The organism is Nocardiopsis kunsanensis DSM 44524 (genome assembly GCF_000340965.1).
GTDB lineage: Bacteria > Actinomycetota > Actinomycetes > Streptosporangiales > Streptosporangiaceae > Nocardiopsis > Nocardiopsis kunsanensis.
Genome location: NZ_ANAY01000006.1, coordinates 286,860 through 344,530, shown reverse-complemented (window position 1 = coordinate 344,530; position 57,671 = coordinate 286,860). Strand labels below are relative to the sequence as shown.

The 57,671-nt window shown below is 70.0% G+C and carries 47 protein-coding genes (2 of these 47 cut by a window edge); 27 read left to right on the top strand and 20 right to left on the bottom strand.

Features of this window, described 5'->3' with window-relative positions; genetic code table 11:
* Nucleotides 1-739, top strand: partial view of an adenosylhomocysteinase gene (gene ahcY, locus D456_RS0105885; RefSeq protein ID WP_026115603.1) — the 3' portion only. Its footprint begins 524 nt before the window's first position; the window shows 739 of its 1,263 coding nt (coding positions 525-1,263); the start codon falls outside the window, past its left edge; it ends in the stop codon at nt 737-739.
* Between the two features lie 37 nt (nt 740-776).
* Here the strand turns inward: ahcY and D456_RS23740 are convergent, their stop codons facing one another.
* Complete coding sequence (locus tag D456_RS23740; RefSeq protein ID WP_083904520.1) at nt 777-1,625, bottom strand: RDD family protein; 849 nt, start codon at nt 1,623-1,625, stop codon at nt 777-779.
* 111 nt (nt 1,626-1,736) lie between these two features.
* Between D456_RS23740 and D456_RS0105875 the strand changes: the two genes are divergently transcribed.
* The gene (locus D456_RS0105875; RefSeq protein ID WP_017575234.1) at nt 1,737-2,744 is read left to right on the top strand and encodes a stage II sporulation protein M; all 1,008 of its coding nucleotides are present in this window, start codon (nt 1,737-1,739) and stop codon (nt 2,742-2,744) included.
* A gap of 153 nt (nt 2,745-2,897) precedes the next feature.
* On the opposite strand, the gene D456_RS23735 is transcribed toward D456_RS0105875, so the two are convergent.
* The 6 genes from D456_RS23735 to D456_RS0105845 form a co-directional block, all read right to left on the bottom strand.
* A complete protein-coding gene (locus tag D456_RS23735) occupies nt 2,898-4,100 on the bottom strand; it encodes a P-loop NTPase family protein (protein ID WP_017575233.1) in 1,203 nt (400 codons plus the stop codon).
* 394 nt (nt 4,101-4,494) lie between these two features.
* Complete coding sequence (locus tag D456_RS0105865) at nt 4,495-5,793, bottom strand: DUF58 domain-containing protein (protein WP_017575232.1); 1,299 nt, start codon at nt 5,791-5,793, stop codon at nt 4,495-4,497.
* On the bottom strand, nt 5,793-6,779 hold the full coding sequence (locus D456_RS0105860; protein ID WP_017575231.1) for an AAA family ATPase: 987 nt from the start codon (nt 6,777-6,779) through the stop codon (nt 5,793-5,795). The genes D456_RS0105865 and D456_RS0105860 overlap by 1 nt, the downstream gene beginning before the upstream one ends.
* Nucleotides 6,780-6,837: 58 nt before the next feature.
* On the bottom strand, nt 6,838-7,983 hold the full coding sequence (locus D456_RS0105855) for a DUF4350 domain-containing protein (protein ID WP_017575230.1): 1,146 nt from the start codon (nt 7,981-7,983) through the stop codon (nt 6,838-6,840).
* A complete protein-coding gene (locus tag D456_RS0105850; RefSeq protein WP_017575229.1) occupies nt 7,980-8,615 on the bottom strand; it encodes a DUF4129 domain-containing protein in 636 nt (211 codons plus the stop codon). The genes D456_RS0105855 and D456_RS0105850 overlap by 4 nt, the downstream gene beginning before the upstream one ends.
* On the bottom strand, nt 8,612-9,607 hold the full coding sequence (locus tag D456_RS0105845) for a glycerophosphoryl diester phosphodiesterase membrane domain-containing protein (protein ID WP_017575228.1): 996 nt from the start codon (nt 9,605-9,607) through the stop codon (nt 8,612-8,614). The genes D456_RS0105850 and D456_RS0105845 overlap by 4 nt, the downstream gene beginning before the upstream one ends.
* Nucleotides 9,608-10,223: 616 nt before the next feature.
* Between D456_RS0105845 and mtrA the strand changes: the two genes are divergently transcribed.
* From mtrA to hpf, 5 genes are all read left to right on the top strand, one after another.
* Complete coding sequence (gene mtrA, locus D456_RS0105840; protein WP_017570965.1) at nt 10,224-10,901, top strand: MtrAB system response regulator MtrA; 678 nt, start codon at nt 10,224-10,226, stop codon at nt 10,899-10,901.
* A 16-nt stretch (nt 10,902-10,917) separates the two neighbouring features.
* Nucleotides 10,918-12,645 (top strand): MtrAB system histidine kinase MtrB, encoded by a 1,728-nt coding sequence (mtrB, locus tag D456_RS0105835; RefSeq protein WP_017575227.1) that lies wholly within the window; start codon nt 10,918-10,920, stop codon nt 12,643-12,645.
* The gene (locus D456_RS0105830; protein WP_017575226.1) at nt 12,642-14,510 is read left to right on the top strand and encodes an LpqB family beta-propeller domain-containing protein; all 1,869 of its coding nucleotides are present in this window, start codon (nt 12,642-12,644) and stop codon (nt 14,508-14,510) included. The genes mtrB and D456_RS0105830 overlap by 4 nt, the downstream gene beginning before the upstream one ends.
* A gap of 76 nt (nt 14,511-14,586) precedes the next feature.
* A complete protein-coding gene (locus tag D456_RS0105825) occupies nt 14,587-15,369 on the top strand; it encodes a ComF family protein (RefSeq protein WP_017575225.1) in 783 nt (260 codons plus the stop codon).
* A gap of 661 nt (nt 15,370-16,030) precedes the next feature.
* Nucleotides 16,031-16,705, top strand: coding sequence for a ribosome hibernation-promoting factor, HPF/YfiA family (hpf, locus tag D456_RS0105820; protein ID WP_017575224.1), 675 nt, complete (start codon nt 16,031-16,033; stop codon nt 16,703-16,705).
* A gap of 81 nt (nt 16,706-16,786) precedes the next feature.
* Here the strand turns inward: hpf and D456_RS0105815 are convergent, their stop codons facing one another.
* Entirely contained in the window at nt 16,787-17,314 is a 528-nt protein-coding gene (locus D456_RS0105815) for a hypothetical protein (protein ID WP_017575223.1), read from the bottom strand.
* 311 nt (nt 17,315-17,625) lie between these two features.
* Between D456_RS0105815 and secA the strand changes: the two genes are divergently transcribed.
* A complete protein-coding gene (gene secA, locus D456_RS0105810; protein WP_017575222.1) occupies nt 17,626-20,469 on the top strand; it encodes a preprotein translocase subunit SecA in 2,844 nt (947 codons plus the stop codon).
* A 115-nt stretch (nt 20,470-20,584) separates the two neighbouring features.
* Here secA and rfbD read toward each other — a convergent pair whose 3' ends face one another.
* On the bottom strand, nt 20,585-21,454 hold the full coding sequence (rfbD, locus tag D456_RS0105805; RefSeq protein WP_017575221.1) for a dTDP-4-dehydrorhamnose reductase: 870 nt from the start codon (nt 21,452-21,454) through the stop codon (nt 20,585-20,587).
* A 180-nt stretch (nt 21,455-21,634) separates the two neighbouring features.
* On the opposite strand from rfbD, the gene D456_RS0105800 reads away from it, so the two are divergent.
* From D456_RS0105800 to D456_RS0105785, 4 genes are read left to right on the top strand one after another with little or no spacing between them, the layout of a single operon-like run.
* On the top strand, nt 21,635-22,219 hold the full coding sequence (locus D456_RS0105800; protein WP_017575220.1) for a dTDP-4-dehydrorhamnose 3,5-epimerase family protein: 585 nt from the start codon (nt 21,635-21,637) through the stop codon (nt 22,217-22,219).
* Nucleotides 22,216-23,286 (top strand): glucose-1-phosphate thymidylyltransferase, encoded by a 1,071-nt coding sequence (locus tag D456_RS0105795; RefSeq protein ID WP_017575219.1) that lies wholly within the window; start codon nt 22,216-22,218, stop codon nt 23,284-23,286. The genes D456_RS0105800 and D456_RS0105795 overlap by 4 nt, the downstream gene beginning before the upstream one ends.
* Entirely contained in the window at nt 23,283-24,299 is a 1,017-nt protein-coding gene (gene rfbB, locus D456_RS0105790) for a dTDP-glucose 4,6-dehydratase (RefSeq protein WP_017575218.1), read from the top strand. The genes D456_RS0105795 and rfbB overlap by 4 nt, the downstream gene beginning before the upstream one ends.
* Nucleotides 24,299-25,507, top strand: a complete 1,209-nt coding sequence (locus tag D456_RS0105785) for a macrolide family glycosyltransferase (protein ID WP_017575217.1) — start codon at nt 24,299-24,301, stop codon at nt 25,505-25,507. Before rfbB ends, D456_RS0105785 begins: the two co-directional genes overlap by 1 nt.
* Before the next feature lie 7 nt (nt 25,508-25,514).
* On the opposite strand, the gene D456_RS0105780 is transcribed toward D456_RS0105785, so the two are convergent.
* From D456_RS0105780 to D456_RS26815, 3 genes are all read right to left on the bottom strand, one after another.
* A complete protein-coding gene (locus D456_RS0105780) occupies nt 25,515-26,147 on the bottom strand; it encodes a flavoprotein (protein ID WP_017575216.1) in 633 nt (210 codons plus the stop codon).
* Between the two features lie 66 nt (nt 26,148-26,213).
* Nucleotides 26,214-27,362 (bottom strand): nucleotide disphospho-sugar-binding domain-containing protein, encoded by a 1,149-nt coding sequence (locus tag D456_RS0105775; RefSeq protein WP_017575215.1) that lies wholly within the window; start codon nt 27,360-27,362, stop codon nt 26,214-26,216.
* Between the two features lie 170 nt (nt 27,363-27,532).
* A complete protein-coding gene (locus D456_RS26815) occupies nt 27,533-27,676 on the bottom strand; it encodes a hypothetical protein (RefSeq protein WP_017575214.1) in 144 nt (47 codons plus the stop codon).
* A 281-nt stretch (nt 27,677-27,957) separates the two neighbouring features.
* Here D456_RS26815 and D456_RS26810 point away from each other — a divergent pair, with 281 nt between their 5' ends.
* The 7 genes from D456_RS26810 to D456_RS0105735 are packed head-to-tail and all read left to right on the top strand — an operon-like array spanning nt 27,958 to nt 38,597.
* The gene (locus tag D456_RS26810; protein WP_160166717.1) at nt 27,958-29,880 is read left to right on the top strand and encodes a hypothetical protein; all 1,923 of its coding nucleotides are present in this window, start codon (nt 27,958-27,960) and stop codon (nt 29,878-29,880) included.
* Nucleotides 29,870-31,882, top strand: a complete 2,013-nt coding sequence (locus tag D456_RS23730) for a TOMM precursor leader peptide-binding protein (protein WP_017575212.1) — start codon at nt 29,870-29,872, stop codon at nt 31,880-31,882. The genes D456_RS26810 and D456_RS23730 overlap by 11 nt, the downstream gene beginning before the upstream one ends.
* Entirely contained in the window at nt 31,879-33,453 is a 1,575-nt protein-coding gene (locus D456_RS23725) for a nitroreductase family protein (protein ID WP_152442495.1), read from the top strand. Before D456_RS23730 ends, D456_RS23725 begins: the two co-directional genes overlap by 4 nt.
* 56 nt (nt 33,454-33,509) lie before the next feature.
* Nucleotides 33,510-34,985 (top strand): SagB family peptide dehydrogenase, encoded by a 1,476-nt coding sequence (locus tag D456_RS0105750; protein ID WP_152442494.1) that lies wholly within the window; start codon nt 33,510-33,512, stop codon nt 34,983-34,985.
* Nucleotides 34,986-35,023: 38 nt separating this feature from the next.
* The gene (locus tag D456_RS0105745; protein WP_017575209.1) at nt 35,024-36,223 is read left to right on the top strand and encodes an NAD(P)/FAD-dependent oxidoreductase; all 1,200 of its coding nucleotides are present in this window, start codon (nt 35,024-35,026) and stop codon (nt 36,221-36,223) included.
* Complete coding sequence (locus D456_RS0105740; protein ID WP_338036320.1) at nt 36,151-37,599, top strand: NDP-hexose 2,3-dehydratase family protein; 1,449 nt, start codon at nt 36,151-36,153, stop codon at nt 37,597-37,599. The genes D456_RS0105745 and D456_RS0105740 overlap by 73 nt, the downstream gene beginning before the upstream one ends.
* Nucleotides 37,596-38,597: a Gfo/Idh/MocA family protein gene (locus tag D456_RS0105735; protein ID WP_040698748.1), complete on the top strand. Its 1,002-nt coding sequence runs from the start codon at nt 37,596-37,598 to the stop codon at nt 38,595-38,597. The genes D456_RS0105740 and D456_RS0105735 overlap by 4 nt, the downstream gene beginning before the upstream one ends.
* Nucleotides 38,598-38,629: 32 nt before the next feature.
* Here D456_RS0105735 and D456_RS23720 read toward each other — a convergent pair whose 3' ends face one another.
* From D456_RS23720 to D456_RS0105700, 7 genes are all read right to left on the bottom strand, one after another.
* Nucleotides 38,630-39,685 carry a methyltransferase gene (locus D456_RS23720; RefSeq protein ID WP_017575206.1) on the bottom strand — a complete coding sequence of 352 codons (1,056 nt, stop codon included), beginning with the start codon at nt 39,683-39,685 and terminating at the stop codon, nt 38,630-38,632.
* Nucleotides 39,682-40,512, bottom strand: a complete 831-nt coding sequence (locus tag D456_RS23715) for a LuxR C-terminal-related transcriptional regulator (protein ID WP_083904518.1) — start codon at nt 40,510-40,512, stop codon at nt 39,682-39,684. Before D456_RS23715 ends, D456_RS23720 begins: the two co-directional genes overlap by 4 nt.
* Nucleotides 40,513-40,547: 35 nt before the next feature.
* Entirely contained in the window at nt 40,548-41,783 is a 1,236-nt protein-coding gene (locus D456_RS23710; RefSeq protein ID WP_017575204.1) for a macrolide family glycosyltransferase, read from the bottom strand.
* Between the two features lie 64 nt (nt 41,784-41,847).
* Nucleotides 41,848-43,059: a macrolide family glycosyltransferase gene (locus tag D456_RS0105715; protein WP_017575203.1), complete on the bottom strand. Its 1,212-nt coding sequence runs from the start codon at nt 43,057-43,059 to the stop codon at nt 41,848-41,850.
* A complete protein-coding gene (locus D456_RS23705; RefSeq protein ID WP_017575202.1) occupies nt 43,056-44,273 on the bottom strand; it encodes a macrolide family glycosyltransferase in 1,218 nt (405 codons plus the stop codon). Before D456_RS23705 ends, D456_RS0105715 begins: the two co-directional genes overlap by 4 nt.
* A gap of 103 nt (nt 44,274-44,376) precedes the next feature.
* A complete protein-coding gene (locus tag D456_RS0105705; protein ID WP_017575201.1) occupies nt 44,377-45,759 on the bottom strand; it encodes a PTS transporter subunit EIIC in 1,383 nt (460 codons plus the stop codon).
* A gap of 48 nt (nt 45,760-45,807) precedes the next feature.
* Nucleotides 45,808-46,545, bottom strand: coding sequence for a GntR family transcriptional regulator (locus tag D456_RS0105700; protein WP_017575200.1), 738 nt, complete (start codon nt 46,543-46,545; stop codon nt 45,808-45,810).
* A 135-nt stretch (nt 46,546-46,680) separates the two neighbouring features.
* Here D456_RS0105700 and D456_RS0105695 point away from each other — a divergent pair, with 135 nt between their 5' ends.
* Nucleotides 46,681-47,724: an SIS domain-containing protein gene (locus D456_RS0105695; protein WP_026115601.1), complete on the top strand. Its 1,044-nt coding sequence runs from the start codon at nt 46,681-46,683 to the stop codon at nt 47,722-47,724.
* Between the two features lie 13 nt (nt 47,725-47,737).
* Here D456_RS0105695 and D456_RS23700 read toward each other — a convergent pair whose 3' ends face one another.
* The gene (locus D456_RS23700) at nt 47,738-48,526 is read right to left on the bottom strand and encodes an NAD-dependent epimerase/dehydratase family protein (RefSeq protein ID WP_040698712.1); all 789 of its coding nucleotides are present in this window, start codon (nt 48,524-48,526) and stop codon (nt 47,738-47,740) included.
* Nucleotides 48,527-48,689: 163 nt separating this feature from the next.
* Between D456_RS23700 and D456_RS0105685 the strand changes: the two genes are divergently transcribed.
* The 7 genes from D456_RS0105685 to D456_RS0105655 form a co-directional block, all read left to right on the top strand.
* Complete coding sequence (locus tag D456_RS0105685) at nt 48,690-48,926, top strand: glucose PTS transporter subunit EIIB (RefSeq protein WP_017575197.1); 237 nt, start codon at nt 48,690-48,692, stop codon at nt 48,924-48,926.
* A gap of 92 nt (nt 48,927-49,018) precedes the next feature.
* Nucleotides 49,019-49,528 (top strand): PTS sugar transporter subunit IIA, encoded by a 510-nt coding sequence (locus tag D456_RS0105680; RefSeq protein WP_017575196.1) that lies wholly within the window; start codon nt 49,019-49,021, stop codon nt 49,526-49,528.
* A gap of 74 nt (nt 49,529-49,602) precedes the next feature.
* Nucleotides 49,603-51,270, top strand: a complete 1,668-nt coding sequence (locus D456_RS0105675) for a glycoside hydrolase family 3 protein (RefSeq protein WP_017575195.1) — start codon at nt 49,603-49,605, stop codon at nt 51,268-51,270.
* A gap of 109 nt (nt 51,271-51,379) precedes the next feature.
* Entirely contained in the window at nt 51,380-52,021 is a 642-nt protein-coding gene (locus D456_RS0105670; protein ID WP_017575194.1) for an HAD family hydrolase, read from the top strand.
* A 72-nt stretch (nt 52,022-52,093) separates the two neighbouring features.
* Nucleotides 52,094-52,546, top strand: a complete 453-nt coding sequence (locus tag D456_RS0105665; protein WP_017575193.1) for a DUF6912 family protein — start codon at nt 52,094-52,096, stop codon at nt 52,544-52,546.
* A gap of 140 nt (nt 52,547-52,686) precedes the next feature.
* Nucleotides 52,687-53,379 carry an HAD family hydrolase gene (locus tag D456_RS0105660; protein WP_017575192.1) on the top strand — a complete coding sequence of 231 codons (693 nt, stop codon included), beginning with the start codon at nt 52,687-52,689 and terminating at the stop codon, nt 53,377-53,379.
* 333 nt (nt 53,380-53,712) lie between these two features.
* Nucleotides 53,713-57,671, top strand: the 5' portion of a protein-coding gene (locus tag D456_RS0105655; RefSeq protein ID WP_017575191.1) for an NAD-glutamate dehydrogenase. Its footprint extends 913 nt past the window's final position; the window shows 3,959 of its 4,872 coding nt (coding positions 1-3,959); its start codon is at nt 53,713-53,715; its stop codon lies beyond the right edge, outside the window.

Sequence of the window (57,671 nt, the reverse complement as noted above, 5' to 3'; positions counted from 1 at the left end):
CGCGGTCAACGACACCGCCACCAAGCGGATGTTCGACAACCGCTACGGCACCGGACAGTCCACGATCGACGGAATCCTGCGTGCCACCAACGCCCTGATGGCCGGCCGCACCTTCGTCGTCGCAGGGTTCGGCTACTGCGGCCGCGGCCTCGCCGAACGCGCCCGAGGTATGGGCGCCCGCGTCGTGGTCACCGAGGTCGACCCGGTCAAGGCCCTGGACGCCGTCATGCAGGGCTACACCGTGACCACCATGGACGAGGCCGCCTCCATGGGGGACGTCTTCGTCACCGTCACCGGCAACCGTGACGTCATCACCGCCGGCCACCTGGCCCGGATGCGCGACGGCGCGGTGCTGGCCAACTCCGGTCACTTCGACCTCGAGATCGAACTGGACGCCCTGGCCCGGATGGCGGTCGAGGTCAACCCGGGCGTACGCGAACAGGCCGACGAGTACGTGCTGGCCGACGGGCGGCGTCTGTTGCTGCTCTCCGAAGGGCGCCTGGTCAACCTGGGCGCCGCCGAGGGGCACCCGGCCGCCGTCATGGACCTGTCGTTCGCGGTGCACGCCCTGACCACGGCTTGGCTCGCCGCCCACCACGCGGAACTGGAACCCGGTGTCGTGGAGGTCCCCGACGCCACCGACACCGAGGTCGCCCGGCTCGAACTGGCCGCGCTGGGTGTGGGGATCGATTCCCTCAGCCCGGAACAGGAGGATTACCTGCGTTCCTGGCACGTGTGAGGCGCGAGGCCCCCGGGCCTCGCGCGACCGGGACGGTTCAGATCGGGAAACGGCCGTCGGAGAACCGCTCGTGCGGCGGCCCCTGGACACCGTTGCCGCCCTCGGGAGCCGTACCGCGGCGACGCCGCTCAGCCAGAACCGCCGCCAGGAAGTAGGGAGGAGAGGTACCCGGCGGCGGAGGTGGGCTCACCTGCGCGGCGACCGCTTCGGCCAACCGGATGCCCAACTCGTGCCGGGTGTGCTCGGCCAACTCGTCGTAGCGCAGCACGTACTGGCGCGCGTCCGCGGCCGTCTCCGGGGACAGCCCCGAGAGCTCGGCGTTGGCGGCCCACCCCGCCAGCTGCGGCGGCATGGTGATCGTCTCGTTGCGGCGGCGGCCCGTACGTTCCTCCACCACGGTCGTGCCGGCCACGAAGTCGCCCAGGCGGCGGCCGTCCCGGTTGATCAGGGAGGTGATGAGCGCGACCACCCCCGTGGTCATCCACACCTCGACGACGGACATGAGCGCACGCCCCAGCGCCTGCCGGAACCGTTCGGGGGAGCCGTCGGTGCCCACCACACGCAACCCGAGCGCGAGCTTGCCCAGGGAACGGCCCCGGGAGAGCGTCTCGAACGCTGTCGGGTACCCGACGATCACCAGGACGGTCAGGCCCAGCGTCAACGCCGCCAGTGCCGCTTCGTCCAGGCCCGTGCTCATCCACGACCCCAGCATCCCCAGCGCCACCAGCAGGATGATCTGCAGCAGCATGTCGATGACCAGGGCGATCGCCCTGGTGGCGAACCCCGCCGGCCGCAGCTCGAGGACCACGGCATCACCCGTGACCAGGGGCGACGATCCGTACGGATCGTCGTGGACCGGGCCACCGCCGGGAAAGGACACCAACACACACTCCCTCGGGCTCTGCCGCGCACGTCCCTGTCGACACTACCCGCCCACCAGGAACGCCGTACCGTCCGCCGGGTCGTGCCCCGCCGGCCATCGAGTAAGGTCCGAAACGTGGATATCGACGTGTTCGCGGCGACACACGCCCAGGAGTGGAAACGACTGGACGAACTGGTCCGGCGGCGGCGCTCGCTCGCGGGCGAGGAGGTCGACGAGCTCGTCGACCTCTACCAGCGCGTCTCCACCCACCTGTCCGTGGTGCGTTCCGCCGGCCAGGACCCCAACCTGGTCGCCCGCCTCTCGGCGCTGGTGGCCCGGGCGCGGTCCGCCGTGACCGGAGCGCACTCCTCCTCCTGGAGCGAGGTCTCCGGTTTCTTCACCCGCACCTTCCCCGGGACCCTCTACCGTCTGCGCTGGTGGTGGATCGGGGCCAGCGCGGGAACCCTGCTCGTGGCCTTCCTCGCCGGGGCCTGGGTGGTGCTCGACCCAGAGGTCCTCAACGCCATGCAGACCCCCGAGGCCATGCGGCAGTACGTGGAGCACGACTTCGCCAACTACTACGCCGAGAACCCCGGGACCTCCTTCTCCGCCCAGGTGTGGACCAACAACGCCTGGGTCGCAGCACAGGCCATCGTCTTCGGGGTGTTCCTGGCCCTGCCCACCATCGCCGTGCTCGCGATGAACGGTGCGGGTATCGGTTCCTCCGCCGGGATGATGATCGTGCACGGCCGCGGGGAGGAGTTCTTCTCCCTCATCCTTCCGCACGGTTTCCTGGAACTGACCGCCGTCTTCGTCGCCGGAGGGGTCGGGCTCAAGCTCGGGTGGACGATCATCGAGCCCGGAGACCGTCCGCGCCTGCGTGCGCTCGGGGAAGAGGCACGGGCCGCCATGGCCGTCGCGTTGGGGCTGGTCGTGGTGCTGTTCGTGTCCGGCCTCGTCGAGGGCCTGGTCACCGGGAACATGGTGCGCGGCCGCATCGCCACCCCGGTCGGGTTGGGAATCGGCTTCTTCGTCGAGGTGCTGTTCCTGGCGTACGTGTACACCGTCGGCAAGCGCGCCTACCGGAAGGGCGAGACCGGAGACATCCGGAACACACCCGAGGCCGTGCCCGTGGCGGGCTAGACGTGTTGTCCGGTGATCTGGGGAACATGCCCACCCGGCACCAGTCCACGGGTCCGGTCCCGCCCACCACCGATCCACCGGCCGGCCACCGACCCGCCGGCCCCGCCCCCGCGCAAGGCCACGTCCCTCACCCTTCGACGGCCCGAGGCACGCTCACACGGGCTCCACCCGGGCTCGGAGCGCTTCGGAGACCAAGGGATGCAGGAGAAGCTCCGTGTCCTGCCCGTGCCGAACGGTCGAAACCAGGCCGTGGACGACAAGAGCGTTGATGACGCGTGCCAACTCGGCTCTGTCGGTCGGCCACGGTGGCCCCTCCCGGAGGAGCTCCGGGACGATCCGGCGCAACGGGAACGGGAGCCCCCTGCCGCTGAGGGCCGCGAGCCGGCGCAGGAGCGGGGGCGCTTGCGGTTCGACCCTCGCGACGAACTCCAGGGACAACTGCCAGACACCGGAGAGCAACAGCCGCCGCGCGTCCGGACCGGTGAGCAGAGGTTCGGCGAGCGAGTCGAGGTGGGCTGCACCGTCCTCGTCCAGCCTTTTGCGCAGCGCCCGCGCGTCGGGGAACAGGACCCGGTGCGTGGCCAGGATCCGGCCGGCGAGTGCGAGGGCCAGCGGTACCCCGCCCAGCCTCTCGGCCAGTTCCTCGGCGCCCGGCAGGGCTTCCTCCCCCGCGTGGTCGGCGAGCGCAGCACCTGCGGCCGCATCGTCGAGCTCGACGACCTTGTGTACCTGAGCCGGAGCCCACAGGGCCGGGTCGTCCACCCGGCTCGTCACCAGGACGAATCCTGCCGGGCTCGATCGGAGCAGGCCGGCCTGTTCGCCCGGACGGCGGTGCTGGTCGAGCTCCTGGGGCCGGCCGGCGTTGTCGAAGACCAGGAGCCAGGGTTCGGGGGAGCGGTCCAGATGCTGCCACACCCAGCGTGCGGCGCGTCGGGGCGAGCCGCGTACCTCCTCGGCCTCGGACCGGGGACCGCCCACCTCCACGGCGGCTTCGAGGAGCCCGGCGGAGACTTCGCCCGCGCGTATCCAGAACACTCTTCTACCCCGGCCCTGCGCATGTTCGGCCAGTGCGGCGGCCACAGTGGTCTTGCCGAACCCGCCTGGACCGGTGAGTACGTGCGGGACCGAGGAAGCCGAGCCCATCGCCGTGGTGAGCTCCTCGATCAGCCGCGTGCGCCCGCGGACGGCGGTTGCGGGGAGGGGAGGGACGAGAGAGATGTCCGGGGCGGTGGTCCTGGGAGCGCTTGTATCCGGGGCGGACGACACGGTGAGGTGGTGGATGTCCCGCGCCTGGAGGAGCTGGCCGTGGACGGTCCCTCGGGTGGTGTTGCCGATGTCCGGGTCATGAGGGGGCATGCCATCCATGGTGCCCAGTGCGGGTGTCGTGTGGAAGCCCGTTGAGCCGGTCGGAGTGGGTCATGGGCGGCGGGGGCGGGTGGGGGCTGGGACCAGTGGCCCGTGGAGGGTGGGCGACCTGTGGAGGTCGATGGCGGGTGGCGCTGGACCTGCGTCTGGGGAGAGGGGTTCATGGATCGGTTCAGGTGGGCGGTGTTCGTCGGAGACCCGGCCGGGCTGGAATTCCCGACCCCGGCGAACCGCCACCCCCGGCACCACGAGAAACCCCACACCCTCAACCCCGCACAACGCCGCACTTTCCACCAAGACAAGGATGTGGCGGGGCGCCGAAGCAGGGTGTACACAGAGTTGGCCGTATCCCGCGCGGGAAGTGCACTTCCCGCGCGGGATACGGCTACAACCGTCCCTGAGCCTTCAGGTTGATGTAGGCGTCGGCGAGGGCCGGAGCGATGTGGTCGGGGTCGGCGTCGACGACCTCCGCGCCCATCCGGCGCAGCTCCGCCGTCACCCGGCGCCGCTCGGCGAGGGTGCGCTCGGCCGACGCGGCACGGTACAGGGCCTCCGGGGTGCCGCGTTCCCGGGTCATCGCGTCGACCTCGGGGGCGCGGACCGAGGCGACCATGAGCAGGTGGCGCGAGGTCAGCGCGGGCAGGCGGGGGAGCAGGTTCTCCTCCAGCGCGGCCGCGTCGAGGTCGGTCAGCAGCACCACGAGCTTGCGGGTGCGGCCCTGGGCCATGACGGTGCCGGCCATACCTGCGGGGTCGGACTCCACCAGCGCGGCCTCCAGCGGGGCCATCGCCGTCACCAGCTGTTCGATCTGGCTGCCCTTGCCCCCGGAACGCACCTGGGCACGTACGCGGCGGTCGTAGGCGAGGAAGTCCACCCGGTCACCCGCACGCCCGGCCAGCGCCGCCAGCAGCAGCGCCGCGTCCATGGAGTGGTCCAGGCGCGGGGTGTCGCCCACCCGGCCCGCGGAAGTGCGTCCGGTGTCGAGCACGACGAGGATCCTCCGGTCCCGCTCCGGGCGCCACGTACGCACCACGACCCCGTCGTTGCGGGCGGTCGCGCGCCAGTCGATGGAACGCACGTCGTCGCCGCGCACGTAGTCGCGCAGGGAGTCGAACTCGCTGCCCTGCCCACGCACCATCGCGGTGTGCTGGCCCTCCAGCTCCCGCAGCCGCGAGAGTTTGCCGGGCAGGTGGCGGCGGCTGTGGAAGGGCGGCAGCACCCGTACGGTCCACGGAGCCGCCAGGGTCCGTTGCCGTCCCGCCAGTCCCAGCGGTCCGATGGCGCGCACCGTGACCCCCGCGGCCCGGACGTCGCCGCGCCGGCTCGGGGTGAGCCGTACACCGGTCCGGCGGCGCTCGCCGCCCGTGACACGCACCGGCGTCGACCGGGGTTCCACGTGTGCGCTCGGCGGCCACGCGTCGCGTACGCGCCCGCGCAGGGTCCGCCGCGTCGGGTTGTGCAGCACCAGGGAGAGCGTCGCGGCCTCACCCAGCCGCACCGATGTGTCGCCCTCACGCATCAGACGCATGGCGCGCGGGCTCGCCGCGAGCAGCACGTCCAGTACGAGCAGGGCCACCACCACGGCCGAGGAGAGGGCCGTGACCTGCGGACTGATCTGGCCGGAGACCAGTACCGCCCCGACCGCGAGCAGAGCGAGTACCACCGACCGGCCGGTGACCACCATCAGCGCGGCACCGGGACGGAGGCGAGCACACCGTCGAGGACCCCGTCGGCCGTCGCGCCCTCCAGCTCCGCCTCGGGACGCAGCGAGACACGGTGCCGCAGGGTGCCCTTGGCGAGCGCCTTGACGTCGTCGGGGGTGACGTAGTCGCGGCCGCACAACCAGGCCCATGCCCGGCTGGTACGCAGAAGCGCAGTCGCACCACGGGGGGAGACACCCAACCGCAGGGACGGCGACTGCCGGGTGGCCTGGGCCAGGTCCACGATGTACCCCAGCACCTCCGGGGCCACGTGGACGTGTTCCACGGCGGTCTGCGCGGCCTGCAGCTCTCGGGCCCCGGCCACCGGGCGCACGCCCGCGGCGGCGAGGTCGCCGGGGTCGAATCCTGCCGCGTGCCGGCCCAGCATGTCGACCTCGGCGGCACGCGGGGGCAGCCCCACCGTGACCTTGAGCAGGAACCGGTCGAGCTGCGCCTCCGGCAGCGGGTAGGTGCCCTCGTACTCCACCGGGTTCTGTGTCGCCGCGACCAGGAACGGGTCGGGGAGCGTGATCGGGTCGCCCTCCACCGTGACCTGGTGTTCCTCCATGGCCTCCAGGAGTGAGGCCTGCGTCTTGGGTGGAGTCCGGTTGATCTCGTCGGCCAGCAGCAGGTTGGTGAAGACCGGGCCCTTGTGGAACTCGAACTTCGCGGTGTGCTGGTCGTAGACGAGGGAACCGGTGACGTCGCCGGGCATCAGGTCCGGGGTGAACTGCACCCGCTTGTGGTCCAGCGACAGCGCTTCGGAGGCGGTGCGCACCAGCAGTGTCTTGGCCACACCGGGCACACCCTCCATGAGGATGTGGCCCCGGCACAGCAGTGCCACGACCATCCCGGTGACGGTCTCTTCCTGGCCCACGACCGCCTTGGCGACCTCGTGGCGCAGCGCGGTCAGGGACTCTCGTGCCTGTTCGGCGGAGGGCAGTCCCTCGTCGGGTGTCAGGGCGCTCACGTGCGGCCCACCTCTCTCGAATACCTGTCGGTTGCAGCGTGTGGAGTACCGGTCGGGATCACCGCAGCCTCCGGGCCCGCTCGTCCAGCTCCTCCGCGAGCCGGTTCAGCGCCTCGTCGTCCCCCGCGTACGGGTCCGGACGGTCGGGGTACAGCAGCGCCCGTACACGCACCGGGTCCTCGCCCAGCCGTGTGGCGAGCGCGGAGACCACGGTCTCCCGTGGGTCGTCAGGGCGCAGGCCGAGTTTGCCCTGGACACGGTCCAGGAACCCGGTCCGCAGTGCGGCGGCCGCCCGGTCCCGTGCCTTGCGCGAGTGGTACAGCCCGGCACGGCCCTCGGTGGTCTCGGCGGCGCGCACCACCACGGGCAGCGACTCGGGTACGAGCGCGCCGAGACGGCGTCCGCGCCACAGAGCCAGCAGGAGCAGCGCGCCCACCAGCGGGACCGCAGACCAGAGCAGGCTCCGGGGCAGCAGCTCCGTCAGGGTGGCGCTGTCCTCGGGTACGTGCACGTCGGGACGCAGCCACACCACGTCCTCGGCGTCCATGAGGTTCATGGCCAGCGCGGCGTTGCCCTCGTCGGCGAGCTCGGTGTTGGTCATGAAGTGGTCGGTGCCCACGACGGTGGTGGTCCCGGAGCCGTGCTCGACCTGGACCACCGCGGACCCGGAAGCGGCCGCGTAACACTCGGTGACGGCCTGGCCGGGAGCAGCCTCGTACAGCTCTCCGGCCACGTCGGCGGGGCCGGCCGACGCGACGGCGGGCAGGGCGCACCCGCCGTCGAGGGTCTCGTCGGACTCGGTGCGCCCGCTCATGTCCACGCCGGGCGCGAACTCCTCCAGTGTCTGCAGGGTGGGCTGCACCAGGAGGGTGTCGCTCTCCAACTCGGCCAGGCTCCGCACCTCACCGGGTTCCAGCCGGTGATCGAGGAACACGGCCAGCACACTGTTGTCGCCGGCGGCGTCCAGGGCCTGCTCGGCACCGTCCGCCGAGCGCACCACGTGGACGTCGCGGTCCTCCTGCATGGTCTGCACGAGTGCTCGTCCGCCCTGGGGATCGACGCTCCCGGGATCCATGTGCCCCTCGGGGAACTGCTCGTCACCGAGCGAGGCCAGGACCGCCACGACGACCAGCACGATCAGGACCGCGCCGGGGATCCGGACCGCCCGCCAGACGCGGCGCCACCCGGTTTCCGAGGTGCTCATCGTCGCTCCTCCTCCACGGGGGTCGGGCGCGCGGCGCGCAAGCGGTCGTCGAGTTCACGCAGGGTCCGGGCCGTCTCCGCGGTCGCCTCGCGGTGGCCGTAGACGACGTCGTTGAACAGCGTGGCGGCGTCGGAGAGCCGGCCGGCCTGTTCGGGCAGGCTCCGGCCGGCCTCGGCGGCGAGTTCGGTGGCGGTGCGTCCGGCCGTCGGGGTGAGCAGGGCGCGGTCCTCCAGGTCGACGTCGATCGCGCGCAGGCGTTCCACGACGGCTCGGTCGTAGGCACCGGAGGACTCGTGCCCGTCGGCGGCCGCACGGTGGTCGGCCGCCGTGCGTTTGCTCTCCTCGTGCACGGGAGCCCCGATCTTGCGGTTGCGGCCGGGCCGCAGGTACACGACGAGCCCGACCACGAGCAACGCCAGGGCCAGCAGTACCGGCAGCAGCAGCCACCAGTCGCCGGGCAGGCCGTTGCCGAGTTGCATGAGGTCGTCGATGAGGTCGGACAGCCACTGCAGGAACCGGTCGAGGAGGGAGGGTTCGCGGTCGCCGTACACGGGATCGCTGAGTTCCTCGATCGCGCGGCGGCGGCCCTCCTCCCCGGTGATCTCCGAGGAGGAAGCGGTCGGTGCTCTCACGCGTGCTGCTCCGGACGGTAGATCTCGGGGCCGACGGGCACACCCTGTTGGGCGACCCAGTGCAGACGCAGGTCCAGGCCCTCACGGCGCATCCGCAGGTCGATGTAGAGGAGCGTGGTGACGGCGGCGAGGAAGGGTGTGGTGATGCTGGAGGTGAGGGCTTCCACCACGACCCCGAGGACGTTCGCCACGGTCATCCCGAGGTCGCCGTCGGACAGCAGCATGGGCAGCCCCGCGAGGAGGCCGAGCGCGAGCATCAGGATCAGGGAGACACCGATGACGATGAGCAGGGTGAGCGCCACGATGCCGAGCATCCGCCACCAGTTGCCCTTCGTCAGGCGCCAGGAGCGGGCCAACGAACTGCCCGGGCCGAGGCGTTCCAGGACCACGATCGGCATGGCCAGGTAGATCCGGACACCGATCCATGCGAAGAGTGCCAGTCCCCCGAGGAATCCGAGCAGGACCGACGCCAGTGCGATGACCGCGCCCAGCGCCTGGGAACCGGTCGCGGCCAGGAAGGCGCCGAGCAGAGCACCGCCCAGCATGAGGACGACCATCACCATCGCCAGCGCGAAGTGGATGAGGTACTGGAGCACGGACAGACCCAGGATCGCCCAGATCCGGCCGCGGACCGCGGTCCAGACCTGCGAGACCGTGAACTTGTGGCCGAGCACGGCCATACCCACCACCGAGGTGAGCAGGGCGGTCAGCAGCGTCACTGCCAGATAACTGACCGCCGTGCCGAGCATCATCAGCAGCATGGAGCCGCCGGAGACCGGCATGATCGGGTCGTCGGGGGAGACCTGGCCGCTCACGAGCTGCTCGAGGGAACGCTCGTACTCGGCCAGGAAGCCGCTGCTCATCAGGGTGGAGATGGTTGCCGAGACTGCCATGACCACGAACGCCAGCCCGAGTGTGGTGGCCGGGTGGTTGCGGATCAGTGCGAAGGCGCCGTTGAGGATGTCGCCGAGCCCGAGCGGGCGCAGCGGCACCAGGCCGGGTTTGGGGAGCCGGCCGTCCTGCGGCTGCGGCTGACCGTAGGGCGCGGGGCCGTACCCCGGTGGCGGTCCTTGCTGTCCGCCGTACCCGGGTGGAGGAGGACCTTGTGGGGGACCGTAGCCGGGTGGCGGCCCCTGCGGTGTCCCGCCCCCGGGAGCGGACCACCCGCCTCCGGGCGCTGACCAACCGTCGGACCGACCGGGCTGCTCGGGCTCGTCCCTGCGGTCGCCCTCGTGGCTCATCTGGTCCCGCCCTCCCTGAGGCTTCGGTTACGCTGCGCGAACGAGGTCACGTGGTTCTCACGGCACCGGATCCCAACCTACCGGCCGGTTCGGGCCATTCCACGCACGGTCGGGTACTCCGGGAGGGAGCCGACGCACTTCATTCCTTTTGTATGCTTTCTGTTATCAACAGGCCAAGTCAGCCTTGATCCATCGGCCAGTACGAACCTCCGTACAAGTGGCAGAGTGGATCCAGTACGTACGAAAGCAGTTCCCTTGGCTGGGGAGCAAGGCCACCACGAAGACGCCGCTTGAGTGTTCCAGAGAGAGGAGTAGGCGCCGCGGACGCGCTTTGGAGCGGGTCCGACGCCCGGCGCCGGACACACCGATGAAGGGACGTGTACTGGTTGTCGACGATGACCTCGCCCTCGCCGAGATGCTGGGCATCGTACTGCGAGGCGAAGGGTTCGAGCCCTCCTTCGTCCACGACGGGGACAAGGCCCTGGAAGCCTTCCGCGAGACCAAGCCCGACCTGGTCCTGCTCGACCTGATGCTTCCGGGCGCCGACGGCATCGACGTCTGCCGACAGATCCGCGCCGAGTCCGGCGTGCCCATCGTCATGCTCACGGCCAAGAGCGACACCATCGACGTGGTTCTCGGCCTCGAGTCGGGCGCTGACGACTACATCGTCAAGCCCTTCAAGCCCAAGGAGCTCGTGGCCCGTGTGCGCGTGCGCCTGCGCCGCACCGAGGAACCCGCCCCCGAGGTCCTGCAGATCGGGGACATCACCATCGATGTCGCCGGGCACGCGGTGCGCCGCGACGGTGAGCAGATCAGCCTCACGCCGCTGGAGTTCGACCTGCTGGTCGCTCTGGCGCGCAAGCCCCGACAGGTCTTCACCCGCGAGGTCCTGCTGGAGCAGGTCTGGGGCTACCGCCACGCCGCGGACACCCGCCTGGTCAACGTCCACGTGCAGCGCCTGCGCGCCAAGATCGAGAAGGACCCGGAACATCCCGAGGTCGTCGTGACCGTTCGCGGGGTCGGCTACAAGGCCGGTACCGCTTGATCCGGCCGGTGTCCCCATGACAGCAACCTCCCAGGAGGACGTACGGGAGACCGGCCCCGAGGAGGAAGGACCCGCCCCTTCCTCCGACACGTCCGGGGACGACGGGCGCGACGGGAACTCGGGGCTGACCCGTGCCTACCTGTTCGCCCAGCGTGCCGCCCGTGCCCTCGCTCAGGGTGTACAGAACCGGTGGCGGCGTTCGCTGCACCTGAGGGTCATCTCCACGACCCTGGTGCTCTCCCTCCTGGTCATGGTCGGACTCAGCTACGTCATGCTCACACAGGTGCGCAGCGGGTTGTTGGACACCAAGATCGACACGGCGGTCAACGACCACCGGGCCGGGCTCAACTACGCCCTGGCCGAACTGCAGGAGAACGAGGTCGGGGACCGGGACCGACTGCTCTACAACATCACCAGCGAGCTCACCAGCCGCAGTGGTGACACCGGGCTCTACGGGGTCGTCATCATGCCTTCGGTCGGTGACGAGACCGGTTGGGCGACCGGTGACGAGGACTCGGTCCAGCAGCAGAGCGTGCCTCAGCGGCTCATCGACCAGATCCGCCAGTCGGGGTCGGAGCAGCAGTACCACACCTACACCAGCATCGAGATGGAGGGCTCCTCCGAGCCCGCCCTGGTCGTCGGCTCCGAGCTCACACACGCCTACGAGCTCTACTACATCTTCCCGCTCCAGCACGAGCAGGTGATCCTCGACCTGGTGCAGGGCACCCTCGCGCTCGTGGGCGTCCTGCTGGTCATCCTGCTCGGCCTCATCGCCTTCGTCGTCACCCGCCTGGTGGTGACACCGGTGCGTTCGGCGGCGCAGTCGGCGGAACGCCTGGCCTCGGGTGAACTCTCCGAACGGATGGCGGTGCACGGCGAGGACGACCTCGCCAGACTTGCGGTCTCCTTCAACGGGATGGCCGGCAACCTCCAGGAGAAGATCCAGGAGCTGGAGGAGCTCTCCAAGGTCCAACGCCAGTTCGTCTCCGACGTCTCGCACGAACTGCGCACACCGCTCACCACGATCCGGATGGCCGGCGACCTGCTCCACGACGAACGCGAGGAACTCGACACCTCCCAGCGCCGCTCGGTGGAACTGCTCAAAGGCCAGGTGGAGCGCTTCGAGGAACTCCTCGGTGACCTGTTGGAGATCAGTCGCCACGACGCCGGCGCCGCCACCCTGGGGATCGAGTCCACCGACATCCGTGACTCCGTCATGAAAGCCGTCGGGGACGCGGAGCAGATCGCCGAGAAGCGCGGGGTCAAGATCGTGCTGCGTCTGCCCGCCGAGCCCTGTGACGCCGAGTTCGACACCCGTCGTATCAACCGCATCCTGAGCAACCTCGTGGTCAACGCGGTCGAGCACAGCGACGGCGGGGAGGTCGTGGTCAGTGCCGCCGGCGACCGCGACGCCGTCGCCGTGGCCGTGCGTGACTACGGGGTGGGCCTGAAGGAGGGCGAGGAGCACTTGTGCTTCGACCGTTTCTGGCGGGCCGACTACTCGCGGGTGCGCACCACCGGGGGCACCGGCCTGGGACTGTCGATCGCCAAGGAGGACGCGACCCTGCACGGCGGTTGGCTGCAGGCCTGGGGCCTCCCCGGCCAGGGATCGCGGTTCCGGCTCTCCCTGCCGCGCACCTCCGGTACGGAGCTGCGCGGTTCACCGCTGCCGCTGGTCCCGCCGGAGATCGCCCTGGGACAGAACTTCACCCCCCTCCCCGACGACGGAGAGGACGACGGATGAGAACCGCCCTCGGCCGCCGGACCCGCTCGACCCTGACCGCGGCCGCCGCATGCGTACTGCTGGCCTCCTGCTCCGGAGTGCCCACCACCGGGCCCGTCGTGCCCGGGGACGGCGGCGACGTCACCTCCGACCCCTACGGCGGGTACGTGCGGCTGTTGCCGGCCGGCCCGCAGCCCGGCGTCACCCCCGAGGGCCTGGTCAACGGGTTCCTCAAGGACATGGGCAGCTTCGAGGAGAACCACAAGGCAGCCCGCAGCTACATGCTCCCCGGCCTCGAGGAGTCCTGGTCACCCGACGGGTCGGTACAGATCTTCCGGGACCTGGACACCGTCGACCTGGACCCCGAGATCAGCCCCGACGGTCTGACCGCCACGGTGAGTCTGCGCAGCTCCCTGGTGGCCACCATCGACCAGAGCGGCAAGTACGCCCCCAACGATGACGAGGGCCTGTTCGAGGCCACCTTCCAGCTGGCCCGGGAGAACGGTGACCCCGACGGCGAGTGGCGTATCCAGGACATGCCCGACGAGCTGATCCTCAGCGAGCTCGACGTCGAACGGACCCACCGCCCGTTCAACCTCTACTACTTCAACCCCGAGGGCACCGCCCTGGTGCCCGACCCCGTCTACCTGCCGGTGAGCAACAGCGAACTCGCCGAACGCCTCCTCACCAAGCTCATGGACGGGCCCAGCGACTGGCTGGGGCCGGCCGTGCGCTCAGCCTTCCCCGAGGACGCCGAGACCGACCTCGAGGTCGACAACGAGAGCGCGGCCGTGGACGTCGACACCGAGGGAGAGGACCCGGACACCGTGGAGATGGGTGCGCAGGTCGCCTGGACCCTGCGGCAGATCCCCGACATCCAGGAGTTCACCCTCAGGGTCGACGGTACCGAAGTGGACTTCCCCGGCACCGAGGGTGAGAGCGAGGACCGCCCGCGCCCCGGCGACGACTTCTGGGCCGGGGTGAGCCCGAGCGCGACCACCTCGAGCAGCCGTGCCTACTACTCCCACGACGGCCAGCTCTGGTCGGCCGGCGACTGGGAGAACGAGAACTTCGACGACGTGGAGCGTGTGGCCGGCCCCCTGGGCGCCGGCGACGTGCCCATCGAGACCTTCGCGCTCTCCATGGACGAGAGCACCGTCGCGGGCATCACCCTGGGCGGCGGCCAGGTCGTCACCAGCTTCGTCAGCCCCGGTGCCGAGTACGAGACCGTCCTGGACGAGGGGGTCTTCACCGAGGTCTCCTGGGACGTCAACGGCCACTTGTGGGTCGTGGAGGAGACCGAACAGCCCGAGAGCGACGAGGACGAGGCGGACCGTTCCCGGAACGAGCAGCCCACCATCGACGGCGAGGCACAGCCGCCCGAGCCGGGTGACTCCGCCCTGTGGCTGCTGCGCGGGGGCGACGAGGTCGTACGGGTCGGGCTTCCCGAACTCCGGGACCGCTCGTTGGTCGATTTCCAGATCTCACGGGACGGCACCCGCGCCGCTGCGATCACCGAGATCGACGGCGAACGGTCCCTGGAAGTGGGACGTGTGGTCGCCGACGGGGACCAAGTGGCCGTCGGCGGCTTCATCCCCCTGGCGAGCGAGCTCGAGGACATCATCGACGTGTCCTGGCGTTCCGGTGACCAGCTCGCCATCCTCGGCTCCAGGGAAGGGGGAACCAGCCAGGCGTTCCTGGTCCCGGTGGACGGCGGCAGCCCTCCGGCGAGCACCGGGTCCTCGCTCCCGGGCATGGTGGCCATCTCCGGCGCACCCGGACAGCCACTCATCGCCGGGGCCGACGACGGCAGCATCTGGGTTTCCAACGACCGTCTGAACTGGCAGAGCGCGGTCGAGGGCGTGGCGCCGACCTTCCCCGGCTGAGCCGAACCGGTCACGGTTGTCCACAGGTGGCGGATCGGGGGATGCGGGGAGCGGCCGGCCCGGTGATCCTTCAAACATGGACCTCCGTCACCTGTTCCGCGCCCTGCGATGTGCCGTCGCCGCCCTGCTCGAACTGCTCCTTCCCCACACCTGTGCGGGATGCTCCGGCCCCGACGGGCCCCTGTGCTCCCGGTGCCGTGCCCGCCTGGACCGCCGTCCGCGGCGCTGTACGCCGCGCCCGCGTTGCCCCCAGGTATGGGCGGCGGGACCGCACGAGGGCCACGACCGGCGGGTCCTGCTCGCTCACAAGGAGACCGGTGCCGACGGCCTCCGTGCCCCGTTGGGGGAGCGGTTGGCCCGGGTCTACGAGGCCACGGGGTGGTCCGGGCCGGGGATCGTCCTGGTGCCCGTGCCCTCGCGTGGGCGCGGGACGGGGGAGGGGACGGTCGCCGCGCTGGCGGAGGCGGCTCTGGCCGCGTCCGGGGGAGCGCGGGCCGGGCGTGTGGCCCCGTTGCTGCGTTACCGCTGCACTGCCCGTCGGCAGGTGGGTCTCGGGCGCAGGGAACGCCTGCGCAACCGGACCGGGGTGTTCACCGTCGATGCCGCTGCCGTACGTGCGCGGGGCTCGCCCGTGGTCGTGGTCGACGACGTGCTCACCACCGGTTCGACCCTCGCCGAGGCGACCCGGGCGCTGAACGCAGCGGGTCTACGTGTGGTCGGTGCGGTCGTGCTCAACGAGAGCCGCCGGTACACGGGGTCCGTACAAAGGTTTTACCCGGGGCATCCCGGGGGCGGAAAGTCCGTGTGTGCAGGGGGTCGTGGGGTGTTCCCGGGGTTCGGGTGGACAACCAGCACCTGACATCAGCCGCTGGAGGGGTTACCGTCCAGGTATGGCACCCGTCCGGGTCCGTGGTTGCGCCGGAGACGAAGCTCGCGGGAACACCGACGAGCAGATCCGGCAAGCCGAGGCCAGGCGCAGGCGAAACGGCCCACGTAAGGCGACTTTTCGTCGACCGATCACGGTGCGCCTTAGAGGTAAGTCCTGCCCCGCGGAGGGTCCCGATGTCCCTCACGGCAGGGAGAAGGGCAGTAGTCGCGAACAAGAGCGGCGACCCCCTCAGCAGGCGGATGTGGGGACGAAGACCAGGTCGGCCGGGCGGGTGGCATACCGACCCGTGGAGGCCGTCGGGAACGGCGGCCTCCGCCGCCCTTCCCGAGTTCCCCGTTACATCCCGTCTCCAGGAACGCCCGGTACCGCAGAGTTGCTCGGCCTGTCGCCGACGGGCCACTCATACCCTCCCGAGATGCGGAAGCCATGTGCAAAGACCGACGTGGGGCGCGTGATGACCGTGCCGCGCGTGGGTATACGCCTTTTCAACCGAGCCGTGAACCCACCGGACTTGACCGGACCGGCAACGGAAGGGGGCCAGAGCGCGACACCCTTTTTCCGTCTCTTGACGGAAATGGGGATGCAGAGCCAGCTTGGCCGTCACTGACGGCCACGCGATGAAGGGGGTCCTATGGACATCATCGTCAAGGGTCGACGCACCGGTGTGAGCGAGAAGTTTCGACAGCAGGTCGATACCAAGCTCGACAAGCTCTCCAAGTGGGAGAAGAAGGGCATGAGCGTCGACGTGGAGGTGTCCAAGGAGCGCAACCCCAAGCTCGCGGACGTCCGCGAGCGGGTTGAGCTGACCATTCACTCCGACGGGCCCGTGATCCGCAGTGAAGCAGCGGCCGCAGATCGCTACGGTGCCCTGGACATGGCGATCGACAAGGTCGAGGCCCGCCTGCGCAAGTCGGCGGACCGCCGCAAGGTCCATCGCGGGAACCGCACTCCCGTCTCCGTGGCGGCCGCCACCGCCGACCTCCCCGGGGACCTGCCCGGAACCCTCACCGCCGAGCGCGCCGCACCCCCGGCGCAGCGTGAGAGCGACGAAGGAGAAGTCGACGGCGCCGCGGTCGACGGGCGCTTCTCCGACAAGTTCCTCGAGCTCGACACCCAGGGTGAGGCACCCGTGGTCGTGCGGGAGAAATTCCACCGAGCCAAGCCCATGAGCATCGACCAGGCGTTGATGGAGATGGAACTCATCGGGCACGATTTCTACCTCTTCCACGACGAAGCCAAGAACGCCCCGAGCGTGGTCTACCGCCGTAAGGGCTTCGACTACGGGGTCCTCCGACTGGTCGATTAGGAAGAGCGCCCTCCGAGCACCCGACACGAGAGAGGGGCCGGCGCCGGGGTCTCCCGGTGCCGGCCCCTCGTCGGGTCCGGGTCAGCCTGCTGCGCGAGCGGCCTTGCGTTCGCGCTTGCGTTCCCTGCGCGTCATCGACTTGATGCGGTGCAGGGGTGTCTGGTGTGCCTCCTCGGGCTCTTCGCGGGGAGAATCCAGTACGACGTCCGTGAGGATGTCGCAGGCGAAAGCGACGATCGCCGCGGCCACCAGCATGACCGCACCGAGGACGAGGGGGATCAGAGCCCAGCCCATGGCGAGCGAGAGTCCCCCCAGAGCGAAGCCCACGCAGCCGAGCACCACCACGACCCATGAACTGATCCTGCCGCGGTGTCGGCTGGTCGGCGCCAACGCGCCGCCCTGGCGCTGGAATCCGCGGATGCGTCCGAACCCCTCGTGGTCGCCGGGGTGGTGCTGCTCCCAGCGCATCGCGTTCTGCTCGTCGGCCACCGGGTCCTGGACGTCGCCCCAGTCACCCCCGATGGCGGGGTCGGTCCCCTGCCGCGGAACGGAGGGGCGGTCGGCCACCGGGCCCCGGGCCTGGTTCTGTGTTCTCGACCGTGCGTCCATGGGTCCCCCTTACTCCGATGGAACACTTCGTGCCCCCTCCCTACCCAGTGAGGCCGGAGTGCACCAAGTGTTCGGATCGACGCAGGTGAACAGGGGAACATCCGGCCCCGGCCCATGCGTTGTGTCCCAATGACCGGAAGTGCACCCGGAACTGTGCGACGAGTCCGACGGAGCTACGGCAAGGGTCCTCTAGGATGGGTGACCCAGGCCCCAGAACCCCGGCTGTGTGCCGCGGCCAGCGGTCAGCGGGGCCCCAGGTACACGCTCCACGGACGTGGGGCCAACCGTGATGTGCGAGGAGCGCGAAGGAAGTGCCAGGGATACTCAGTAAGCTCCTGCGCGCGGGTGAGGGAAAGATCCTGCGCCGGCTGAACAAGCTGAAGGACCAGGTCAACTCGCTCGAGGACGAGTACACCGACCTCAGCGACGAAGAACTGCGAGACCTCACGCAGGAGTACAAGGAACGCCACCAGGACGGTGAATCGCTGGACGACCTCCTTCCGGAGGCCTTCGCGACCGTCCGGGAAGCGGCCAAGCGCACCCTGGGGCAGCGCCACTTCGACGTCCAGATCAAGGGTGGCGCAGCGCTTCATCTCGGCAACATCGCCGAGATGAAGACCGGTGAGGGCAAGACCCTGACCGGAACCCTCGCGGTCTACCTCAACGCGTTGGCCGACCGTGGTGTCCACGTCATCACCACCAACGACTACCTCGCCCGGCGCGACGCCCAGAACATGGGCCGCGTCTACCAGTTCCTCGGGCTCGAGGTGGGTGTGGTGGGCCCGAACATGACGCAGGAGCAGCGCAAGGCCGCCTACCGGGCCGACATCACCTACGGGACCAACAACGAGTTCGGTTTCGACTACCTGCGCGACAACATGGCGCTGTCGCTGGACAACACCGTCCAGCGCGATCACTTCTTCGCACTCGTCGACGAGGTCGACTCCATCCTCATCGACGAGGCGCGCACCCCGCTGATCATCAGTGGCCCCTCGGAGCAGAACTCGCGCTGGTACTCCGAGTTCGCCAAGATCGCTCCCCGCCTCAAGGCCGACCAGGACTACGAGGTCGACGAGAAGAAGCGCACCGTCGGTATCACCGAGGAGGGCGTGGCCAAGGTCGAGGACTGGCTGGGCATCGACAACCTCTACGAGGCCGTCAACACCCCGCTCATCAGCTTCCTCAACAACTCGATCAAGGCCAAGGAGCTCTACCACAAGGACAAGGAGTACATCGTCAAGGACGGTGAGGTCCTCATCGTCGACGAGTTCACCGGACGTGTCCTGGCGGGGCGGCGCTACAACGAGGGCATGCACCAGGCCATCGAGGCCAAGGAACGCGTGAAGATCAAGGACGAGAACCAGACTCTCGCCAAGGTCACCCTCCAGAACTACTTCCGCCTCTACGACAAGCTCGCCGGTATGACCGGTACGGCCGAGACCGAGGCGGCCGAGTTCCACCAGACCTACGGCGTCGGTGTGGTGCCCATCCCCACCAACGAGCCGATGATCCGTGAGGACGCCAAGGACGTCGTCTACCAGAGTGAAGAGGCCAAGTTCCAGGCTCTGGCCGAGGACATCGCCGAGCGCCACGAGGCCGGCCAGCCGGTCCTGGTCGGTACCACGAGCGTGGAGAAGTCCGAGCTGCTCTCACGCATGCTCAAGCGGGAGGGCGTCAAGCACGAGGTCCTCAACGCGAAGAACCACGCGAGTGAGGCCTCCATCATCGCTCGTGCGGGCAAGCTCGGGTCCGTCACCGTGGCCACCAACATGGCCGGCCGCGGTACCGACATCATGCTCGGCGGCAACCCCGACTTCCTCGCCGACGAGGAGCTCCAGGCACGCGGTCTCAGCCCGTTGGAGACCCCGGAGGAGTACGAGGAGGCCTGGCCCGAGGCGCTGAAGAAGGCGACCGAGGACTACGAGGACGAGCACGAGCAGGTCGTCGAGGCCGGCGGTCTGTACGTGCTCGGAACCGAACGCCACGAGTCCCGCCGGATCGACAACCAGCTCCGCGGCCGCTCCGGCCGTCAGGGCGACCCCGGGATCTCGCGGTTCTACCTCTCCCTGCAGGACGACCTGCTGCGCCTGTTCAACAGCTCGCGCCTCGAGGTCTTCATGGAGCGGTTGAACATCCCCGAGGACCAGCCCATCGAATCCGGCATGGTCAGCAAGGCGATCGCCTCCGCGCAGGGCCAGGTCGAGACCCAGAACTTCGAGACGCGCAAGAACGTCCTGAAGTACGACGAGGTCCTCAACCGCCAGCGCAAGGTCATCTACGCCGAGCGCCGCAAGGTCCTGGAGGGCCAGGATCTGCGCGACCAGATGATGGAGATGCTGGAGGAGGTCCTGCGCGGTTACGTCTCCGGGGAAACGGCCCAAGGGGACTCCGTCGAATGGGACCTCGACAGGCTCTGGCGTGCGTTCAAGCAGATCTACCCGATCAGTTTCACCGTCGACGAGTTCATCGACGAGAACGGCGGGCTGGAGAACATCACCGGCCGTGTCATCGCCGACCGTGTCGTCGAGGACGCCCAGGCCGCCTACGAGGCCCGCGAGGCCGAACTGGGCGAGGAGACGATGCGCGAGGTCGAGCGCCGCGTGATCCTCCAGGTCATGGACCGCAAGTGGCGCGAGCACCTCTACGAGATGGACTACCTCCAGGAGGGCATCGGCCTGCGTGCGATGGCCCAGCGCAACCCGCTCATCGAGTTCCAGCGCGAGGGCTTCGACATGTTCCAGGAGATGCTGGAGGCCATCAAGGAGGAATCGGTCGGCTTCGTCTTCAACGTCGAGGTCCAGGTACGCAAGAACGAGGGGCAGTCCCTGTCCCCGGCCGCGGCGGCCCGGACCGCCGGTGCCGTCGGCGGGGACACCGGGGCCGCGGCCGTGGCCACCGCGGTGGAGGAGGACGAGGAGGCCGTGACGGCCGACGCGCCCTCCACCGAAGCGGAGGAGGCCGAGGACGTCTTCGTGCCGGGCTTCGGCGAGGACCGGCCCGACCGCCTCCAGTACTCGGCCCCGAGCGAGGACGGCTCCGTGGAGCGCCACAGCGAGTCGACCGACGAGTACGCGGGCACTTCACGCAACTCGCCCTGCCCGTGCGGCTCCGGCAAGAAGTTCAAGAAGTGCCACGGTGACCCGGCCCACCGCTAGGGAGTGAGCCCGGGCCGTCCGGGCCCGACGCAGAGACCTGTGGGCGCGGTCCCCTTTCCGGGGCCGCGCCCACGCGCGTTACCCCGCCCCGGGTTCTCTCGGTCGACGATGGTCTTCAGACCGGTCTCCTGGCGGTCGACAGCGCCCTCTTGAGCATGGGGCGCCAGTGCTCCAGGAGGGGGAGACCGGCGGCCTGGTGTGCCGTGTGTGCCAGGACCGTGTAACGGGGCCGGGGAGCCGCTCCGGTGGGTACGGTGGTCGTTGGCCGGACCAGGCCGGGTGCCGCACCGGCCAGCGTGAAGATCTCCCGGGCGAGCTCGTAGCGGCTGACCGCCCCGACGGCCGTGGCGTGGTAGGTGCCGGCGGACGCCCGACCGGCCAACGCGCTCTTCCCCAGGTGGACGAGCCACGCGGCCAGCGCCGGTGACCACGTCGGCTGCCCGACCTGGTCGGTCACCACGTCCACGGCGGCGTGGCGGCGGGAGGCGTCCAGCATCGTCGGGACGAACCCGGAGCTCCTGATTCCGTAGAGCCACGCTGTGCGGACGATGTAGCCCGAATCGGGGGCGCGCGACCGGACCAGACGCTCTCCGGCGAGTTTCCCGCGACCGTAGGCGTTGACGGGGGCCGTGGCGGCGCTCTCCGGGTGAGGGGCCTCCGAGGTCCCCGGGAACACGTGGTCCGTGGACACGTGCAAGAGGGGGGTCCCCCTGCGAGCGCACGCTCCCGCCAGTGTCCCGGGCCCCGTGGCGTTGACGCCGTGGGCCGCCTCCTCGTCCCGTTCCGCCGTGTCGACCGCCGTGTAGGCCGCCGCGTTGACCACGACGTCGAACCCGTCGACGGCGGAGGCGACCGCCTCCGCGTCGGTGATGTCCAGTGCGGTCCGCGGCAACGCCACACCTTCGTGTTCACGCGATGCGGCGAGCACGGCCGCCACGTCACCGCCGAGCATGCCCCCGGCTCCGGTCACCAGCCATCGGGCCATGGGCCAGCACACCTCGCAATAGTCGACTCCGTCATATATTCGCCTTATTGAAAGCTCTTGTGGGAAAAAGATTCTGGTTGGTACTCTTGCGTGGGTTTCGAGCGCCCCCACTATACAGAGGCCATGGAAATGCTGTCCTCGTGATCGCTCGAAAAAAGAAGCTTCCTGAATCGGGGTCGGATGAGGATTCGCCCGCTGGCGATCGACGGTGCTTGGGAGATAACGCCGCGACAGCATCACGATCGGAGAGGGAAACTGTTCGAGGCGTACGCCTCCCGGGAGTTCGCAGACGTGGTGGGGCGCCCCTTCTCCCTGGAACAGATGAACGTTTCCGTTTCCATCCACGGGGCTGTCAGGGGTGTCCACGTGACGAGCAGGCCGCCCGGCCAGGCCAAGTACGTCAGCTGCGTGCGGGGCGCCGTGTGGGACGTGGTCGTCGACCTCCGCCCGGAGTCACCCACGTTCGGGAGGCACGACGCGGCCCTGCTGGACGATCGCGACCACCGTGCCGTCTATCTGGGCGAGGGACTCGGGCACGCGGTGTGCGCCCTGGAGGACGACAGCGCCCTGGTGTACCTGTCCTCCAGTCTGTACGCTCCCGGACTCGACGTCGCGGTGGATCCGCTCGATCCCGAGCTCGCGATTCCTTGGCCGGTAGAGGAGCCGACCCTTTCCGCTAGGGACCGGGCCGCCCCCTCCTTGGAGGAGACGCTGAGAACCGGGCTGCTGTCCCCGAACGCCGTCGGCCACGGAGGTGAGCGGTGAAGGCACTGATCCTGGCTGGTGGCTCCGGAACGCGGCTGCGTCCCATCACACACGCGCGAGCCAAACAACTCCTGCCCGTGGCGAACAAACCCGTCCTGTTCTACGGGCTGGAGTCGATCCGGGACGCGGGCGTCACGGACGTCGGCGTCGTCGTCGGCGACACGGCCGACGAGATCCGCGCCGCGGTCGGCGACGGGAGCCGGTTCGGCCTGAGCGTGACGTACCTGCGCCAGGAGCGGCCGTTGGGGTTGGCGCACGCCGTGAGCGTCGCGCGAAACTACTTGGGGGACGACGACTTCGTCATGTACCTGGGGGACAATTTCCTGCTCGGCGGCATCACGGGTCTCGTCGATCGGTTCCGCGCGGAGCGCCCCGCCGCCCAGATCATGCTGGCGAAGGTACCCGAACCGACGAAGTTCGGGGTCGCCGAGACCGACGCTTCGGGCCGTGTCGTGGGACTGGAGGAGAAGCCCCGTGAGCCGCGCGGCGACCTGGCGCTCGTCGGCGTCTACTTGTTCACCCCGCGAGTCCACGAGGCCATCGCGTCCCTCAGCCCTTCGGGGCGCGGGGAGTTGGAGATCACCGACGCCCTCCAGCGACTGATCGACGCGGGACTCCCGGTCAGTTCGGCCCTCGTCGAGGGCTACTGGAAGGACACGGGGGAGGTCGAGGACATGCTGGAGGCCAACCGGCTCGTCCTGGAGGGTGTCTCGGCCTGCAACGAGGGCACGGTGGACGCGGAGAGCGACCTCGTCGGCCGGGTCGTGGTGGGGGAGGGCGCCAGGATCGTCCGGTCCCGCGTCGTCGGCCCGACGGTGATCGGCCCGGGCGCTGTCGTATCCGACTCCTGCGTGGGACCGTTCTCATCCATCGCCGGGGGATGTGTCATCACCAGGAGCGAGATCGAGCGCTCCATCGTGCTCGCGGACGCCTCCATCACGGGCGTCAGCTGTATCGAGGAGTCACTGATCGGCTGCGCGGTGCAGATCATCGCCCTGGCACAATCCGTTTCGAGGGCGCACAGGTTCGTCCTCGCCGACCACAGCAGGATTCAGGTGAGCTCATGAGGGTCCTCGTCACCGGAGGGGCCGGGTTCATCGGCTCCCATTACGTGCGCTCTGCCCTTCGGGGTGAACTGCCCGGCCTGGAGGACGCCGAGGTCACCGTCCTTGACAACCTCACCTACGCCGGGCTGCGGGAGAACCTGGCGCCGGTCGATGGCGGGTTCACCCTCGTGGTGGGCAGTGTCGCCGACCGTGCGCTGGTGTCGGACGTCGTCCCCGGCCACGATCTGGTGGTCAACTTCGCGGCGGAGACCCACGTGGACCGTTCCATCGCCGAACCCGACAGTTTCGTGATCGCCAACGTCCTCGGCACACAGACCCTCATGCAAGCGTGCTCGGATGCGGGGACACCCAGGATCGTGCAGGTCTCCACCGATGAGGTGTACGGGTCCGCCGGGTCGGGATCCTGGGACGAGAGCGCCTCGATCGCACCGAACTCACCCTACGCGGCGACCAAGGCGTCCGGGGACCTCATCGCGCTCTCGTACGCGCGTACCTACGGGCTTCCTGTGAGCGTCACCCGGTGCGGGAACAACTACGGCTCCCACCAGATGCCGGAGAAGGTCATCCCTCTGTTCGTGACCAACCTGCTCCGGGGCCGTCCCGTGCCGCTGTACGGGGACGGTTCGAACGTCCGTCAGTGGGTGCACGTGGCCGACCACTGCCGGGGCATCCAGACCGTCGTGGACGAGGGCGAGCCAGGCGAGGTCTATCACGTATCGGGCGGCACCGAGCTGAGCAACCGCGAACTCACCGCGATGCTCCTCTCCGTCTGCGACGCCGACTGGGACATGGTCCGCCACGTCGCCGACCGGCCCGGGCACGATTTCCGCTACTCCCTGGACGACTCGCGGTTGCGTTCCCTGGGCTACGAGGAGCGGGTCCCCTTCGCGGAAGGATTGGCCGACACCGTCCGCTGGTACCGGGAGAACCGAGACTGGTGGGAGCCCCTCCTCGCCCGGTTGGCCGGTACCCCCGACGGCCGCCGAGCGACCTCCCGCGACCAGGAACGGTGATGTTCGTGTATCCCTCCAGCCGTGACCCGCTGCACGTCGTGATCGCCCCCGTCCCCGCTGCCGGGCACGTCAACCCCACGCTCGGACTGGTGGCGGAACTGGTCCGCTGGGGACACCGCGTCAGTTACCTCACGACGGAGGCGTTCGCCGACCGGGTACGTGCGGCGGGCGCCGTCCACGTGCCGCTCCCGCAGGCACTCACCCACGACCCCGGCGCCTGGCCGCGTGACATGTCCCGTCTGCCGCTTTTCTTCCTGGAGGAGGCACGTGCGGTCCTGCCCCGTCTGGAGGAGGCGCTGGCGGACCGACCCGACATCGTGCTCTCGGAGGACCCTGCGGGCGGTATCCGGGTCCTCGCACGGTCATGGGGAGTCCCCAGCCTCCAGATCTGGCAGTTCTTCGCCACCCGGCGGCACTGGACCGTCCAGGCCGACCTGGGGTCCTACGGGGGTTTCCCCCACAGGGACGAGTACCTCGCGTCGCTGGGGGAAATCCTCACCGAGCACGGTGTCGAGGCGTCCGTGGAGGAGTATCTGGACGCCGAGGTCGACGGCGGCGTCGTGTTCCTGCCCAGGGCCTTCCAGTACGAGGGGGGATCCTTCGGGCAGCGGTACGCCTTCGTGGGTCCGTGCCCGGACCCCGGCCGGACGGACGAGGCCTGGGAGCCGGCCGACGACCGCCCGGTGCTGCTCGTCTCACTCGGTTCCATGGACAACGCCCACGCGGACTTCTTCCGCAGGTGCGTCACGGCGTTCGCGGACGCGCCCTGGCGCGTGGTCCTGGCCATCGGCGGCCGGGTCCGACGGGAGGAACTCGGGCCGCTGCCGGAGCACGTTGAGGCACACGCCTGGGTGCCCCAGGTGGCGGTGCTGCGGCGCGCCTCCGCCTTCGTCAACCACGGGGGTATGGGCAGCGTCATGGAGGGCCTGGCCGCGGGTGTCCCGATGGTGTGCGTGCCGCGGTTGCCCGAGCAGGTCGCCAACGCCAGGCGGGTCGAGGAGCTCGGCCTGGGACGGAGACTCGACCCGGCCGACGTGATGGCCGAGCGACTGCGCTCGGAGGTCGACCGAGTCGCGACGGATACTCGGACGGCCGAGCGCATGCGGTGGATGAGGGAGGAGATCCGGGGCTCGGGTGGGGCGGCCGAGGCCGCTGACGCCGTGGAGCGCGCGGTGCGCGGAGCGTTCCCCTACGGGCGGGGGCGCTGACCCCCGCCTACTCCGTCCCGGCGTCCTCCGTTCCGGCGAGCGCCGACCTGAGCTCCTCCAGCCGCTGGAGCAGGGCGGGAAACTGGACCGGGTGCTGGCCGTCGGCTCTGCCGGTGGACATGCTCAGGCCCCGGACCGGAGGGATCAGCGCCACGTTCGCCCGCTCGTCCAGGACGCCGCGGTGCCCGCGCATCGCGGCACAGTCCCACCCACCGGGTGGCAGCGCGGCGGCGAGCGCGATCGGCGCGGAGGCGCACTGGAGGGCCAGCATCGAGGGCGAGTCCCCATGCCCCCGGGCGAGTCGCGCAGTGTAGTCCAGCGTCGCCGGGTAGACGGCCACCGCCTCGGCCCAGTCGGCCAGTTCGACGTGGAGCGCGGTCGTGCCGGGTTCGTCCGGCCAGCGGTCCTCGACGACTTGGCGGCCGGTGAGCAGCGTCAGCGCCTCGCGGGTAACGAACCGCTGCGCCGACGCTGTCAGGACGATTCGGCAGGCGAGGTCGGGATGTGCGTGCGACACCCAGTTCACCCAGGAGGGGAGAAAGGACGCTGCCACGGATCCCGTGACCACCAGCAGCAGCCGTTTCGCCCCGAATTCGGGTGCCCGCGCTCCACGGGGATCCCACGCTGCCCTGTTCTCCATCCTCTGTCTCCTCACCTGTTCCGTTCGGAGCCCGACGCGTCCTCGTGTGGAAGCGCGGCGGGCGGGTCACACGGAGACCAGACCCTCCACGGCGGCCACTCCGGCGGTCAGCGGGGGCTGCTCGCGGATCTCGGTGGCGATCCGTCGCGCCGAGGTCCGGAAGGTCGGATCATCCAGGAGCCGCTCCGCACGCTCCCGTACCCCGGCGGGCTCGATCCTGCTCGGCCGCAGAGCAAGGCCAGCGCCCTGGGACAGCAGTTGCCTGGCGTAGAAGGGCTGGTCGGGAAGGGTCGGTACGATCAGTTGCGGCACGCCGTGCGCGAGCCCCGAGAGCATGGTGCCGGGGCCGCCCTGGTGTACGAGGAGGTCGCAGTGGGGAAGTAGGGAGGTCAACGGTCTGTCCACCAGAACCATCACTCCCTCGGGCGGTGTGCCCAGCGTCCGGGCATCCTTCTCGGAGAGGGCTGCCACGGTCTCCGCGCCGCTCGCAGCCAGGGTCTCCAGGAGAGTCCGGACCGGGTTCGGGTAGCCGCCGATCTCCCCGAGGGTGGCCCCCCAGGTGACGCAGACGCGGGGACGGGCGGCGGCGCGGGTGAACGGGTCACTCCGCCAGGCGTCCTGCGCCCATGCGCCGTTGTAGGGGATGTGGCGCACGGTGGCCCGGGGGTAGTCGGCCGGGACTTGGAGGCTCGGCGGGCAGGGGTCGACGGTCAGGTCGCCCAGGGTCTCCACGCCGCCGAGCCCCAGCCGCTCGCACATCGGGGCCAGGATCGCAGGTTCGACCGGACGAGCCCCCAGCATGAAGTCGGGGCCCCACAGATGGCGTACAGCGGGCACTCCCAGAACCGCAGCGGCGAGGGGCCCGGCGTAGGTCGTCGGGTCGTGAACGATGACGTCGGGGAGCCAAGCCTGGCCGTAATCGACCAGGTCCTCGGTCATCGCCTCGGCGAAGACGAGGTATTGGTCGAAGAAGTACGGGCTGCTCGGCCGGGCTGCACCAGCCTTCTCCGCGGTGGCGGAGCGCCGGACCATCGCGGGCACGTCGACGTCAGTGCCGACGACGACGGCCGGTAGCCCCGAGCGTTCGACAGTGCGCGCGAGGGCGGGTTGGCAAGCCACCCGGACCTCGTGTCCCGACGTCCGTAGAGCCCACCCGAGGGGCACCAGGGGGAAGTAGTGGGAGGGCCACGCCCAGGTGGTCAGGAGTACGCGCACGAGCGGGCCTTTCGTTGTGCCTCGTGCCCGCTGAGCGGACGGGCCGGTTCGCGGACACGGCTCACTCGGTGGAGCTCACCGCGTGGGCCGCGCCGTGTCGTCCGCCTGGTTCCGGGCCCGTGCGTGCTGGGGCCCGGGAGGCCAGGCGGACGGCCATGGTGGGGGAAGCGTCAGCAGCCGCACGAGGAGCAGCAGCAGGAGCACATGATGGCGCTGGGGTCCTCGTCCGCCTCCGGGGCCGGAGCGAAGAGGTCGTCGACCGTGATCTCCTCCAGGTCGGCCAGGTCGGAGGCGAGGAGCGTGGCTTCGGACAAGGTGTCCTCCTGGAAATCGTGTATGGAACAGGTGGGTTTGCCCCTTGTGCAGGTTTTCCCATTCCAGTGTCACGAGCGAGAGGGCACGCGTCATCGAACCCGGGTATGAAATTTCGATACCGATGTGCGTCGGGTGTTCGGGCAGTTCTGCGGAACGAATCAGTGCAAAGTTTGAGGAAATATTCCAACCTCCGACTGAAGAAAAAGGGTCGTCCCACTGGCAGTGTGGGGTCGACATGACCACCGCCCCCAAAGGGTCGAACCTGCAACCCCGAGGACCGATGCCAAAACCCCTGACGGGCGTGCGCCCACGCCTTCGACCGGACGTCTTCTTCACCCTCTCGGAGGACGGAGAACACACCCTCGTCGTCCGAGGCGAGGAGGTGACGCGGCTCAGGGGCGCCGCCCCCCACGCGTGGCTGCGCAAACTGGCGCCCCACCTCGACGGGCGCCACACCGTGGGCGATCTGGTCGGCTTCCTGCCCGAGGACCGCCGGGTCATGGCCCTCCGTTTGGTCGACGCCCTGGAGCGCTCCGGCGCCCTGCGTGACCTGTCCAGAGACGAGGAGCACGGGCTCTCTGAGGAGGAGCTGTCCACCTACGCCGCCGAGATCGCCTTCGTCGAGGCCTTCCGCGATTCCCCCGCACGACGCTTCGAACGCTATCGGGAGGCGCGGATGCTCGTCCTGGCTCCGGTGGCGATGTGCTCGGTGTTCGCCGCTGCGGCCCTCCAGACCGGAGTGCGGACCGTCACGGCGGCCTCCACCGGCAGTACCGGTGGGCGCGGCGCGCCCGCTCCGGAGACGATCGACGCGGCGACCCGCGACGCCCGACAGAGCTGGGAGTGGGCGGGGACGCCCGACGCGGACGCTCTGGCGGCGCTGGTCTGCCGACACGACGCGGTCCTGTGCGTCGGTGACCGCCTGGACGGCTGCCTCGCACCGGAGTTGGAGGCGTGCTGCGAGCAGCAGGGCGTCCCCCTGGTACACGTGCTCACGCTCCACGACGAGGCGTGGATCGGCCACCTCGGGGTAGCGGAGCCTTCGTCCGCGCGTTGGTTCGACCTCGCCGCCCGGCTGGAGGCGGCCGGGCGCCAGGCCGACCGGGACACCAGCGGTTCCCTCCTGACCGGGCCGGTCCCGGGCATCATCGCCAACCACGCCGTTTTCGCCCACTTCGACCGCTTCACCGGAGTGACCGATCCGTTCCGGACCCCCTCGGTCCTGCGCGTCGACCTGGAGACGCTGGAGACCAGCGTCCACCGGCTGTTCGTCTCCGCGCCGGAACCGACCGGTCTTCCGGACGGTGACTGGTACCCCGCCGAACCGCCGGGTGACGGCGATGCGGTGGACGAGGACACGGTGACGGACGACGTCCTCGGTCCCGTCCGCGACCTCGGTGAACGGGACCACTCGCAGTTCCCGCTCCGGGTGGCCTGTGCAACCGTTGCCCCCTCCGGGGCTCCCGCGTTGACGCTGCGCGGAGCCGCTCTGGACTACCCGACCGCGCACGGACGCGCGCTGCGGTTCGCCCTGGAGGCCTATGCCGCCAGCGCTCCGGCCCCCCGGGATGAGGGGGGCGCTGTCGCGTTCGGGGCCCGCTCCCTGAGGGATGGCGGTGTCAGCGAACTGCCCGCGTCCGAGGTCCTTGCTTCCGACCCGGCGGCCGAGGGCGCGCTCCTCGGCGTGGCGTCCGGTGCCACGATCGGCGAGGCGGTCGAGCAAGGGCTCCTGGCGCACTACCTCGACCTGTCGCTGCGGCTCGGCCACGACGCCGACGCGCCCACCGTCGACATCACGGCGCTGGATCTGACGGAGGACGGCGACCGCCTCCGCTCGCTGCTCGGGGCCGGCCGGGGGGTCCTCGTCCGCAACGTCACACGCATCCCTGGCGCGGTGGCCCTGTCCTTCACCTCGGCCGAGGGGACGACCCTGTATCGCGCCGGCCTGTCCACGGCCGAGGCCGTCGAGTCCGGTCTGGAAGCACTAGTCCTTCACGGCCAGAGCTCTCCGTGGTACCGGTCGGTTCCCGCGTACGTGCCCGCCCCGGATGTGTCGGCCTCCTCTCGCGAGGAACGTGTCGACCGCGTCGTCACCGCGGTCTCCGGGGCCGGGTACCACCCCCGCGTGGTGGGCCTGGGCCACGCCTCCGAGATCCACCCGGTCCTTCCCTCCATCGTCAGGGTGGTACTCCATGCGGACTGACCGTTCCTCCTGCGGGCGCCGTGTCGGGCTGGTCGGCAGCACGGACCTCGCGTCCCGGATCGCCGCCGTCCTGGACTCATCGGCCGCCGAGGCGGTCCTCCTTGCCCCCGGCCGTCCGGACCACGGGGTCGAAGGCCTGTCCGCCGTCGTCCACGTCTCCGCGACGCCGGACGAGGAGCCCCCCGGACCGGCCAGGGCCGCCTGCACCCGTGCGGACGTACCCTGGTACTCGGTTCGGCCCGCGCACGACGGCGTCCACGCCGGACCTCTCAGCGTGCCCGGGCGGCCGGGATGCGAGCGGTGCGCGGTCGAACGGCACCGCCGCGCCGACCGCTACTCTGCCCACCGCGCCGACGCGGTCCGCCACGATGGCGAACCGGCACGACTGCCCGCCGCACCGCTCATGTCCGGATCGGCCGACACCGTCGCCCGTGTGGTCGTCCACGACGTCCTCTCCCGCCTCGACCGTTCCCCGGTAGACGCCGCGGACGGTTTTTCCGTCGGCGCCACGCGCTCCTTTCTGCGGATGGGGCTGGATGGGCTCGCCACGAGCAGGCACCGGTTCCTCCCCGACCCCGAGTGCACCGTCTGCGGTGGGCTGCCCGATGACGGTCCCGGCGGTACTCCGCCAGGCACGCAGCCCGTCCCCAAGCGGGGGCCGCGCCAGTACAGGGTCCGCGACGTCACCGCCTCCCACACCGAGCTCCTCTCCACCTACGTCGACGCGCGCGCGGGGTTCGTCAGATCGCTGCGCCTCGACCACGGCGGCCCGCTGGTCCGCGCCATGGCTCAGCTCAGCTCTTCCCGGGGACACGAGGCCCAACAGGGCTGGGGGCGCGGGACCAGCGCCCTGGGCAGCAGGGTCACCGCCGTCTTGGAGGCGCTGGAGCGGTTCGGCGGGGAGCGTCCCGGCGGACGTAGAACGGTCGTCCGCGCGGCCTACGAGGATGTGGCCGACCAGGCCCTGGACCCGCGCACCCTCGGCCTCTACCCCGAAGAGCGTTACGCCGGGGCCGACCTGCCCTTCGCCCGTTACCGCGAGGACCTCGTCCTGCCCTGGGTCTGGGGCCGTTCCCTCACCCGTGGCGAACCGGTCCTGGTGCCCGAGCGTTACGCCTATTACGCGGCGCACTCGCACGAGGAGCCGAGGTTCGTCTACGAGGTGTCCAACGGCTGCGCGCTCGGCGGTTGCCCGGAGGAGGCTGTCCTCCACGGCCTCCTGGAGGTGGCCGAGAGGGACGCCTTCCTGATGACCTGGTACGCCAGGCTGCCGGTCCCGCGCCTGGACGTCTCCTCCCTGCGCGATCCCGTGGCCCCCATGCTCGTCGAGCACCTTCAGCGGGAGACAGGCTATGACATCACCCTTTACTGCCCGACGATGGAGCAGCGCATTCCCTGTTTTTGGGCCATGGCGGTGGACCGGGCTGGTGATCCGCTCCGTCCCCGGACGCTGTGCGTGGGCGGGTCCTCACTGGCCCCCGAGCTGGGCGTGCGCAATGTGCTCTTCGAACTCTCCCACCTCCTGGAACGGCGCAAGATCTATGACGCCGACGCCAGGGAGCGCGCTGCAGCGATGGTCCGCGAACCCGACCTGGTCCGCGTCATGGACGACCACTCGCTCCTGTACTGCCACGAGGACGCCTTCTACCGATTCGGCTTCCTGACCGGCTCCGACCGCGTCGTGAGCCTGGACGAGCTCAACGCGCACTGCGCCGTGCCCGCTCACGAGGACCTTGCCGAGGACCTCGCGGAATTGGTCCGCCGCTACGAGGAGAGCGGCTTGGAGGTGATCGCCGTGGACCAGACCGCTCCCGAGCACGCCGCCGGAGGGTTCACCTGCGTCAAGGTCATCGTCCCCGGCGCCCTTCCCATGACTTTCGGACACCGCAACCGCCGCACCGACGGTCTGCCCAGGCTCGGTACCGTCCCGGCCACCCTCGGATACCGGGAAGGCGCACTCGTCCCGGAGGACGTAAACCCCCACCCGCACCCGTTCCCGTGAGCGCGGCACCACGCCCCGGCACGGCGGGACCGGGCGAGCGGTTCTGGTGGCGGTCCCTGCACGACACCGCGCGTATGATCGCGGACTCGGGCGGGGGCCGGGAGGGCACGGTTGACGAGCCGCCCCGCGTCAAGGCCCACCGAGGCCGACCGAGGATCCCTCTGCCCGCGCCGCCCCGGAGCCTGGGCGGCCTCCGCGACGGGTTTCCCCCTGCGCCGAGGTCCGGAGCGGCCGTTCCCGGAGCACCGAGGGGTCTGGGACGCGCCAGGATCGCGGCGCTGGGGCACTACACCTGCGGACTGTCGCGCATGGAGCTCGGTCCCTCCGCGCGGTGGCCCTACCACCGCTACACGCCCTCGGCGCGCTGTTTCTTCCCCACCGAGTTCTCCTGCTGGACACCTGGGACTGATGACCTGCGCGCGGGAACATACGCCTTCGATCCCGCCCACCACGCGCTCGTGGAGGTCGGCGCGGACGACCCTTCCGCGCTGTCCGCGGCACTCGCGACCGATCTTTCCTGTGTGTCAGGAGTGGTCGTCCTGGCCTCCGTCTTCTGGCGGACGGCGTTTCGCTACGGTTCCTACGCCTACCGCCTGTGCGCGCAGGAGGCGGGCATGGTGGCGGGAGGACTCCTCATGGTCTCAGGGACGCTCGGTCTCCGGGGACGCGTTCACCACGGCTTCGACGTCCCCGCGGTGGCGCGGATCCTGGGTGTCGAGCCCCCGGATGAGGCCCCCATGCTCGCCGTCGTTCTGGGGGAGTCCGTTCCCCGCGCCGCCGGCGCCCCCGCCGTGTTCCCTGTCGTGGACGGGCCTCACCCCGTGTCCGGGCGTTCCGGTAACGACACGCCCCGGATCGACCCCGACCGCCTCGGCGAACTGGTCGGGATCCAACGGGCCGACCACGGCGGGGACGGACCCGGGCACCACCGGCTGCCGGGTGTGCCGGGGGACGCGCCCGTGAGCGGTGCGCCCGGACCGGACCTCTCCGCCACCTTGCGCGACCGCCGCTCGGGAGGGCGCGCCTTCGTCCCGGAGGACAGGCCCTTGCCGGACGGGGCACTCGAACGGGTCCTCGCACACGCCCTCTACACCCATCCCTCCGACCTCGTGCCGGAGGGTTCCGGTCCACCCGTGGACGTGCGTGTGCACGCCCGTCGGATCACCGGATCTCGCGCGGGAGTGTACACGTGGCGCGGTGGCGTCCTGGAGTCCTCCGCCCCGGCCGGAGGTGAGGGAATGGACCGGGCGGTGCCCCCGGCCAACGTCGACCACCGCGCGGCGCCGTGCTCGGTCTTTCTGTCGGTCGACCGAGCCCTGGGCCAGCGCGTCCTGGGGGAACGGGCGTTCCGGGCCCTGAATCAGGAGGCGGGCATCGTCGCGCAGCGGGTCTGCGTCGGGGCCGCGGCCGAGGGACTGGCCGCCCGTGTGCACAACGGGTACCGCGCTCGGGAGACGGCCGCCGCCCTCGGTCTCGGCGAGGGCGAGGAGGTGCTGTTCCAGATCATCCTGGGCCGGGGGAGACCGACCGACACCTACGAGATGGACATCGTCCGCGGGGGAGAGCAGTGAACGACGACGGGAGGCCGGCCCTGCCGGGAGGAGACACCGGAGCTCCGACCTCGCCGGTGAGGACCTACCTCGACGGCGCGCACCACCCGCCGGAACGCGCCGTGGCCCTGCCCGGCAACCTTCCGGAGGCGTACAAACGCTACCCGTCGTCTCTGCGCGCGCCCCTGGGCGACGGAGAGGTCGGAGCGCTCCTTCGATGGACCAACGGATTGGTTCGGATGCGGTGGCTGGGCGGAGTGCCCCCCGCCGGGGCGGGACAGGGCACGCCCGTGCTCACACCCGGACGCCCTGCGCCGTCGTCGGGCGCCCGCTACCCCGTCGAGGTGTACGCGGCCGTTCCGGACACGGGTTCCCTCCCCGCAGGTCTCTACCACTACGACCCGGCCCACCACGCCGCCGACCGCCTGCGTTCGGGCGACGGGAGGAGCGCGCTCCTGGCCTGCCTCGCCGAACCGCCGGAGGGCGCACCGGAGTACGTTCTGGTCCTCACGACGGTCTTCTGGCGCAACGCTGTCAAGTACGGCGCGTTCGGGTACCGCCTCCAGAACCTGGACACGGGGGTGGTCGCCCGCCAGGCGCTGGTCGCCGCCGCGCGCTTCGGTCACCCGGGCCGCCTACACCTGCGCTTCGACGACACGGAGTTGAACCGGATCCTGGGGCTGCACGCGTTCGAGGAGAGCGCCGTCGCCGTCGTGACCCTCGGCCACGATTCCCGGACGGACAGCGCCGGCTACCACACCGCGGACTGGTCCGGCCGCGTGCCACTGCAGCTGTCCGAGGCCACGGCGATCGACAGGGTGCCCCATCTGACGGACATGGCAGCGTTGCACGCGGCATCGCTGTGGCGGTCGGCCTCTGAGGGACGCGCCCCGGCGGACGCGTCGCCGCGGCGCCCCGCCGCGGCCGTCGGTTCCCCCGGCGAGCAGACCAGTGTCCCGGACGCCGTTCCGGAGACGGGCCCGGGTTCCCCGACCGTGCGGCGCACCGTCTACGGGTTCAAGTCCGCCGAGCTGGACCAGGCACGCTTCGACCGGTTGGTCCGAGCCGCCGCCCGGTCCTCGTCCGCGGACACCGACTCCGTCCTTCCCGCGCCGACACGCACCGTTTACGTGGTCCGACGGGTGGAGGGGACACCGCCGGGCGGATACGTGATCGATCCGGACACGGGCGCCCCGCGACGGACCCGTGACGGGTCGGCCGTGGAGGCGCTCGTCTCAGTGGCCAAGAGCCCGATGCTGGTCGACGAGTGCCGGTCGGCGCCCGTCACGGTGGTAGTCGCGGGAGACCTCGACTCGGGCTCCGGGGTCTTTGCCGACCGCTGGTACCGGATGCAGAACGTCCTGGCCGGGACAGTGGCTCAGAGCCACTGCCTGGCCGCGAATGAGCTGGGCCTGCACACCCATGTCCACTGCGACTTCGACGTCGCCGGGATGGATGCGGTCCTCGGCCTGCCGCCGCGCTGGAGAGCACTGGTCGTCATCACCGTCGGCGAGGCCCGCGGCGGCCGCGACGACCCGCAGGTTCGGCTGTAGCGGATCCAGGGCTGTCACCAAAGGGATTGGGAGAGTCAATGTACGACGTGATCGTGGTCGGAGCCCGGTGCGCCGGGTCGCCCACGGCGATGCTGCTGGCGCGGCAGGGGCGCCGCGTCCTGCTGCTCGACAGCGCCGACTTCCCCAGCGACACGATGTCCACCCACCACGTTCACCGGCCGGGGCTGGAGCTCCTCCGCGAATGGGGGCTGCTCGACCGCCTGCTGGACACCGGCTGCCCCCCGGTCACACGGATCGTCTACCAGGTGGAGGGCGTCCGGCTGGAGGGCGGGGTACTGCCGTCCGAGGGCATCAGCGCGACCTACGCTCCGCGACGGCGCGTCCTGGACCAGCTCCTCGTGGAGGCGGCCGTGGAGGCGGGAGCCGAGTTCCGTCCGCGCAGCCGCGTCACCGGGCTGCTCTGGGACGGGGACCGGGTGGTGGGCGTCCGCCACCGCTCCGCGGACGGGGGAACCGAAGAGGTCCGCGCGCGCCTCGTCGTCGGCGCGGACGGGATGAGGTCGACCGTCGCGCGCCGTGCGGGCGCCGTGATGGAGACCGAGGACCCCACATTGAACTGCGCGTACTACACCTATTGGGAGGGCGTCACCGGGGATCTGGAGCTGTACCACCGATCATCCAGGTTCGTGGGAGCGATGCCCACGCATGACGGAGCGGCCCTCGTCGTGTGCTACTTCCCCCAGGAGCAGTACGACGAGGTCCGTCGCGACTCGCTCGCCTTCTACCTGGAGTCCGTCCGCACCACCGCGCCCGAGCTCTGGGAACGGATGTCCGGTTCCCGCAGGACCGAGCGGCTGTGGGGGACGGGCGCACAGCTCAACTTCTTCCGCGAACCCTACGGGGAGGGCTGGGCGCTCATCGGGGACGCCGGACACCACAAGGACTCGATGACCGGCACCGGTATCAGCGACGCCCTGGAACAGGCCGACCTCCTGGCCCGTCTCGTCGGCCCCCACCTGCGCGACGACGCCAAGCTGGGCTCCGCCCTGGAGGAGTTCGCGGTCGAACGGCGCCGGCTTCTCGACCCGAGGTACGCGGTGACGCTGGAGAGCGCCCGGCTCTCCCAGGCGTACGAGCGGATGGAGGAGTTGCGCTGGATCAGCCAGGACCCGGACTCGACCAACCTCTTCCTGGCCATCGCGCTGTGGATGGTTCGGCAGGAGGACCTCCCGGAGTGGATGCGGGAGCGGACCGACGGCGGAGGGGAGCACCGGTGAGGCCCCGACAGACGGACACCGGGGCCGGGGGCACCTCACCCGGGGTGGGATCGTTCCCCGCATCCACATCCCCCCTCCCCGAGCCCTCCGAGAGCATCCTTTCCACGAGCCGCTTCCATACGTGGATGGCCGCTCACCGGGCCGAACAGACCCAGGACGTCCAGCGGATCCCCTTCTCCGACCTGTTCGGATGGGACTTCGTCCCCGGATCCGGGGATCTCGCCCACGAGAGCGGGCGCTTCTTCCGGATCGAGGGCGTCCGGGTCGAGGACGACGGCGGACCGGTCCGGACCTGGACCCAACCCATCATCCGGCAGCCCGAGATCGGCATCCTGGGCATCGCCGTCCATGAGGTCGGCGGCACCACGCGCTGCCTGATGCAGGCCAAGGCCGAACCGGGCAACGTCAACGGGGTACAGCTCGCGCCCACCGTTCAGGCGACACACAGCAACTACACCCGCGTGCACGGAGGATCCCCCGTCCCCTACCTCGACCTGTTTCAGGATCCGCCCGAAGACCGCGTCGTCGCCGACTCCCTCCAGTCGGAGCCGGGAACTTGGTTCGACCGTAAGCGCAACCGGCACATGATCGTCAGGGTCGGCCCCGAGGTGGAGGCCCTGCCGGGCTTCTGCTGGCTCACCGTGGAACAGCTCCAGGAGCTCATCGCGGTGGACCATCTGCTGAACATGACCACGCGCACGGTGATGTCCTGTCTTCCGCACGAGTGGGGGACAGCGCCGCCCGAGGACGTGGACCGGGTCCACCGCTGGCTCGTTCGGCGGCGCTGTGAACGCGACCTGCGTACCCGGTACGTGCCCCTGAGCGAGATGGAGGGGTGGAGGCGCTCGGCGGACGCCATCTCCCACGACACCGGCGCCTACTTCAGCGTGGTCGCAGTCTCGGTCAGGTCCGCCAGCCGCGAGGTCCCCGGATGGAGTCAGCCCTTGATCCAGGGGCATGGTCTGGGCGTGGCTGCCCTGTTCACGCGCCGGATCGACGGTGTTCCGCACGCTCTGATGCACGCTCGCGCAGAACCCGGTTTCCTCACCGGTGCCGAACTGGGGCCGACGGTGCAGTGCGAGCCGGGCGCGCAGGAGCTGTTGCCGCCGGAGCACCGGTCGCCGTTTCTGCACGCGGTGCTCAACGCCTCATCCGACCGCGTGCGCTTCGACACCGAACTCTCCGAGGAGGGCGGTCGGTTCCTGAACACTCACACCAGGTACGTCATCGTCGACGCGGACGGCGACGTGCGGGAGTGGGAGCGACCGGGGTACCGCTGGGTGTCGGTGCGCGAGATCGCCGCGCTCATGAGGGAGGGGTTCCGCGTCAACATGCAGGCACGGACCCTCGTCGCGGCGTGGAGGGGACGCTGGTGAACGACCATGTCCGCTTCGGACTCCTAGGCTGCGCCTCCATCGCCCGTAGGCGCACGCTGCCCGCGATGCTCGAAGCGCCAGGAGTCCGCGTCGCCGCGGTCGCGTCCCGGAGCCCGGACCGGGCATCCCGTCTCGCCGGTGAGTTCGGTGGCCGCCCCCTGGGGTACGAGGAGCTTCTCGCGGCTCCTGACGTCGACGCCGTGTACGTGCCGGTGCCCGTCGGTGTGCGCGCGGCGTGGGCCCGCGCCGCGTTGGACGCGGGAAAGCACGTCCTGGTGGAGAAACCGTTGGCGGGAAACACCGATGAGGCTCGCGACCTGATGGAGCGGGCCACCGCGTGCGGCCTGCTGCTGCGGGAGAACTTCATGTTCCTCCACCATCACCAGCACGCGAAGGCCGCGCGATGGGTCTCCCCGGACGGGGCCGGTGCGCTCCGTTCGGTCCAAGGTACCTTCTGCATCCCGCCCCTGCCCGACAGCGACATCCGCTACCGCGCCGATCTCGGCGGTGGCGCGCTGGGGGACCTGGGCGTCTACCCGATCCGGGCGGCCCAGCTGTTCCTCGGGGACGGGCTCCGGGTGGCCGGAGCGGTGCTGCGCGAGGATCCGAGGCTGGGCGTGGACCTTTCCGGACAGGCGCTCCTGGTGTCGGACGGCGGTGTTCCCGCCACCGTCCGGTTCGGCATGGAACACTCCTATTCCTGCCGGTACGAACTGTGGGGAGAGTGGGCACGGCTCGTTCTCGACCGGGCCTTCACTCCGCCGGACGATCACCAACCCGTCTTGCGTGTCGAGGACCAGGGCGGGGTCCGGCGGTACGGCCTCGCACCCGACCGGCAGTTCGTCCGGGCGGTCGGCTCGTTCGCCGGGGCCGTGTTGGCGGGCGAACACGCAGGCTCACCCGACCAGGTCCCGCGGTTGGCGTCGGCACTGCGCAACGTCCAACTCGTGGACGAGATCCGGCACGTCGCCGTGCGCGTCCCCTCCGACCCAGGATGAGCGGTCCTCGGCGGCGTGCACGGTCCCGGTGGTCAGGCTGAGCGCGCCACCAACAGCCGGTGCCCCGTCCCGCCCAGGGAACGGGAACCGCTCTCCACCGCCAGTCCCGCGTCGGACAGCAGCTCCGTCAGTTCGGTCTCTGTGCGTTCCCTGCCGGAGGTGGTCACCAGCAGATTGACGTCACTGATCGCCAGGTAGGGGTCGAGACCGGACCTCGTCGTCTCGGGAGCCAGGAGCTCGACCACCAGGACGACCGCGTCGTCCGGCATCGCCGCCCGTACGTTGCGCAGGATCGCGCGGCACCGCTCGTCGTCCCAGTCGTGGAGGACGCTCTTGAGGACGTAGGCGTCGGCCGCCGGCGGCGCCGCGGCGAGGAAGTCCGTGTGGAGGACCTCGCACCGGTCGGCGGCACCGGCCCGGTTGAGGACCTCAGCGGCCTCGGTGGTCCCGTCCGCGGTGTCGAGGAGTACGCCCCGCGTGCCGGGCGCCGACGACAGGATGACCGACAGCAGGGTGCCGTTCCCGCCGCCCACGTCCACGACGGTGTGGTGGGCCGTGAAGTCGTGCGCCGCAGCCAGCGCCGCCGCCTCCTGCGCGGTGCCGAGCGACATCGCCCGGTGGAACATAGTGTTGAGCTCAGGAGAGGCGCTGAAGTGCGTGAACATGTCGACGCCGTGGGTGTGCTCGAACGCGGACTCCCCCGTCCGTACGCTGTGCTCCAGTGACCCCCACGCGTGCCAGACGGCGTCGTCGAAGTAGGTCAGTAGGAAGGGGCGGACACTGCCGGGCACGTCCGCGCGCAGCAGGTGGCTCTGCGGGGTCAGCTCGAACCGTCCCTGTTCCGTCTCCCGAACCAGGCCGAGCATGGTCGACGCGCGGAGCAAGCGCTCCAGCGCCCCGGCGTCGGCATCGACGGCGACGGCCAGCTCGGCGCCGTCGCGCGGTTCTTCGGCGAGGCGGTCGGCCAGGCCGAGCCGGGTGAAAACGTGCAGCATCTGCGCCGACATGTAGCCGAAGGCGATGCCGAACAAGGGGAGGGACGGAGCGCCCTCCGGGACAGCGGTCTCTTGAGTGTGTTCGGCGGTCAACGTCGTCCTTCCTGGGTGTGGGGGTCGGGGCCCGGGGCGGCCGACGACCGCGGAGGCCGCGACGCGGGGTGGCGCAGGCCGATCTCGTAGGCGAAGATCGCCGCCTGGGTCCGGTCGCGGAGGTTCAGCTTGCGGCACAGGTGGTACAGGTGCGACTTGACGGTGGCCACGCTCAGGGAGAGTTTCGTGGCGATGCACTGATTGGTGAGGCCCCCGGAGACCAACAGGAGGACGTCCGTCTCCCGGGTGGTCAGGCGGGTGAGTCCGCCCGCCGGGGCTTCGGGGCCCCGGGAAACGTGCGGAGCCTCGAACGCTTGGCGCATCAGCCGTACCGCCGACGGGACCGCCAGTACGCACGCCCCGGCGTCGGTCGCGCGGACCGCGTCGGTCAACTGCTCGACGGGGGCGTCCTCCGACAGGACGCCCCAGGCCCCCTCCCGCAGGACATCGGTCGCCCCCTCAGCGTCGTCGGAGCGCACCAGGACGAGTACCCGGGGAGTCCTCTCGTCGCCGTGGCTCCGCACGGCCCGCGCGATCCGGGCGCCGTCCATGGACGGGGGCTCGTGGAGCACGAGCAGCACGGAGGGGGACAGGCTGAAGGCCCGTACGACGCCTGTGGCGGTGTCGGTGGCCTCGCCGGCCACGCGGATGCGCGTTCCGTCGCCCGCAACGGCGGCCAGGCCACGCAGGGCGAGGGTGCGCGCGGCGCAGATGATGATGTCGATGGGGTCTGGTGGGACGGCAGCGGACTGCTCCTGTGCAACGGCGCCGTCCGCTGCCTCGGTTCCAAGGGACGACGCCTGGACCGGCACTGTGTGAGACGTCATGTGACTGGATTCCGGTTCTCTTCTGTTCGGATGGATCAGACCGCTTCCGCGGCGTAGCCGTCGGCGGCCGCGGCCGCCGACGGCAGGTGGTCTTCCAGGGCAGTGGCCGCCCCGGCGGCACCGCCGGCCGCGATGATTTCCCGGCACATGTCCTGGACACGTCGTCGGATTTTCGTGTCGTCGGCGACCGCCTCGACGGTGGCGCGCAGACGGGAGAAGTCGATGTCCGTGCGGTCGACCCGGGCGCCGAGACCCAGGGCCACCAGCCGGTCGGCCGCGGCGCTCTGCTCGGCCATCTGGGGGACGGCTACGACGGGTACTCCGAGGGAGAGGCTCTCCATCACCGTCCCCATCCCCCCGTGGTTGACGAAGACGTCGGTGTGCCGCAGCACCTCCAGGTGGGGGGCGAACCGGTGCGCCTCGACGTTGGGCGGAAGCGGTCCGAGGCTCTCGGGATCGACACCGTCGCCCAGGGTGATGACGACGTGTCGGTCCTGTTCGGCGAGGGCCGCCGCGCATGCTCGGAAGAAATCCGGCTGGGCGTTGAACGACGTGCCCAGGGAGACGAGGACGACGCGGGTGCCGTCCCGGGGAGGGGACCACGAACCCAGGAACGCGCGCGGTCCTGGGCACGGTCCGGCGAAGTGGACCTCGTCGCCGAAGGAGCCGCCGTCGAACTGGAAGGACCGGGGGAGGAAGGCGATGGACGGGCCGGTGCCGCCGAAGAGGAACTCCTCCGGGAGCAGGTCGACCCCGGTGCGTGCGATCAGATGTGTCATGGCGCCGTACGCCCTCACCATGTCCGGGTGGTGGGGGTCGAAGTCGGTGTACTCACCCAGTGACCACCGCTCCCGGGTCTGGACGAACGTGGCATGGCTGCGGACCGACGGGACGTTCCAGCGTTCGGCGAGCAAGCGCCCCGCCCAGAACGAGGGGTCGTACACGACCAGGTCCGGGGGATCATCGGTGAAGGATCGGGCGAGCTGGGGCAGGGTTGTCAGGGCTTCGGTCAGCGCGAAGCGGATCAGACGGACGAAGTCGTCGGTGCTGTAGCGGGTGGTGTCGGCGAACGGGATCACCTCGCCGTTCGGCGTGTGGGTGGTGGTCCCGTACGGCACGGGGACTGCTCCCACCTCTGTGACGCGGCCGACGAACTCCTCGGTGCAGGCGTAGGACACCCGGTGTCCACGGGAGCGCAGTTCCGCGGCGACCCCCAGGGTCGGGTCGAGGTGGCCGGAGTAGGGGATGGGTAGGAAGGCGATGTGCGCCATGGGGCCCTTTCTCGCTTCGGTGCTCTCGGGCGCGTCCACCGCGGGGTCAGGGCGGGACGGTATTTCAGGGGCGCCTCAATAGTTTCTCGACGGCGTCGGCCGCAGCGGTGGCCCCACCCGCGTTCCTGATGTGCTGGGCCATTCCAGCGGCGCGCTGACGGTAATCGGGATCACCGACGACCGTCTCCACCGCCTGGCGCAGTGAGGGCGCCGTGGCGTCGTCGCAGGCGACTCGCCGCCCCATCCCCAACTCCTCGATACGGTCCGCGTTGGCCTTGTGCTCGGCCATCTGGGGTATCGCCACCACCGGTACCCCCAGGGACAGGCTTTCCATGGAGCTGGCCATGCTGGCGTGGTTGACGAACACGTCCGCGCTCCGCAGGACCGACAGCAGATCGGGGATGAAGGGGAGCGCGAGGACGTGGTCGGGTACAGGGCCGAGGTCGTCGGGCGACAGGTTGTCGCCGACGGCCATGACGACGTTGTACGGAAGATCGCCGAACGCCTCCACACACGAGCGGAAGAACTCCGCTTGGGAGTGGTAGACCGTCCCGAGGGAAACAGCCAGAACCGGACGGCCGGGGTCGGGCGGGGACCACGGGCGGGGCAGGCCGCGGTGGTCCAGGCAGGGGCCGACGAAGTGGACGTCGGGGCCGAACGTGTCTCCCGCGAACTGGAACTCGCGGGGGAAGTAGGCCAGGGTGGGCGTGGCGCCGCCCATGAGCAGGTCCTGGGGCGCCAGGTCGACCCGCAGCCGGTCCAGGAGCCTGGTCAGCCCGAGCAGGGCCTCTTTCAGCCTGGGGTGCCCGGTGTCGAACTCCGCGTATCCGGACCGCAGCGACCAGTGCTCGTTCTCGGCGAGGGTCGGTTGGCCGCGGACGCATGGGATCCTCCAACGCGCTGCCAGGAGCGGACCCGTCCAGCAGGAGGGGTCGTGCACGACCAGGTCGGGCCGGTCGCCGTCCAGCGCGGCGGCCAACTCGGGCAGGATCGTCACGGTCTCGGTGAGCAGGCCCCGCAGCATCCGCGCGTACTCCTCCGAGGAGAACCGGCTGGAGTCGGTGAAGGAGAGCATGGTCTCCCGGAACCGGCCCATGGTGGTGGAGTAGGTGATCGGATTGGCGCCCGCTTTCTCGACCGCCGCAGCGTACTCCTCGGTCACCGCGTAGCTGACCCGGTGGCCGCGAGCCACCAGTTCCGCCACGGTGCCCAGCGTGGGATTGACGTGTCCGTGGGCCGGAATGCAGAAGAAGGCGATGTGGGAGGCGTCGTTCATCGGATACCTGTGCGGGTCGGGTTTCGCGCGGGAAGCCGTGCCTCGATGGCATCGGCGGCGGCCGGTGCACCACCGGCCTCGCGGATGAGACGGCGCATGTCACCGGCTCGTTCGCGGATCGTGGAATCTTCTGTCGCGGTGGTGACCGCGCGGCGCAGGGACTCGGACGTCACCTCCTCGGGTGCGATCCAGGTGCCCGCCCCCAGCTCAGCGAGGCGTTCGGCGGTGACGCGGTGCTCGGCCATCCGGGGAACGGCGATGACCGGCACCCCGTTGGCGAGGCCCTCCATGACGGTTCCCGTGCCCCCGTGGTTGAGGAACGCGTCCGCTGTGCGCAGGACGTCCAGGTGGGGGAGGAAGCGGTAGACCTGGACGTGTTCCGGGAGCGGCCGCAGGGCATCGAAGTCGACGCCGTCCCCGAGCGTGAAGACGACGTTCCAGGGAAGCGGCGCGAACGCCGCCACGCATGTGCGGAAGAAGTCCGGTCGGCCGTTGTACACCGTGCCCAGGGAGACCAACAGCAGGGGCCGGTCGTCGGAGGGAGAGGACCACGTGCCGAGGAAGGGCCGTTCGCGCAAGCAGGGGCCGACGAAGTGGACGTCGGGGTCGAACGTGTCGCCCGCGTTCTGGAAGGCGCGTGGAAGGTAGACCAGACAGGGCAGATCCTCCGGGAGGAGGAACGACTCGGAGTTGATCCGTGCGCCCACCCTGGTGAGGAGGCGCTGAACCGCGGTGAACACCTCGGTCAGCGCGGGATCGCGTCGGAAGTCGGTGTGGGCCGCCATGGACCAGTGCGCGTTCTCGGCCATCGTCGGGCGGCTGCCGATCGCGGGGATCTCCAGTGTGTCGGCGACGATCCGGCCGGCCCAGGAGGAGGGGTGGTCGTACACGAGCACGTCAGGGCGGTCCACGGAGAACGCGCGCGCGATCGCGGGGAGCGTGGCGACCGCCTCGGCGAGCATCGTGCGCAGGACTCGGACCAGAGCATCGGTCGTGTAGCGGTCGGGTTCCCCGAACGGAGCCACGTCACGAGCCAGGTCCAGGGAGCTGGGGCACACCACGGCGGTCGCACCCGCCTCGCGGACGCGGGCGGCGTAGTCCTCGCTGGTTGCGTAGGTGACGCGGTGACCGCGCGCGACCAGCTCGGCGACGACGGCAAGGGTGGGGTTGATGTGGCCTGATGCGGGGAGACAGGTGAAGGCGATATGAGCCATGCTCGCACTCGGTTCTCGGGGAGGGGAAGGGAGGAGAGGGGCGCGTTCACCGCGAACGGCTGAGTGCGCCTCCGTCAGAGGCGGTGGGTCGGCGGGCTCGGGGTCAGCCTGAGGCGTCTCCCTTTCCGACGTCCCCGCGCGGGCTGGTGGTCCCGTCGCCTTCGGAGGCTTCATCGCCCGGATCCTCTTCCCGGCCCGGGGTGGGCAGGTTCATTTTCTTGATGAGGAACATGAACACGAAGTAGTAGAGGAAGAAGTAGGCGACGCCCATCGCCAGGATCCATACCAGCCCGGTCGTGTTCGACTTCGTCGCGTTGATGAGCAGGTCGATCGCACCTGCCGAGAATCCGAAGCCCAGGTGGGCGTCGAGCGCGTTGAGTACCGACATCGCGACACCCGTCAGCACGATATGCACCGCGAACAGCGCGGGGGCGACGAAGAGGAACGCGTACTCGATCGGCTCGGTGATACCCGTGACGAACGCGGTCAGCGCAGCGGCGATCATGAGGCTGCCGATGTTCGAGCGCTGGGACGGATGGGCGCAGCGCCAGATCGCCAGCGCCGCACCGGGAAGACCGAACATCAGCACGGGGAAGAACCCGGACAGGAAGCCGCCCGCGGTCGGGTCACCGGCCAGGTAGCGGTTGATCTCGCCCAGGTACACGTCGCCCGTGGCCGGGTCGGTGTACTCGCCGAACAGGAACCACACGACCGAGTTGACGATGTGGTGCAGACCCAGCGGCAGCAGCAGGCGGTTGATCACGCCGTAGATGCCCGCGCCGACCGAGCCCAGCCCGATGATCCACGTCCCCAGGTCGTTGATCCACTCGCCGACTGTCGGCCAGACGAGCCCGAAGAACACGGCGAGCACGATGGCGACGGCTGCCATGAGGATCGGCACGAAGCGGCGGCCGCCGAAGAAGCCCAGCCACGTCGGCAGTTTGATCCGGTGGTAGCGCTGCCAGAGCAACGCCGTGAGGATGCCGATGACGATCCCGCCGAGGACGTCGCTCGGGTTCTTCACTCCCCAGTCGACCACGGTCTCACCCATGGCGTCGAATGCCGTGACCTGCTCGCCGATCTCGCCGCCCTGGTCGAAGAAGAGCAGCTTGGTGACGCGGTCGAACACCAGGTAGCCGACCAGGGCGGCCAGCGCGGTCGAGCCGTCCGAGCGCTTGGCGAAGCCGATGGCCACGCCGACCGCGAAGAGCAGCGGCATCGCCTGGAACAGTGAGTCACCCGCCGCGCCGATCACTCCGGAGACGGTCTCCATCCAGCCCATTCCGGGCCAGCCGGCGACACCGTCGGTGCCCAGGAGGTCGGGCTGACCCAGGCGCAGGAGGAGGGCGGCGGCGGGCAGGACCGCGATGGGCATCATCATGCTGAGGCCGAAGCGTTGCAGCACCGCCAGGGACTTGGACGAGCGCTTGGTCTTCGGAGCGGCCTTCGATCCATTGGAGGTTGAGGGTGATTTGTCCGAACTCATGGTGGGGGGTACCTCCCGTTGTTCCGCGCCCCGGGCGGGGCGCGGCCGTCAGTCGCCGTGCCGACGCGGATCCAGCCGGGAGTGCAGTTGGTAGCGGTCGGCACGGTAGGTGGACAGTGCGAGCTCCACGCACTGCCCCTTGGAGAAGCTGCGTCGCTGCATCACCAGCACCGGGCTTCCGGCGGGCAGACCCAGGAGGCGGGAGTCGGCCGAGTCGCAGATCCCGGCCTCGACAGTCTGTTCCCCCGCATCCAACAGGATGTCGAACTCGTTTTCCAGGACTTCGTAGAGGGATCGTTCGGCCAGATCGAAGATCTCCAGGCCGGGAACGAGTCCGGCGGGAATGTTGGAACGCTCCACCGCCATGGGCTCGTCGTCGGCAGTGCGCAGGCGTTCGATGTGGTGTACGAGTGTCTCGGGCTCGATGTCGAGCATGTGAGCGGTGTGCCCGCTGGCCGGGGTGACCTGGCGGATGAGCTCGCGTGCTCCGGGCTCGAAACCGCGGGCGCGCATGTCGGCGCTGTAGGAGGCCAGTTCCAGTGACATGGCGATCTTGGGCCGGGCGACGAAGGTGCCCTTGCCCGGAACGCGGTACAGCCGTCCCTCCGACACCAGCATGTCGATGGTCTGGCGGACGGTCATGCGGGAGAGACCGTAACCGGCACCGAGTTCACGTTCGGAAGGTACCGGGTCGTCCACGCCCAGGCCCTCGTCGGCGATGTGGTCCAGGAGCAGGTCGCGGAGCTGGACGTACTTGGGCTGGGGGTTGGTGGGGTCGATGGACATTGCTGTGGACGACCTTCCGGTGGTGGGCGCGGCTCTGTGGAGCGGGACCCGACTGGTATAGTCCGGACTAGACCATAGCTCCTGAGGCCTGTCAATCCGTCCGCCTCCAGGCGGTACGTACGGGAAGGGTTGCCCATGACCAGCACAACGAGCGCCATGCGTTCGGAGATCGCACAGCAGCCCGAGGCCCTGCGCCGTACCATCGCGGAACTGCTGCCCCTGCGCCCCGAGATCGAGGCCCTGGGCCGCCGCACCAAGCAGGTGCTGTTCATCGCCCGCGGTTCCTCCGACAACGCCGCGGTCTACGGCGGTTACCTGCTGCAGACCCACACGGGCCGCATGGCCACGCTCGGTTCCCCCTCCATCGCCACCACCTACGGAGCACGCGTGGACCTGTCCGGGGTCCTGGCCGTGGCCATCTCCCAGTCCGGCCGGACCGAGGAGATCGTGGAGACCATGCGCTGGGCCGCCGACTGCGGGGCCGCCACGGTCGGGATCACCAACGGCGCCGGTTCCCCCCTGGCCACCGAGGCCGACGTCGCCCTGGTCACGCAGGCCGGCAACGAGGTCTCGGTGCCCGCGACGAAGACCTACACCACCCAACTGGCCGCCCTCGCCGTCCTCGCCCTCGGCCTGGGCGCGGACCTGGACACCAGCGACCTCGATCGGGTCCCCGACGCGGTCGAGCAGCTCCTCGAGGCCCCAAGCGAACCCCTCGACGAGATCGTCGAACGTATGGCCGCGACACAGGGCGCGGTGATCTCCGGTCGTGGGACGGTCCTCTCCACCGCTCTGGAGACCGCTCTCAAACTCAAGGAGGCCTGTTACCTGCACGCCATGGGCCTGTCCACCGCCGACCTGCTCCACGGGCCCATCGCGGTCCTGGGTTCCCACACACCCACGCTGCTCATGGCGGCGCCCTCCGGTCCCGTGCTCGGGGGCACGGTCTCCCTGGCCGAGCGGGCGCGCCTGGCCGACAGCCCCGTTTTCGGTTTCGGTGGCGGCCAGGCGCTGGCAGAGGCCAGCGACGTGCATGTACCCGTCCCGGACCTGCCCGAGTGGCTCGCGCCGCTGCACCTCATCGTGCCCGCCCAGCTGCTCACCGAGAGCCTGGCCCGCCGCTCGGGCCTGGACCCCGACGTCCCCCGTGGACTCAACAAGGTCACCCAGACCGCCTGAGCCGCATGCGCCCTCATTCACGCATGCGGTCGAGCGAGTGGGCGGGGCCGGCGTAGGGCCCGCCCTGGGGGGTGTCCGGAGCGAGAGCGCCGAGGCCGATGAACGTGGCAGCGTCGTCCCGAGGAACGAAGCCCAACTGTTCCCCCTCCTCGAGGCTCCACCACCGTTCGGAGTTGCGGGAGACGGCGTAGAAGACCGCGCTGTGCGCTTCCGTTGCCATTGCCGCGTCGAAGGCCCTGAGCGCGTCCGCGTGGCTCAACCAGGTTCGGGCGTGGCGCACGTCCTCGGGACGCTCCTCGAAACTGCCGATGCGCACGCTGATGGTGCTCAGGCCGAACTTGTCCGCGTACAACCGGCACAGGCTCTCCCCGGCGACCTTGGACACCCCGTAGAACCCGTCGGGGCGTGGTGGATCGGACGGGGTGACCGTCTCCGATACCGGGTAGGAGCCGGTCACCCTGTTGCTGCTCGCGAAGACCACCCGAGAGGAACCCGCACGCCGGGCCGCCTCGAGAACGTGGTAGGTACCGACGACGTTGACGTCGGCCAGTTCGTGGAAGTCCGCCTCGTCCGGGAGGCCGCCGAGGTGGACGACCCCGGAGCACCCGCGCAGGGCCGCGACGAGCTCGGGTAGATGGCGTAGGTCGCAGTGCAGAACGCGGTCCTCGGGGCCGACCGGGGCGCACTCGGTCACGTCGAGCGAGACCGTCGGAACACCGCGCTCACTCAGGTGCGCACGCAACACACGTCCGATCCGTCCCGCCGCACCGGTCACGCACCATGTGAGTCCATTCGTCTCCATGGATCGATGGTGCGGGGGCCGGGCACGGATGTCCAACGGTGGAGAGCGCCCGGTGCACGGCCGTGGGGGATCGGTCCCCGCGGCTCTGGTGTGTGGAGCGGCTCACGCCTAAGCTTCGGTCAGGCCCGGGACGGTCCCGGGCCCCGGTGAGCACGGAGGACACATGGCGGACAAGGCGGCGGCGATCGTGGCCGGCCTGGGCGGAGCAGGCAACATCGAGGACGTCGAGGCCTGCATCACGCGTTTGCGCACCGAGGTCGGCGATCCCGCGCTGGTCAGCGAGAACGACCTCAAAGCTGCCGGGGCGCACGGTGTGCTGACCTCGGGGTCGGTCGTGCAGGTGGTGGTCGGGCCGGAGGCCGACACGCTCGCCGACGACATCCAGGACCTCTTGGAATGACTTCTGCGGGCGCCTCCCCGAGAAACGGGCCCTTGGTCACTTTCGGTCCGCCGAATCAGGATGAAGCGCTGTTTCGTGGGAAGGCCGTTGCCATGTCAGAAGCCATCGACACCCTGAGCGTGCTCTCTCCCGTCTCCGGCACCGCGATGACCCTCGATTCCGTCCCCGACCCCACTTTCTCCGCGGGGATGGTCGGACCCGGGGTGGCGATCCATCCGGAGCCCGGGCAGGAGGGCGGACAGGAACGGAAACAGGAAGCGGTCGCGCCCATCGCGGGCACGCTCGTCAAACTCCACCCCCACGCCTTCGTGGTCATGGCCCCCGACGGCAGTCGTGGTGTCCTCGTCCACCTGGGCATCGACACCGTGCAGCTGGCCGGTGAGGGTTTCGACCTCATGGCCACGCAGGGGGAACGGGTCGAGGCCGGGGCCCCGGTCATCCGGTGGTCCCCGGGCACCGTGGCCACGGCAGGAAAACCCTCTGTCGTACCCGTGGTCGCCCTCGACGCCTCCGCCGGCGCGCTCACCGAGGAGGCCCGCGGCGCCGTCGTGCACGGGGACCCCCTCTTCGTTTGGGGGCGAGGGACGACACGCACCGAATGAGGCCCCCGATGCGGTGGGCCAACGGGTAGTCTCCGGCGTCGAACCCAGCCCGTCGCCGGAGATGATCCCTGCTCATGAGACCGACCTTTCCGTACACCTTGATCGCGGCCAGCACGGCATTCCTGCTCGCCCTCACCGCGTGCACGAACGAGGAGGTGGGTTCCTCGCAGGAGGACACCGAAGACCAGCCTTCCGAAGCCGAGTCCTTCGAGCCGGTCCAGGCACCCGAGATCCTTGCCGACATGAACTTGGACGAGAAGATCGGCCAACTTCTCGTTCTCACCGCCCAGGGGACCTCGGCGGAGGAGAACGCCCAGATGATCGAGTCGTACAGCCCCGGCGGGATCATCTATTTCGACGCCAACCTGAACGAGGTCGAACAGATCGCCCAGATGTCGGCCGGGGTCCAGGAGACGGCCGCCGAGACCGGTCAGGGGGTGCCGTTGCTCATCGGTATCGACCAGGAACAGGGCCTGGTCTCCCGCTTGCCCGTGGGGACCCGTTTCCCCGACGCGATGGCCGTCGGTGCGGGCCGTGACACCGAGCTGGCCGAGCTGCGGGCCTCGACCACCGCCGAGGAGCTCGCGGCCCTGGGGATCAACCTCAACTACGCTCCCGACGCCGACGTCAACACCAACCCGGACAACCCGGTCATCGGTAACAGGTCCTTCGGGTCCGACCCCGACCTGGTCTCGGAGATGGTGCTGGCTGAGTCCGAGGCCTACGCCGAACACGGTGTGGTCCCCGTGCCCAAGCACTTCCCCGGTCACGGCGACACCGACGTCGACAGCCACACCGGACTGCCCGTCATCGAGCTGCCGCGTGACCAGTGGGAGGAGGAACACCTGCCGCCCTTCCGCGCCGCGGTGGACGCCGGCGTGGACGCGATCATGACCGCGCACGTGCTCATGCCGGAGCTGGAAGGCGGGGACACCACCGACCCGGCCACGCTCTCGCCCACCATCATCGACGGCATCCTGCGTGAGGAACTGGGTTTCGACGGCGTGGTCACCACCGACGCCCTCAACATGGAGGGTGTGCGCCAGGAGCACTCCGACGAGGAGATCGCCGTACGCGTCGTGGAGGCCGGTGTCGACCAGCTCCTCATGCCCGCCGATCCCGGTGCAGCCGTCGACGGCATCCGCGCGGCCGTGGACGAGGGCCGACTGACCGAGGAGCGCATCGACGAGTCCGTCCTGCGCATCCTCACCCTCAAGGAGAAGCACGGCGTCCTGGACGCCGAACCCGTCGACCCGTCGGCCGCAGCCGAGACCGTGGGCAGCTCCGAGAACGCCGAGGCCGCCCAACGCGTGGCCGACGCGTCCGTGACCATGCTGCGCAACGAGGGAGACCTCCTGCCCTTGTCGGAGGACCAGAGCGTGAGCGTCAGCGGCGTCGGCGCCGAGGAGATCACCGAGGCCCTCACCGACCTGGGTGTCACCGTCACTGACAATGCTCCGGACGTGGCCGTGGTCGGCACCGACGGCGCCCGTGGGTCCGAGGAACAGCAGCAGGCGGTGGAGTCGGCGGGCGCGGACGGTACCCCGGTCGTGGTCGTCTCCCAGGGCGTGCCCTACGACCTGGAGGCCTTCCCCGACGTCGACGGTTTCCTGGCCCTCTACTCCGCGGTGGGGGTCTCCCGGGTCGCCGCCGCCAAGGCCGTCGCCGGCGAGATCGAGACCCAGGGTGCCCTGCCCGTGTCCGTCCCGGACGCGGACGCGGAGTTCGGGGCCGGTCTCTGACCTGGGTTGAGACGGGCGGGGAACGGGAAGAACCGTGCCCCGCCCGGCCCCTCGGGCAGCCGAGCGATCGGGCGGTGGACCGGCACCGAACGACGTGAGGAGGGACCGGATGGGCACCACCCGACGAGGTGTCATCTGTGACTGGGCGGGGGTGCTCACCTCGCCGCTGGCCGACAGCATCCGCGCGTGGCTGCACGAGGACCGGCTCGACCCGGACCATTACCACGAGGTCATGCGCCCCTACTTCGACGGGAGCCTGGCCGACGCCAACCCGGTGCACGCCCTCGAACGCGGCGAGATCGAGACCGGCGCCTTCGAACGCGACCTCGCCCTGCTGCTGCGCCGGACCGACGGCCGTCCCATCAGTTCCGAAGGGCTCATCCAGCGGATGTTCGCCCGGTTCCACCCGGTGCACGACATGTACGAGGCGCTGCGCACGGTGCGCCACGGCGGTAGCAGCACGGCACTGCTGTCCAACTCGTGGGGCAACGGATATCCCCGGTCACACTTCGACACCACATTCGACGAGGTGGTCATCTCCGGCGAGGTCGGCATGCGCAAACCCGAGGAGCGCATCTACCTGCACACGTGCGAGCGCTTGGGTCTGCGCCCGCAGGACTGTGTGTTCATCGACGACCTGGAACGCAACGTCCGTACCGCCGAGGGTCTGGGCATGGCCGGGATCCTGCACACCGACACCGCTTCCACCCGACAGTCCCTCGACCTGTTCCTGGCCGCCGACCCGGTCTAGGTACGGTGCCCCGGGGCCCGGGGACCCTGGCAGACTCGGAGGAACGTCCCCGTCACCGTTCCGGAGCAGCGCATGTACGTCTTCCTGCCCAGCACCGTCCCCGCCCTCGCGGCAGTTCTCGCCGAGAGGCGCGTGGACGGTGCCGCACCGACCGCTTTCACCGCGGACCCCGCTCCCGGGGCCGACACGGAGGAGGCCGAGTACGAGGCGCTGCACGCGGCCGCCGAGGAGTCCCTGCGGCTCCTGGGGGAGGCCCCCGATGCGCCCCGCCGCCGCGTGGTGCTGGCCGCCGAGGTCCCCGACCACCTCGTCGAGCACACGGGCAGGGCCGGACAGGACGTGGCCCGCGTGAGTATCAGCGGCACCGTTCCCTACAAGAAGTTCAAGTCCGCGCACGTGGACGACCCCGATGCCGAGGGCGACATCGCCGCTGCTGCCGCCGACCCGGCGTCCGGCGCCGCCGAGGGCCACGAACTCATGTGGTACGCCGTCCAGGAACTGCGCCACCTGGTCGAGGAGGCCTGACCAGGTACCGCGTTCGCCGGTCACCGGTGGCCGTATCCGGCCGTCCACGGGGCCTGGAGACCGAGGCATGTCGTACGTACGGCACAATAGGTGCGGTCCCGGTCCCGCCACTCCCCGAGGAGGTAGCCATCAGCCGCCTGGTGCTGTGGAACGTCGACCTCACCCTCCTCGACGTCGGACAAGTCATGCGAGCCGCCTACGCGGAGGCCTTCGAGAAGGTCACCGGTGAGCCGCTGGTCTACCTGACCTCGGTCTCGGGCCGCACCGACTCCGAGATGTTCTTCGAGTTCTGCGCTCGCAACTACGTCGACATCGAACCCGACAACGACGCGCTGGCACAGTTCTTGGCGGAGCTGGAGGTCTCCTTCGCCTCGCGCAAGGGTGAGCTGGTGTCCAAGGGCCGTGCCATGCCCGGGGCCGCTGTTTCCCTGTCCGCGGTCGCCAACATGCCCGATACGGTCCAGACCGTGGTCAGCGGCAGCACCCGCGCCAACGCCGCCGCGAAGTTGGAAGCCTTCGGGCTCGACGCCTACCTGAACCTGTCGATCGGCGGGTTCGGGTCGGTGAACTACCCCAAGTCCAGCCTCATCCAGTCGATCCGGTTGCACGCCGCGGGGGAGGACATGCGTCCCTACGCCGAGAACGAGACGGTGTTCGTCACCGACTCGGCACCGGACGTGCGGGCCGGACTCATCGGCGGGGCCACCCCGGTCGCTGTGCTCAACGGCGCCACCACCGAAGGCCAACTGAGGGACGCCGGGGCGCGCTACGTGCTGCCCGACCTGGGTGATCCCCGCGCGGTGATGCAGGCGGTCGCCCAGGCGAGTTCGTGAGCCCGCCGCCCTCACACCCCGCCCCCTACGGTCGGTAACCGTCGTGTAACGGTGTTGGCCGTGTGCTCACGAGGTAAAACCATTACCCTGGTGCGTGGACGGGCCTGGGGCTCCTGGCTCCGTGGCACACGACAACGGTGTCGTGCGGCCTGAGTCCGTCCGATCCGCCGCCTGTGCGCACAGGTAACACCCGACCCAGACCCCGACCACGGTCGCGTACGGCCCGATGGCTTCACGCTTCCGCACATCGATTCACACAGGATCACAGGTCACATGACCCTGTGTTCAGGCAAAGCTCGCGCGACGTTGCTCACAAAGGAGTGAGAGATTCTTATGTCCGGGCAAACCGATGCCTACCTCCAGAAACTGCTCAGCGATGCGGCTGCCGCATGGTCCCCCGGGCCGCGGATCAGCGCCCCGGAAGCAGACGAGGTTCGTCGGCTCCTTCCCCTCTACTACCGCCACACCGATCCCGATGACCTCGCCGGGCGCAGCCCCGAGCAGATCTGCGGGACGGTCGTCCAGCACCGCGCGTTCGGCAGCACGCGTGAGCCCGGAAGGGCCAAGGTGCGCCTCTACGCCCCCACCGAGGCCGAGGACGGCTGGGACCAGCAGACCAGCGTCGTGGAGATCGTCACCGACAACGCCCCCTTCCTGGTCTCCTCCGCCACCATGGCGCTGGACCGCCTCGGCGCCGGTGTACGCCTGGTCGTCCACCCACAGCTGACCGTCTCCCGTGACATCGAGGGCAACCTGCTGGCCGTGGACCCCCGGATCGGGGGCGAGGGCCTGCTGCCCGTCGACGAGTCCTGGATGCACATCGAGATCGACCGGCAGTCCGACCCCGAGCGGATCAAGGAGATCACCAACCGTCTCGAGCAGGTCCTCGCCGACGTGCGCAACGTCGACGAGGACGCCGCGAAGATGAGCGAACGGGCCGTCCGTATCGCCGACGAGCTCGCCGCCTACCCCGATCACCTCGTGGCCGGGGGAGTGGACCCGCTCGACGTCGGTGAGAGCGTCGACTTCCTGCGCTGGGTCGCCGGCAGCCACTTCACCTTCATGGGCTACCGGGAGTACAGCCTCCTCACCGACGAGAACGGCGACGACACCCTGCGGCCCGAACCCGGCACCGGCCTGGGCCTGCTGCGTATGGATTCCAGGGTCTCGACGAGCTTCGCCGCCCTGCCGCCGGAGATCCGCGCCAAGGCCCGCGAACCCTTCGTCCTGGTGCTGACCAAGGCCAACTCCCGCGCGACCGTCTACCGACCCGAGTACCTCGACTACATCGGGGTCAAGAAGTTCGACACCGAAGGCAACATCGTGGGGGAGCGGCGCTTCCTGGGGCTGTTCACCCCGCAGGCGGCCAGTACCTCCATCTCCCAGATCCCGATCCTGCGCCGCAAGCAGGCCGAGGTCCTGTCCCAGTCGGGGTTCGAGGCCGAGAGCTACGACGGCCGCGACCTCGTCGAGCTGCTGGAAACCTTCCCGCGCGAGGAGCTCCTGCAGATCCCCGTCAACGAGCTCTACAGCATCGTCCGCGGGGTCCTGCGCCTGCGGGACCGACGCGGCACCAAGCTGTTCATGCGCCGCGACCCCTACGGCGGCCGGTACATGTCCTGCTTCGTGTACATGCCGCGTGACGAGTACAGCACCCGTGTGCGTCTGGAGATCCAGCAGGTCCTCGCCGAGGCTTTCCAGGGGGCCAGCACCGACCACAACGTCATGATCGGCGGTGCTCCCCTGGCCCGTCTCTATCTGGTCGCGCGCGCCGAACAGGGCGGCACACTGCCCGACATCGACCAGGCAGCGCTGGAGGAGAAGGTCCGGCGCGCCGCCCGGTCCTGGGAGGCCGACCTCGACGACGCCCTCACCGAGGCCTTCGGTCCGGTCCGTGCCACCGAGTACAAGAAGTACTACGGCTCCGGGATCTCCGAGGCCTACAAGGTCGACAACGACCCCGCCACCGCAGCCCGCGACATCGGCGAGATCGAGCAACTGCTGGCGCGCGTCGGGGACGACAGCCACGGAGAGCTCTCCGCCAGCCTCTACCGGCCCGAGGGTGCCGATGTCGGGACCTGGCGCTTCCGCCTCTACCGCATCGGTGAACCCGTCACCCTCTCGCGGGTGCTCCCGCTGCTGGAGGACCTCGGCGTCCGGGTCGAGGACGAGTGGCCCTACGAGCTCGAGGTCTCCGGCCTGGGCCGTGTGTGGATCTACGACTTCGGACTCGGCCCCATCGAGGGCTCCGACCGCCTGGCCCCCGCACGTCTGAAGAAACTCTTCGAGGACGCCTTCGACGCCTCCTGGCGCGACCTGGGCGAGTCCGACCGGTTCAACGCCCTCGTGGTGCGGGCCGGCCTGGACTGGCGCCAGCTCACCGTGCTGCGCGCCTACGCCAAGTACCTGCGCCAGACAGGCTCGACCTTCACCCCCGACTACCTGGCCGACGTCCTGGTGGGCAACGTCGGTATCGCCGGGTTGCTCGTGGAACTGTTCGAGGCGCGCTTCGACCCCGACCAGCAGGACGAGGGCCGCCAGGAGCGTGTCGAGGAGATCCTGGTCAGGATCGGGACCGAACTCGACTCCGTGGCCAGCCTGGACCACGACCGCATCCTGCGCTCGTTCCTGTCGGCCATCGACGCCACACTGCGCACCAACCACTACCAGGGCCGTCCGTACCTGGTCCTCAAGCTCGACCCGCGGACGATCCCGGACCTGCCGCAACCCAAGCCCCGGTCCGAGATCTACGTCTATTCACCGCGGGTGGAGGGGGTTCACCTGCGTTTCGGTGTCGTCGCCCGCGGTGGTCTGCGCTGGTCCGACCGCTTCGAGGACTTCCGTACCGAGATCCTCGGCCTGGTCAAGGCCCAGATGGTGAAGAACTCGGTGATCGTGCCCAGCGGCGCCAAGGGCGGATTCGTCTGCAAGCGCCTGCCCCAGGACGCGGGCCGCGAGGCGGTCATGGCCGAGGTCGTGTCCTGCTACAAGCAGTTCATCAGCGGCCTGCTCGACGTGACCGACGACCTCGCCGACGGTTCTGTGGTCCACCCCGAGCGCACGGTCCGGCACGACGGCGACGACTCCTACATGGTGGTGGCGGCCGACAAGGGCACCGCGACCTTCTCCGACACCGCCAACGCGATCTCCGTGGAGCGCGGTTTCTGGTTGGGCGACGCCTTCGCTTCCGGCGGTTCGGTCGGCTACGACCACAAGGCCATGGGCATCACCGCCCGGGGCGCGTGGGAGTCGGTCAAGTTCCACTTCGCCGAGATGGGCACGGACACCCAGACCGAGCCCTTCACCGCGGTCGGTGTCGGTGACATGTCGGGTGATGTGTTCGGCAACGGCATGCTGCTGTCCAAGGAGATCAAGTTGGTGGCCGCCTTCGACCACCGCCACGTCTTCGTGGACCCGGACCCGGACCCGCACACTTCCTGGGACGAGCGCGAGCGGTTGTTCCGCCTGCCGCGCAGCACCTGGCAGGACTACGATCCGTCCCTGATCTCCGAGGGCGGCGGGGTCTTCTCGCGCACCAGCAAGTCCGTGAGCCCGACCCCGCAGATCAAGGCGGCATTGGGTATCGACGAGGACGTCGACGAGGTCACCCCGGACGAACTCATCCGGTACGTGCTCACCGCGCCGGCCGACCTGTTGTGGAACGGCGGCATCGGCACCTACGTCAAGTCCTCCGCGGAGAGCCACTCCGAGGTGGGCGACAAGGCCAACGACCAGGTCCGCGTCAACGCCTCCGACCTGCGGGCCAAGGTCGTCGGGGAGGGCGGGAACCTGGGCCTGACCCAGTCGGCCCGCATCGAGTTCGCCCGCAACGGCGGACGTGTCAACGCCGACTTCATCGACAACTCGGCCGGCGTGGACACCTCCGACCACGAGGTGAACATCAAGATCATGTTGGACCGCGAGGTGCGTGCGGGCAACCTGGACAAGCCCGACCGCGACCAGCTGTTCCTCGACATGACCGACGAGGTCGCCGAACTGGCCCTGGAGAACAACTACGCGCAGAACAACCTGCTCGCGGCCGCCCGCAAACAGGCCGGGTCGATGCTGCACGTCCACGGCCGCTACATGCGCCACCTGGAGCGCAACAAGGTCCTCAAGCGCAAGCTCGAGAACCTGCCCTCCGACAAGGCGATCGCGGAGCGCCGCGCCGCAGGCAAGGGGTTGACCGGACCGGAGTTCGCCACCCTGGTCTCCTACACCAAGATCGACCTCAAGGAGCAGATCGCTCTGTCGGACCTGGCCGAGGACCCCTACCTCGCGCAGACGCTGAC

What these genes read in the sequence shown, in the direction of transcription:
- D456_RS23735 (WP_017575233.1), bottom strand. Translation starts at nt 4,100, where the DNA reads ATGCCCCCTCATGACCCGGACATCGGCAACACCACCCGAGGGACCGTC.
- D456_RS0105865 (WP_017575232.1), bottom strand. Translation starts at nt 5,793, where the DNA reads ATGGTGGTCACCGGCCGGTCGGTGGTACTCGCTCTGCTCGCGGTCGGG.
- D456_RS0105855 (WP_017575230.1), bottom strand. Translation starts at nt 7,983, where the DNA reads ATGAGCACCTCGGAAACCGGGTGGCGCCGCGTCTGGCGGGCGGTCCGG.
- mtrA (WP_017570965.1), top strand. Translation starts at nt 10,224, where the DNA reads ATGAAGGGACGTGTACTGGTTGTCGACGATGACCTCGCCCTCGCCGAG.
- mtrB (WP_017575227.1), top strand. Translation starts at nt 10,918, where the DNA reads ATGACAGCAACCTCCCAGGAGGACGTACGGGAGACCGGCCCCGAGGAG.
- D456_RS0105830 (WP_017575226.1), top strand. Translation starts at nt 12,642, where the DNA reads ATGAGAACCGCCCTCGGCCGCCGGACCCGCTCGACCCTGACCGCGGCC.
- D456_RS0105825 (WP_017575225.1), top strand. Translation starts at nt 14,587, where the DNA reads ATGGACCTCCGTCACCTGTTCCGCGCCCTGCGATGTGCCGTCGCCGCC.
- hpf (WP_017575224.1), top strand. Translation starts at nt 16,031, where the DNA reads ATGGACATCATCGTCAAGGGTCGACGCACCGGTGTGAGCGAGAAGTTT.
- D456_RS0105815 (WP_017575223.1), bottom strand. Translation starts at nt 17,314, where the DNA reads ATGGACGCACGGTCGAGAACACAGAACCAGGCCCGGGGCCCGGTGGCC.
- rfbD (WP_017575221.1), bottom strand. Translation starts at nt 21,454, where the DNA reads ATGGCCCGATGGCTGGTGACCGGAGCCGGGGGCATGCTCGGCGGTGAC.
- D456_RS0105800 (WP_017575220.1), top strand. Translation starts at nt 21,635, where the DNA reads ATGAGGATTCGCCCGCTGGCGATCGACGGTGCTTGGGAGATAACGCCG.
- rfbB (WP_017575218.1), top strand. Translation starts at nt 23,283, where the DNA reads ATGAGGGTCCTCGTCACCGGAGGGGCCGGGTTCATCGGCTCCCATTAC.
- D456_RS0105785 (WP_017575217.1), top strand. Translation starts at nt 24,299, where the DNA reads ATGTTCGTGTATCCCTCCAGCCGTGACCCGCTGCACGTCGTGATCGCC.
- D456_RS0105780 (WP_017575216.1), bottom strand. Translation starts at nt 26,147, where the DNA reads ATGGAGAACAGGGCAGCGTGGGATCCCCGTGGAGCGCGGGCACCCGAA.
- D456_RS26810 (WP_160166717.1), top strand. Translation starts at nt 27,958, where the DNA reads ATGCCAAAACCCCTGACGGGCGTGCGCCCACGCCTTCGACCGGACGTC.
- D456_RS23730 (WP_017575212.1), top strand. Translation starts at nt 29,870, where the DNA reads ATGCGGACTGACCGTTCCTCCTGCGGGCGCCGTGTCGGGCTGGTCGGC.
- D456_RS0105745 (WP_017575209.1), top strand. Translation starts at nt 35,024, where the DNA reads ATGTACGACGTGATCGTGGTCGGAGCCCGGTGCGCCGGGTCGCCCACG.
- D456_RS23715 (WP_083904518.1), bottom strand. Translation starts at nt 40,512, where the DNA reads ATGACGTCTCACACAGTGCCGGTCCAGGCGTCGTCCCTTGGAACCGAG.
- D456_RS23710 (WP_017575204.1), bottom strand. Translation starts at nt 41,783, where the DNA reads ATGGCGCACATCGCCTTCCTACCCATCCCCTACTCCGGCCACCTCGAC.
- D456_RS0105715 (WP_017575203.1), bottom strand. Translation starts at nt 43,059, where the DNA reads ATGAACGACGCCTCCCACATCGCCTTCTTCTGCATTCCGGCCCACGGA.
- D456_RS23705 (WP_017575202.1), bottom strand. Translation starts at nt 44,273, where the DNA reads ATGGCTCATATCGCCTTCACCTGTCTCCCCGCATCAGGCCACATCAAC.
- D456_RS0105705 (WP_017575201.1), bottom strand. Translation starts at nt 45,759, where the DNA reads ATGAGTTCGGACAAATCACCCTCAACCTCCAATGGATCGAAGGCCGCT.
- D456_RS0105700 (WP_017575200.1), bottom strand. Translation starts at nt 46,545, where the DNA reads ATGTCCATCGACCCCACCAACCCCCAGCCCAAGTACGTCCAGCTCCGC.
- D456_RS0105695 (WP_026115601.1), top strand. Translation starts at nt 46,681, where the DNA reads ATGACCAGCACAACGAGCGCCATGCGTTCGGAGATCGCACAGCAGCCC.
- D456_RS23700 (WP_040698712.1), bottom strand. Translation starts at nt 48,526, where the DNA reads ATGGAGACGAATGGACTCACATGGTGCGTGACCGGTGCGGCGGGACGG.
- D456_RS0105685 (WP_017575197.1), top strand. Translation starts at nt 48,690, where the DNA reads ATGGCGGACAAGGCGGCGGCGATCGTGGCCGGCCTGGGCGGAGCAGGC.
- D456_RS0105680 (WP_017575196.1), top strand. Translation starts at nt 49,019, where the DNA reads ATGTCAGAAGCCATCGACACCCTGAGCGTGCTCTCTCCCGTCTCCGGC.
- D456_RS0105675 (WP_017575195.1), top strand. Translation starts at nt 49,603, where the DNA reads ATGAGACCGACCTTTCCGTACACCTTGATCGCGGCCAGCACGGCATTC.
- D456_RS0105670 (WP_017575194.1), top strand. Translation starts at nt 51,380, where the DNA reads ATGGGCACCACCCGACGAGGTGTCATCTGTGACTGGGCGGGGGTGCTC.
- D456_RS0105665 (WP_017575193.1), top strand. Translation starts at nt 52,094, where the DNA reads ATGTACGTCTTCCTGCCCAGCACCGTCCCCGCCCTCGCGGCAGTTCTC.